This window comes from Streptomyces plumbidurans (genome assembly GCF_019857225.1).
Classification (GTDB): Bacteria; Actinomycetota; Actinomycetes; order Streptomycetales; family Streptomycetaceae; genus Streptomyces; species Streptomyces plumbidurans.
On sequence record NZ_JAFJSY010000055.1, the window covers coordinates 1 to 47,088 of the forward strand.

Sequence of the window (47,088 nt, forward strand, 5' to 3'; positions counted from 1 at the left end):
GCCGCGCCCACCGTCATCGCGCCGATGACCCCACCCGGCGGCGCCCCGGTGCCGCCGCCCGGTCCGGTGCCCGTCCCGTACGGCCAGCCGCCCCAGCAGCAGTCGTACGGCGGGCCCGGCGCCCCGACCGCCCCGCCGCCGCCCGGCTACGGTCAGCCCCAGGCACCACAGGCCCCGACCCCGCCGCCCGGCTACGGCCAGCCGACCCCGCCTCCCGGATATGGCCAGCAGCCGCCCATGGGGCAGGTCCCGGCGCAGCAGGGCTACGGCGTCCCGCAGGGTGCTCCCCAGGGCGGCGCGGGAGTCGCCGCCGCGCTGCAGCAGTTCAAGGAGACGCCCACCGGGCAGCGCTGGACGCAGCAGAACAAGAAGCTGGTCCGGGTCGACCTCGGCATCGGCGGCCATCCCGTGCTCGCCCGGCAGGGCAGCATGGTGCTCTACCAGGGCAAGGTCGACTTCAGCTACAAGGGCGCGGGCTTCGCCGGCCGCATCGTGGGCAACGCCACCGGCCAGGAGATGCAGCTGATGCGCTGCACCGGCCAGGGCCAGGTCTTCCTCGCCGAGAACTCCACCCACCTGCATCCCATCGAGCTCCAGGGCGACGCGATCTGCGTCTCCGCCGAGAACGTCCTCGCCTTCGACGAGGGCCTCCAGTACGAGGTCCGCCGCATCGAGGGACACGGCATCCCCGGGGGCGCGCTGTTCACGATGCAGTTCCAGGGGACGGGCACGATCGTCGTCAAGACGCACGGCACGCCCGTCGTCCTGCCGGTCACGCCGACCACTTTCGCCGACTGCAACGCCGTCGTCGCCTGGTCGGCCGCCGCCCAGGTGATCGTCTCCAGCCAGGTCCGCATGCGCCGCAACGCCTACCCGGGCGACACCGGCGAGAGCGTCAACCTGCAGTTCCGGGCCGCGCCCGGCAACTTCGTCGTCGTACAGCCCTACGAGGTCTGAGGGAGCCCGTCATGAACCAGCCGCTCGCGGGCTACGCCCCCGCACCCGTCACCACCCGCATGGAGAACCACGGCAACCAGATGCTGAAGGTCGCCATGCAGACCGGCAACGACCTCCTCGCGCGCGTGGGGTCGATGGTCGCCTACGAGGGCTTCATCCAGTACGAGCCCAACCCGCCCGCCGTGCGCCAGATCGCCCGCGACTGGATCACCGGCGAGGGCGCGCCCCTGATGAAGTGCTCCGGCGACGGACTGCTCTACCTCGCCGACTACGGCGCGAACGTCGTCGTCATCAACCTCAACGGCGACGGCATCTCCGTCAACGCCACCAACCTCCTCGCCTTCGACGCGTCCCTGACCTGGGGCGTCGAGCGGGTCAAGGGACTGGCGAAGTTCGCGGGCCAGGGCCTGTGGAACACCAAGATCTCCGGGCAGGGCTGGGTCGCGCTGACCTCCCGGGGCAAGCCGATCGTCGTCGACTGCGGCGGAGGAGAGGACGAGACCTACGTCGACCCGGACGCACTCGTCGCCTGGTCCCCGAACCTCAAGGTGAAGGGCAAGCGCAGCTTCAAGGCGCAGTCGCTGATCGGCCGCGGCAGCGGCGAGGCCTACCAGATGGCCTTCTCCGGTCAGGGCATCGTCGTCGTCCAGCCCAGCGAGGACAGCACCGACCGCCTGCGGTTCCGGGGCTGAGGGGGAGCCAGAAACGCTATGCAGAGTCCGCTTTTCGCCTTCAACGACTCGCAGTCCCAGGACCGCTACAGCTTGCAGAACAAGCAGATGCTGCGCGTCACGCTGCAGGGTCACGACGACATCCTGGCCCGCAAGGGCACCATGGTCGCCTACCAGGGGCTCGTCGAGTTCGACGCCGAGTACCAGAACAGCCGGCAGGCCTACGCGCGTGCCGCGACCGGTGAGGGCCTCAGCCTGATGCGCTGCCACGGGCAGGGCACGGTCTTCTTCGCCAACCTCGCCCAGCACATCCACGTGGTGGACGTGGAGCAGGACGGCCTCACCGTCGACAGCAGCTATGTGCTCGCGATGGACTCCTCGCTGCACCACGAGGTCATCGCCGTCGACAGCCAGTACGGCATCTCCGGCTCAGGGAAGTACCAGCTCAACATCACCGGCCGCGGCAAGGTCGCTCTGATGACCTCCGGTGCGCCGCTGATGATGCAGGTGACGCCCGACAAGTACGTCAACTGCGACGCGGACGCCATCGTCGCCTGGTCGACCAGCCTGCGCGTCCAGATGCAGGCCCAGACGCACTCCTCCGGGGTGTGGCGGCGCCGCGGCAACACCGGTGAGGGCTGGGAGCTCAGCTTCATGGGCAGCGGCTTCGCGCTCGTCCAGCCGAGCGAGCTGCTGCCGCCGCAGAACGCCCAGATCGGCTCGGGCCTGTCCGCGCAGTACGGCATGGGGCAGCAGGGAGTGCGGGCGCAGAACCAGGGCAACGTCTGGAGCTGACCGTCCGGAAAGCAAACGTAAGGGGCGCCGGCAACTGCGGGCGCCCCTTACACGTTGTTACACGTTGCCGAGAATCACAGCCTCGTGCGCGTCGCCTCCAGCAGGCGTACGACCGACTCGTCGGCCACCTCCGCCACCTCGTCGTAGCCGAACCAGCGCAGGTCGAGCGACTCGTCGCTGATCTCCTGGACGGCGCCGGGCGGGGCCACGAGGGCGTACTGCACATCCAGATGCCAGTGGCAGGGCGCCGGGATGGGATGGCGGTCCAGGCGCACCGGACCGCCCGGCAGCAGCGTCAGAGCAGTGATGCCCGACTCCTCCGTGGCCTCGCGCAGGGCGGCGGCCCGCAAGGACGCATCCTCCGGCTCGCAGTGGCCGCCCATCTGGAGCCACATCCGCAGCTTCCTGTGCAGGGTCAGCAGAACGCGCTCGCGCGACGGATCGATCACCAGGGCGCTCGCCGTGAGGTGTCCCGCGTGGCAGGCCTTCCACAGGCCGTCCGGATGGGCCGCCAGATGGTCCAGATAGATCTGGCGCAGCTCCGCCTGGTCCTCGTACCCCTTCAGGACGAGGACCGCGTCGTCGTACAGGCTCACGCGGTGCTGTCGCCCTTGGTGTCGTCGCCCTTGGTGTCGCTGTCCCCGGTCCCGTCGCTGTCGGGCTCGTCGCTCCCGGGCTCGTCCTTCTTCAGGTTCGGCTTCCCCGCGGAACCGCCCGCCGCCTCGCCGAGCATCTTGTCCAGCTCGGAGAAGTCCAGCTGCTCGCGGTGCACGAAGCCGTCCGGGTCGTCCAGGTCGGAGGCCGTCGGCAGCATGTCCGGGTGGGCCCACAGGGCGTCCCGGCCGTCGACCCCGCGCGCGTCCGTCAGGGACGCCCACAGACGGGAGGCGTCGCGCAGGCGGCGCGGGCGCAGCTCCAGGCCGATCAGCGTGGCGAACGTCTGCTCCGCCGGACCGCCCGTCGCACGACGGCGGCGCAGGGTCTCGCGCAGCGCGTCCGCGGACGACAGGCGCGGCTTCGCGGCCGCGTGCACCACCGCGTCCACCCAGCCCTCCACGAGCGCCAGAGCCGTCTCCAGACGCGCCAGGGCGGCCTTCTGCTCCGGGGTGTCCTCCGGCTGGAACATGCCCTGCTGAAGAGCGTCCTGCAGCTGCTCCGGGTTCTGCGGGTCGAACTGACCGACCACGTCCTCCAGCTTGGCCGTGTCGACCTTGATCCCGCGCGCGTACCCCTCGACCGCGCCGAACAGGTGGGAGCGCAGCCACGGCACATGCGCGAAGAGGCGCTGGTGGGCCGCCTCGCGCAGGGCGAGGTAGAGCTGCACCTCCTCCTTCTTCACGCCCAGGTCCTTGCCGAACGCCTCGATGTTCATCGGCAGCAGCGCGGCCTTGCCGGCCGGGCCGAGCGGCAGGCCGATGTCGGTGGAGCCGACGACCTCGCCCGCGAGCACGCCGACGGCCTGCCCGATCTGTGTGCCGAACATCGCGCCGCCCATGGAGCGCATCATGCCGATCAGCGGGCCGGCCATGGCCTGCATCTCCTCCGGCAGGACGTCGCCCATCGCGGCGCCGACACGCTCGGCGACCGGGTCGACCAGCTCCTGCCAGGCGGGCAGGGTCGCCTCGACCCACTCCGCGCGGGACCAGGCCACGGCGCTGCCCGCGCCCGACGGCAGCGACGTCGCGTCGTCGAGCCACAGGTCGGCCAGGCGCACGGCCTCCTGGACCGCGCTGCGCTCGGAGGGCCCGATGCTCGAGTCCTTGGTGCCGTCGGCGGTGCCCTGGGAGACGGTCTGGCGGGCGATCTGCTTGGCCATGTCCCAGTTCACCGGACCGCCCTCGTACGAGAGCATCTGGCCGAGTTGCTGGAACGCGGCGCCCAGGTCGTTGGGGTTCAGCGAACCGAACATCGCAGCGAGCGGATTGTCCGCGCCGGGGCCGCCAAAGCCCCCGGCGCCGGGCAGCCCGCCGAAACCGAACGGGTTGGCCGGGCCCTGACCACCACCGCTCTCCTGGTCCTTCTTCTTGCCCTCGTCGCCGTCTTCCGGCTCCTCCGGCGGAAGGCCGAATCCGAATGGGGTGTCACTCACGGGATTCCTCGGCTGGTAAGGCCGCCGGATGTCCACCGACGGCACGACTGCCCGATAACACCACCCAGCGTAGACACCGTGGGCGGTTCGGGCCTCAGTGCTTCGCCGACTGGCGGCCTGCGGCAGGATGGATGCCACCTGGTACGGACGCGTCACTCGCGTTCGTACTGAAGACAACCGCTGGAGACGCCCGGTGAGTTCCCCAGATCCGCAGGTTCGCGCAGCGCGAAACGAGTCAACCCGTCCGTCGCCCGACAATCGCCCCTCGACGGCGCCGCATCGCGCCGACGAGTCGATCGCGGTGCGCGGACCCGTCGTCGCGGTGACCGGCGCCGCGTCCGGCGTCGGTGCCCTGCTCACCGAGCGGCTCGCCGCCTCGGACGAGATCAAGCAGGTCATCGCCATCGACGAGCGGCGCGGGGAGTGCGCGGCGGCGCAGTGGCACATCCTCGACGTGCGGGACCCGGCCATCGCGGACAAGCTGCGGGGCGCGGACGTCGTGGTGCACCTGGCGCTCGACCTGGATCTGGAGACCGATGCCGCCGCCCGTACGGCCTACAACGTCCGGGGCACGCAGACCGTGCTGACCGCGGCCGCCGCCGCCGGGGTCCACCGGGTCGTGCTGTGCACCTCCGCCATGGTCTACGGGGCGCTGCCGGACAACGAGCTGCCGCTGTCCGAGGACGCCGAGCTGCGCGCCACGGCCGAGGCCACCGGTGTCGGGGATCTGCTGGAGATCGAGCGCCTCGCGCGGCGCGCCCCGCGCGCGCATCCGGGGCTCAATGTCAGCGTCGTACGCCCCGGGGTGCTCGTGGGAGGCACGGACACCGCGCTGACCAGGTACTTCGAGTCGCCCCGGCTGCTCGTCGTGGCCGGTTCGCGGCCCGCCTGGCAGTTCTGCCATGTCGAGGACCTGTGCAGCGCTCTGGAGTACGCCGTCCTGGAGAAGGTCGAGGGCGAGCTCGCGGTCGGCTGCGACGGCTGGCTGGAGCAGGAGGAGGTCGAGGAGCTCAGCGGGATCCGCCGGATGGAGCTGCCCTCCGCGGTGGCCCTGGGCGCGGCGGCCCGGCTGCACCGGATCGGGCTGACACCCTCCCCGGCAGGTGACCTGGCCTACACGATGTACCCCTGGGTGGTGAGCGGGAGCCGGCTGCACGACGCGGGATGGCGGCCCCAGTGGACCAACGAGGAGGTGCTCGCGGAGCTGCTGGAGGAGGTCTCCGGCCGGCACACGGTCGCCGGACGGCGGCTGGGCCGCAAGGACGCCACGGCGGCCGGGGCCGCGGGCGCGACGGTCGCACTGCTCGGCGCGGCGGCCGTGGTCCGACGGGCCCGCAAGGCACGCCGCCGCATCTGAGAACGGCCCCTCCTGCGGGACACTCCAAGCCCGCACGCTGTAGGACACTCCAAGCCCGCACGCGCGCGTACCGGTCGAATCGTCTGTTCCGTGTTCTCCCGGGCGTGCGGCACGATGGGGGCATGGCATCCACCGACGACCACCCCGGCGAGCAGGCCGCGCAGGACCCCATCAAGCTGATCGCCGTCCGAGAGACCGCGCTCTCCCTGGACGAGGTGTTCCGGGCCGTCGGTGACGACGCGGCAGGCGGGATCGCGCTCTTCGTGGGGACCGTACGCAACCACGACGGCGGCGCCGACGTCGACCGGCTCGGCTACTCCAGCCACCCCAGCGCTGAGGCCGAGATGCGGCGGATCGCGGAGAAGGTCGTCGCCGAATACCCGGTACGGGCGCTTGCCGCCGTGCACCGGATCGGCGACCTGGGCGTCGGGGATCTCGCGGTCGTCGTAGCCGTGTCGTGCCCGCACCGGGCCGAGGCCTTCGAGGCCTGCCGGAAGCTGATCGACGACCTGAAGCACGAAGTGCCCATCTGGAAGCACCAGACCTTCTCCGACGGCACGGAGGAATGGGTGGGCGCCTGCTGACCCCCCGGGACTGCTGAACCCCCCCCGGCCCGCTGAACCCCCTTTGCCGCCCCTCCGGTTGCGTAACCGCACCCCTGCCGTGAGCGTTGTCAGTGCGGATGGTTAATCTGCTGATCAGTCAGTTCGAGCGGTTGCTCACCGGGGTTGGGAGGTCGGCATGGGGGCACTCCTGTGGTTGCTGATTCCGCTCTTTGCCGCGATAGGCGCGGGTCTGTGGGGCAGCTGGGCCAACCGGACCCGCAAGCAGCGGGGCGACGGGCCCGAACTCACCGGGTACGCCCGCTTCCGCGAGGCCATGGAGAAGTCCGACTCCGGTACGTGACATGACAGGGGTGGGGCTGACGGCGCGCTGACAGCACCGTCCCGTACTGTCTTGGCATGCCACGCCGCACCGCGACGATGCTCGCCTCCACCCTGATGCTGATCGCGCTCCTGTGCGCGGGAGTGTTCATCCCCGTGCCGTACTCGGAGATGTCCCCGGGCCCCACGGTGAACACGCTGGGCGACCATGACGGCGAGCCCGTGCTGCAGATCTCCGGGCATAAAACGTATGCGACGAGCGGTCACCTGAACATGACCACGGTGCGGGTCACCAGCGCCGACTACCGCATGAACCTCGTCGAGGCCGTCTACGGCTGGCTCGCCCACGACAGCAAGGTCGTGTCGCACGAGACGCTCTACCCGGACGGCAAGACCGAGCAGCAGTCGACGCAGGAGAACGCCGAGGAGTTCAGCCAGTCCCAGGAGAGCGCCAAGGTCGCCGCCCTGAAGGAACTCGGCGTCCCGGTGAAGTCCTTCGTGATCGTCTCGGCGGTGGTCAAGGGCTCGCCGGCCCAGGGCAAGCTGCACGCCGGTGATGTGATCAAGGCCGTCGACGGCACGGCCGTGAAGGAGACGACCGACGTCTCCAAGCTGGTGACCAAGCACAAGCCCGGCCAGGACGTCACGTTCACCGTCGTGCCCGCCAAGGAGCAGGCCGCCGCCCAGAAGCAGAAGAAGACGGCGACCAGGACCCAGGACGTCACGATCACGACCACCACGTCGCACGACGAAGGCGAGAAGCGCGCCATCGTCGGTATCTCCGCCGGCCTGGATCACACGTTCCCGTTCAGCATGGACATCAAGCTCGCCGACGTCGGCGGGCCGAGCGCCGGTCTGATGTTCTCGCTCGGCCTGTACGACAAGCTGACGCCCGGCAGCCTGACCGGCGGCAAGTTCGTCGCGGGCACCGGCACGATTGACGACGACGGCAAGGTCGGCCCGATCGGCGGCATCGAGATGAAGACGGTCGGAGCGCGCAACAAGGGCGCCCAGTACTTCCTGACGCCGGCCGACAACTGCGCGGCCGCCGCCAAGGACACCCCCGGCGGGCTCACCCTGATCAAGGTGAACACCATCGACGACGCCCTCGGCGCGCTGAAGGATCTCCGCTCGGGCAGGACGTCCGACCTGCCCAAGTGCACGACCAAGTAGCCGACTCAACCGACCGACCGTCCACCGTCCGGCCGGGGGCGGGCTACTCCTCGAACGTCGCCGACAGTGCCTGCGCCAGACCCGGCACCAGGTCCGCGCCCGTCAGGACCTCGGTAGGGCTGTCCTTCTCGCGCAGGCGCAGCGCCGAGTCGCGGGTGCCGTCGCGCAGCACCGCCACCGTCATGCGGACCTCCTGACGCTCCGGGTGGTCCGCCACCCACTTCGCGAGCGCGGCCTCGTCGAGGTTCTCGGGGACCTGGGTCTCGGCGGACGGCGGCAGCATCAGCCGTTCCACCGTCAGCGCGCAGCCGGCCACCGCGTCGGGCCAGGCGATGGTGGCGAGGAACTCGTCCAGCGGCTTCCCGGCCGGGATCTCGTCCTGCTCGATCGGAGTGAGACCGCCGGTCCCGGAGCCGTCCTCCAGTCCGAGCTGGGTCGCGAGCGCGGGTTCCTGGGACCGCAGCCGGGCGGTGTCGACGAGGGCGAAGAGGCGGGCGGGACGGTCCCAGCCGAGGCCGGAGACGTACTCGTCGATCTCGAGTACGGCCCGGGTGAGCGGGTTCGCTGCCATGGGAGTGTTGGACATGGTCACAATCCTGCCTCGTTCATAGCCGGAATCGGGAACCGAGTAAACGGTGAGTAAGTTGCATAGGTGTGGGCCCGCGATCACGGGGGGCCACGGCAGGTCCGTGAACACGCGGGTCTGACGGATCGACAGCGAACTTCGAGGTGCGCACCTTGGCTTTCCAGATGCCGGACCGCGGCGGAGGCCCGACGGGGCCACGGATCAGAGTGGGCCGCCCGTCCCGGCGCGTCCGGACCCTGCTCATGACACTGGGCGTCCTGGCCGTGCTCGGCATGGCGTTCACCATGTTCGCGGGCTTCTGGACCGACTGGCTCTGGTATCGCTCCGTGAAGTACTCCTCCGTCTTCACGACCACGCTGTGGACCAAGATCGGGCTGTTCTTCGTCTTCGGACTGCTGATGGCCCTGGCGGTCGGCTTCAACATCTGGCTGGCGCACCGTCTGCGTCCGCCGCTGAGCGCCATGTCGATGGAGCAGCAGAGCCTCGACCGGTACCGCATGGGCATCGCGCCGTACAAGACCTGGCTGCTGCTCGGGATCACCGCCCTGGTGGGGCTGATCGCCGGCGCCTCGGCGTCGAGCCAGTGGCGCACCTGGCTGATGTGGGTCAACGGCGTGCCCTTCCACCAGAAGGACCCCCAGTTCCACCTCGACGTCTCGTTCTACGCCTTCGACCTGCCCTGGTACCGCTTCCTGCTCGGCTTCGGCTTCGCCGCCGCGATCCTCTCCCTGATCGCCGCCGCGCTCACGCACTACCTGTACGGCGGCCTGAGGATCACCTCCCCGGGCGCGCGTGCCACCGCGTCCGCGACGGGGCATCTGTCGGTGCTGCTCGGCTTCTTCGTCGCCCTGAAGGCGGTCGCCTACTGGCTCGACCGGTACGGCCTCGCGGTCAAGTCGAGCGACTTCAAGGCGACGGACAACTGGACCGGCCTGAGGTACGTCGACGCGAACGCCTATCTGCCGGCGAAGACGATCCTGTTCTGCATCGCCGTCATCTGCGCGCTGCTGTTCTTCGCCACCCTGTGGCGGCGCACCTGGCAGCTCCCCGTCATCGGCTTCGGCCTGATGGTGCTCTCGGCGATCCTCATCGGCGGGCTCTACCCGGCGATCGTGCAGAAGTTCCAGGTCCAGCCCAACGAGCAGGCCAAGGAAGCGCCGTACGTCCAGAAGAACCTCAAGGCGACGCGTGAGGCGTACGGCATCGACGGCGCCAAGGTCTCCGACTACTCGGGGACGAGCAAGACGAAGGACAAGTCCACGCTGCGCGACGACGTCGACCCCACGGCGAGCATCCGCATCCTGGACCCGAACATCGTCTCGCCCACGTTCCAGCAGCTCCAGCAGATCAGGAACTACTACGCGTTCCCGACCAATCTGGACGTCGACCGGTACAGCAAGGACGGCAAGGACCAGGACACGGTCATCGGTCTGCGCGAGCTGAACCTCAACGGCATTCCGAAGAACAACTGGATCAACGACCACTTCCGCTACACCCATGGCTACGGCGTGGTCGCCGCCAAGGGCACCGCGGCCGACGCCAACGGCCAGCCGGTCTTCACCGAGTACGACCTGCCCTCCAGGGGCGCCCTGGGATCGTACGAACAGCAGGTCTACTACGGCGAGAAGACCACCACGTACTCCATCGTCGGCGGTCCCCAGAAGGAGATCGACTACTCCGACGACAGCGGTGAGAAGACCACCAGCTACAAGGGCAAGAGCGGGGTCAACCTCGCCAACCCGATCAACCGGGCCGCGTACGCGGTGGCGTTCAACGAGCCGCAGATCCTGTACTCCGGCGCGATCGGCAAGGGTTCGCGCATCCTGTACAACCGCACGCCCAAGGAGCGCGTCGAGGCGGTGGCGCCCTGGCTGACCATCGACGGGGACGCCTATCCGGCGGTGGTCAACCACCGCATCCAGTGGATCGTCGACGCGTACACGACGACGAACGGATACCCGTACGCCTCCCGTACGACCCTCGGTGACACCACGGCCGACTCGCTGACCGCGACCAACAACTCGCGTGCGGTGGTGGCCCAGCAGAACCAGGTCAACTACATCCGCAACTCGGTGAAGGCGACCGTCGACGCGTACACCGGCGAGGTCAAGCTCTACCAGTGGGACACCAAGGACCCGGTGCTGAAGACCTGGATGAAGGCCTTCCCCCACACGGTGAAGCCGCGGTCCGCGATCTCCCCCGACCTGATGGCCCATCTGCGGTATCCGCAGGACCTGTTCAAGGTCCAGCGCGAGCTGCTCACGCGCTACCACGTCACCAACCCGACGACCTTCCTCAGCGGCAGTGAGGTGTGGCAGGTCCCGAGCGACCCGACCAACAAGTCGGGCAACGCGGTGCCGCCGTACTACCTGAGCATGAAGATGCCCGACCAGTCGTCCCAGGCGTTCTCGCTGACGACGACGTTCACGCCCAACGGCAGAGACAACCTCAGCGCGTTCATGACGATCGACGCCGAGGCGGGCAGCAGCGACTACGGCAAGATCAGAATCCTGAAACTGCCGACGAGCACGACCGTCGACGGACCCAAACAGGTGCAGAGCCAGTTCAACTCCGAACAGGACATCGCCGAGTCCATCAAACTGCTCAAGGGTGGCGACTCCGACATCGAGTACGGCAACCTGCTGACCGTGCCGCTCGACGGAGGACTGCTGTACGTGGAGCCGGTCTACGTACGCGGCGGTGGACTGAAATACCCCCTGCTGCGCAAGGTGTTGGTCAGCTACGGCGACAAGACCGCCTTCGAGGACACCCTCGACGAGGCCCTCAACAAGGTCTTCGGAGCGGAGAGTTCGACCAAGCCACCCGCCGACCAGGGGACGACCAAGCCACCAACGTCCACCAACCCGACGGTCCAGGATGCGCTGAACGACGCCCAGAAGGCCTTCGACGCCGGCCAGGAGGCGCTGAAGAAGAACGACTGGCAGGCGTACGGCGAGGCGCAGAAGGACCTCGAGGCCGCGCTCAAGAGGGCCGAGGCGGCGCAGTCCAAGGCCGACAAGACGGCCGGCAGCGGCGGCAGCGGCAAGCCGGGCGGCAAGGCGAGCAGCAGTCCCAGTAAGCAGCCGAGCAGCAGTCCCAGTACGAAGCCGAGCGGCAGTCCGAGCGGCTAGCGGATCACCGCTGATCAGCACCGCCCCGCGTCGTGGTACGGTTGTAACACAACGACGCGGGGTGGAGCAGCTCGGTAGCTCGCTGGGCTCATAACCCAGAGGTCGCAGGTTCAAATCCTGTCCCCGCTACGGAAATCGAAGGCCCGGATCCAGACGGATCCGGGCCTTCGTGATGTGCGAACGCATGTGCCGGTCGAAGGGATCGCCGTGCCGCCTCGGGGGGTTGGGAGATCTGTGTTTCACTTGTCTCTCTGTGGGCATGTCGACAAAACGCTGAAGTGACCTCACTGGCTGCGGTATACCAGGTGTACCCGGGTTGCAGGTGGTGCGACGATGGACGTTATGGGGGACAAGGCAACTCTGTTCGAGACAGGGCGATTTGTGCAGCCTTCCGAACCGGGAGACGCCGGGGAGGTGGCTGAGGAGGCCGTCGAGGAGGTTCGCCGCCGGCTCGCCGCCGAAGCCGGCGACGTCGAGGCGATGAGCGTCCTCGGGGCCATGCTGCTGCGCCGCGGTGATCTCGACGGAGCCGAGCCCCAGCTGCGTGCTGCCACCGCCGCGGGCGACCGCGCCGCCGCCAACAACCTGGGAGTCCTTCTCCACCAGCGCGGATACGCCGACGAGGCCGCCGGATGGTGGCGGATCGCCGCCGTCGCCGGATCCGCGGCGGCCGCGCACGCGCTGGGCCGCCACCACCGTGAGCGCGGGGACGAACCCGCCGCCGAGTACTGGCTGCGCCAGTCCGCCGAGCAGGGTCATGCCCTGGGCGCCTACGCGCTCGCCGATCTGCTGGAGCACCGCGGGGACCCCGGGGCCGAGGCGTGGATGCGGACCGCCGCCGAGCACGGGCACCGGGAGGCGGCGTACCGGCTGGCGCGCGCGATCGACCGCCGTGCGGCACTGGAGGGCGAGGAGGGAGCTGACAACGGTGTCGAACTGCTGGCCGAGGCCGAGCAGTTCTACCGGCAGGCCGCCGCGCGCGGGCACCGGCGCGCCGCGCTGCACCTCGGCGCGATCCTGGAGAAGCGCGGCGAGCTCAAGGAGGCCGGACGCTGGTACCTGACGTCCGCCAAGGACGGGGAGGCGCGGGCCGCGTGCGCGCTCGGCTTCCTGCTGCGCGACGCGGGCGACACCGAGAGCGCCGCCGTGTGGTGGCTCAGAGCCGCCCAGGACGGCGACGGCAACGCAGCCAACGCCCTCGGCGCGCTGCATGCCGAGCGCGGCGAGACGCAGACCGCCGAGCGCTGGTACCGCGCGGCGATGGACGCCGGGGACGACAACGGCGCGTACAACCTCGGGCTGCTCTGCGCCGAGCAGGGCCGGACCGGACAGGCCGAGCAGTGGTACCGGCGGGCCGCGTACGCCGGGCACCGCGAGGCGGCCAACGCGCTGGCGATCCTGCTGCTGCAGGGCGGGGACACGACGGGCGCCGAGCCGTGGTTCTCCAAGGCCGCCGAGGCCGGGAGCGTGGATGCCGCGTTCAACCTCGGGATCCTCTACGCCGGCCGCGGCACCGAGGAGGACGAGGGCTCCGCGCTGCGGTGGTACGAGCGCGCCGCGGCCGCCGGGCACACGGAGGCCGCGCTGCAGGTCGGCATCGCCCGCCTGCGGGACGGCGACGAGCAGGCGGCGGAGCGGCATCTGCGGTGCGCGGCGGGAGGCGGCAGCGCCGAGGCCGCGTACCGGCTGGCGACGGTGCTGGACGCCCGGCGCCCGCCCGAGCCCGCGCACGAGCTCGGGGAGCCCGCGCACGAGCGGACCGAGTGCGAGGAGTGGTACGAGCGGGCGGCCTCGCAGGGGCACCGCCGTGCGCAGGTGCGCGTCGGGATGCTGGCCGCGGCCCGCGGCGACGTCGTAGAGGCGGCCCGGTGGTACCGCGAGGCGGCCGAGGCGGGATCCCGCAACGGCGCCTTCAACCTGGGGCTGCTGCTGGCCCGGGAGGGAAGCGAGCCCGAGGCCGCCGTGTGGTGGACCCGGGCCGCCGACGCCGGTCACGGACGGGCGGCGCTGCGGCTGGCCCTGGTCTACGCGCGTCGGGGCGAGCTGGCCGAGGGGCAGCGCTGGGCGGACCGCGCGGTGACGCTGGGCCCGGCGGAGGTGTCGGAGCGCGCCGAGCGGCTGCGGGACGCGCTGCGCCAGGAGCTGACGGCGTGAGGCCGCGCCGAGCTGGGACGGAACCGATTTGCCTTTGCCGTCACCGCTGACGTAACGTTGCGTTCATCGACGCGGGGTGGAGCAGCTCGGTAGCTCGCTGGGCTCATAACCCAGAGGTCGCAGGTTCAAATCCTGTCCCCGCTACTGAAGGCTCAGGGCCGGAATCCGGAAACGGGTTCCGGCCCTGAGTGCGTTCACGGAGCGTGTCCCACCGCCTCCTCGTACAGCGTGCGGTCCACCGCCCTCGACTCCGGGACCGTGGCGCCCTGGGCGCGGTAGGCGGCCTGCAGGCGGGTCGTGGTGCCCTTGCGGATCTCCCAGTCCATGCGCAGGGACGGGGTGGCCTCCAGGACCGCCTTGTCGATCTTCAGGAGCTTCGAGAGATAGGCCACGAAGGCCGCGTCCTTCTTGTAGTCCGCGGCGAAGTACGTGTTCACCGTCCGGATGTACGCCCTGAGCAGGGCCACGCCCGCGTCCACGTCGTCGTGCAGCAGCGTGCGGCCGTAGAGCAGTCCGCCCAGGGGCTCCCCGGACGGCTGGCCGCCGAGGAAGGCGTAGCCGGGCCTGCCGTCGACCTTGCGCCAGATCGGGTCCAGCAGCCACGCGGAGTCGACGCCGCCGTTCTGCAGAGCCGTCAGGACGTCCGCCGAGCCCAGCTGGCGGTACTGGATCTCGTCCAGACCGCCGTCGTGCCGCGACAGGGCCTTCTGCATGGCGTACGCGATCACCGAGCCCTTGCCGATCATCGTGCCCAGGGTGCGGCCGGCCATCTTCACCCGCGCCGCCGTCTCGCCGTTCTTCGTGCGCACCCACAGGCCGCTCTTCGACCCGGGGCCGGGCGAGAAGTTCCCCGCGACCCACTTGATGTCGAAGCCGCCCTTGATGCCGTTCATGACGGCCGCCTCCGGTGCCGCCCAGAGCGCGTCGATGTCGCCCTTGGCCAGCAGCGGGAGCGCGTCCGGGGTGGGCAGCACCTTGAGGGTGACGTCAAGGCCCTCGGCCTTGAACTCGCCCTTGTCGACGGCGGCTTCGAGCGGCGCCACGTACTCCGCGCTGAGCGTCCCCGTGGCGATCGTGATCTTTCGCCTCTTGGCGAGGGGCTCGGCGGACGGGGCGAGCGGTTCGCAGCGGGCCGGGGTGCGGTCCGGCGCGAGGTCGGCGGGGTCCGTCCAGGAGGCCTTGCCGCAGCCCTCGACCGGGCTGATCGTGCGCTCTCCGGTCCCCGCCTTCGCCCCGGATCCGTCGGAGTACGGCGACGACGAACAGGCCGCCGAGGCGAGCAGTGCGGCGACGGCGACGACCGCGGCGCCGTAGGTGCGCCCTCTCATGACTGTCCCCTTCCTCGGTCCTTCGGTGCCCAGGGGGTGAGCAACCGGCCCGCCAGACGCACCAGTTCGGAGAAGAGCACGCCGACGACGGCCACGCAGACGATGCCGACGAACATCACGTCGTTCTGGAACAGTGCGCGCGAGTCGAAGATCAGATGCCCGAGGCCGTTCGTCGCGGCGATCTGCTCCGAGGCGACGATCACCAGCACCGCCACGCCCGCCGCGATACGGGCGCCCACCAGGACGGAGGGCAGGGAGGCGGGCAGCAGGACGTGCCGGAACATCTGCCAGGGAGAGGCGCCGAAGACGCGGCCCGCGTCGCGGTGGCCGGACGGGACGGCGATCACCGCCGCCATCGTGGAGATCCACACGAAGAAGAAGACGGTGGTCGCCACCAGGGCCACCTGCGGGCCCTCGCCCAGGCCGAACATGTTCAGGAACACGGGGAGCAGGGCCAGCTTCGGGACGACGTAGAGGGCGTCCAGGAGAGGCTCGAAGGCCGCGCGGACCAGGGGGAGCGAGCCCATCAGAAGGCCCAGCACATAGCCCGCCGCCGTGCCGAGGGCGTAGCCCGCCAGGACGCGCTTCAGCGTCGCCCACACGTCCGGCCACAGGTCGCCGGCCGCGGCCCGGTCCCAGCCGTCGGCCAGGATCGTGGACGGGGCCGGGTAGACGCGGTCGTCGATCCAGCCCTGGACGGCGGCCAGTTGCCACAGCAGGAGCAGGGCGAGGGGCACGGCCGCCGCCAGCGACAGCTCCAGGGCTCTTCTACGGCGGTGGGTGCGCGCGGGGTGGAGTTCCTCCGGGCCCGGGCGGCGGACCAGGATCGCTTCCTCGCGCGGGGTGGTCGTCGTCATGCCGGTGCCGCCTCCTTCCGCAGCAGGTCCCACAACTCGCTTCTGAGGGCCGTGAATTCGGGGCTGGTGCGGATGTCGCCGGTGCGCGGGCGCGGGAACGGCGGCACGCGTTCTGCGATGATCCGGCCCGGGCGCGCGGACATCACCAGCACGCGGTCGCCGAGTACGATCGCCTCCTCCAGGCTGTGGGTGATGAAGAGCGTGGTGGTGCGGGTGGACTGGGTGAGCTCCAGCAGCTCGTCCTGGAGGATCGTGCGCAGCTGGGCGTCGAGGGCGGCGAACGGCTCGTCCATCAGCAGCAGTTCGGGCTCCACCGCGAGCGCGCGGGCGATCGCGACCCGTTGGCGCATGCCGCCTGAGAGGGTCGCGGGGAAGGCGTCGGCGAAGTCGGCGAGACCCATGCGGGCCAGCCAGCTGTCAGCGCGCGCGTTCGCCTCGGGGCGCGGGACACGCTGCACGTCCAGCCCGAAGCGGACGTTGGCGCGCACCGACTTCCAGTCGTAAATGCCGTAGTCCTGGAAGATCATGGCGGCCGGGCGGGCCGCGCGGCGGCGCCGCACGTCGGGTCGCCGCTCGGAGCGGATCTCCAGCAGGCCGGTGCTGGGGCGGAGCAGGCCCGCGGCGATGCGCAGGAGCGTCGACTTGCCGCAGCCCGAGGGGCCGACCAGGCAGACGAACTCGCCGGGGGCGACGGTGAGATCGAGCGGGCCGAGGGCGTCGACGGTGCGCGGCGGACGGCCGAAGGTGCGGGTCAGATCGGTGGCGTGGAGTTTGGGGTGCGGGTCTCCCACGGTTGCTCCTTGCGGAGTTCGGTACGGAGCGGGGGGTGCCGCACGACGATATGACGACCCGTCAGATTCAGGAAGCCTGCGGGCGGCACGGAGTTGAAGCCTGCGGGCAGCATGGAGTTGAAGCCCGTGGGCAGCACAAAGCCCCGGCATCCCAAGGGGGTTGCCGGGGCTCCGGTGAACGCTGCTAGGCGGCCGCGCAGTCCGGGCAGACGCCGCGGTAGGTCACCTCGACGTCCGAGACCGTGAAGCCGAAGCGCTCCGAGTCGGGGAGGTCGGCGAGCGGGTTGCCGCTCGGGTGGACGTCGCGGATCGCGCCGCAGCGGGCGCAGACCAGGTGGTGGTGGGGGCGGTGCGCGTTCGGGTCGTACCGCTTGGCGCGCTTGTCCGTCGCGACCTCGAGCACCTCGCCGAGGGAGACCAGCTCGCCCAGCGTGTTGTAGACGGTCGCCCGGGAGATCTCGGGCAGCTTGGCGACGGCCCTGGTGTGGACCTCGTCGGCCGTCAGATGGACGTGATCGCCGTCGAGAACCTCGGCCACGACGCGCCGCTGCGCGGTCATCCGCCATCCGCGTCCGCGCAGCCGTTCCAGTAGGTCGCTCATGCGATCCAGCCTAACAGCCGGTGGACCACTTTCCGAATGGGTGTGACTTTGGATATCTACTCGACTTGGACTCGATCCAAGTGCTGGTGGGCCGGTCCTTCCCGGCCCGGCCCACCGGTGCTCAGGCGGGCACGTGCAGTCGCTGCGGTGCCCAGCAGCGGATGATGTCGCGGACGGAGACGACGCCGGCGGGCTCGCCGCGGTCGAGGACGATGAGATGGCGGAACCCGCCGCGGGTCATGGCGTTGGCGGCCTCCTCCAGCGTCCAGGCCGGTGCGGCGAAGACGACGTCGGTGGTGGTGTGGGCGTGGGCGCGTTCCGTGTCCGGGTCCTGGCCGAGGCCGATGGCGTTGAGGATGTCGCGTTCGGTGAGGATGCCGATACCGCCGGCGTCGGGATCGAGGACCACGGCCGCGCCCACCCGTCGGGCGGACATCAGGGCGGCGGCCTGGCGGAGGGTGTGGTCAGGGCCGATGGTGAGGACCACCGTGCTCATGGCGTCGCGAACGAGCATGGACTGGAGCCACCTCCTAGGGAACTCCTGGTGACCGGCGGACCCGGTCCGGTGCTCCCGGATGGGCCCGAGTTCGCTAGTTCAGGAATTCACAAGTTCACAAGTGGGGGGACTCTCAGAGTCGCAGGTAAAGCACGGGTCAACAAGAGGGCGCGTGCGGCGGGTTCAGGGCGTGCGGGCACACCCCGTGCCGCTCAGTAGCGCTCGTTGAGATACCCCAGGAACTCGTCGTGCAGCACGCCGTTCGACGCGGCCGCGTTGCCGCTGTGCGGGCCCGGGCGGCCGTCGAGGCCGGTGAAGGTGCCGCCCGCCTCGGTGACGACGATCGCGTTGGCGGCCATGTCCCACAGGGAGAGTTCCGGTTCGGCGCAGATGTCGACCGAGCCCTCGGCCACCATCATGTACGGCCAGAAGTCGCCGTACGCGCGCGTGCGCCACACCTCGCGCGACAGGTCCAGGAAGCCGTTCAGCCGGCCCTGCTCGTCCCAGCCGGTCAGCGAGGAGTACGCGAAGGAGGCGTCCGAGAGCTTCGAGACGCGCGAGACATGCAGGCGGGAGGCCGAGGAGAGGCTGCGGCCGGAGAACGCGCCGTGGCCCTTCGCGGCCCACCAGCGGCGGCCCAGCGCCGGGGCGGAGACGACGCCGACGACGGGCTGGTAGCCGCCCTCCGAGGCCTCCATCAGGGAGATCAGCGTGGCCCACACCGGGACGCCGCGCACGTAGTTCTTGGTGCCGTCGATCGGGTCGACCACCCAGCGGCGGGGACCGGTGCCCTCCAGCCCGTACTCCTCCCCGAGTACCGCGTCGCGTGGTCGGGCCCGCTGGAGCTGGCCGCGGATCAGTTCTTCCGCCGCCTTGTCCGCCTCGCTCACCGGGGTCATGTCCGGCTTGGTCTCGACCTTCAGGTCGAGGGCCTTGAAGCGGTCCATGGTGGTCGCGTCGGCGGCGTCCGCGAGGACGTGGGCAAAGCGGAGGTCGTCCAGATAGTCCGGCATGGAACGAACGGTATCCACCGAGATCGGGACGGGGCCAGCGGGCCCCGCTTACGGTTTGGCGGCACATCTGCCGCGCACCCGCGGCACACGAAGGCCGAAGGGCGCCCCCGCAGTGCGCTCGCGAACCCTTGACAGTGCCCCCGGGCGCGTCAAATCTGGGCGCAGAGCCGCTCGCCCCAGGGAGGCGGATGATGCCTGCAGCGCGGGAATCCCTACTGGACGCCGCGTACACGGCGCTTGCGCGCCGGCCGTGGTCGGCCGTGCGGATGGTGGATGTGGCCGCGGCGGCCGGAGTGTCCAGGCAGACGCTGTACAACGAGTTCGGCAGCAAAGAGGGTCTTGCGCGTGCGCTGGTGAGAAGGGAGGCGGACGCGTATCTCGCCGGGATCGAGCGGGCGTTGACCACCCACAGCGACGCCCGGGAGCGGCTGACCGCGACCGCCGAGTGGACCGCGTCCACCGCCCGCGACAACGCGCTGGTACGCGCCATGCTGACCGGCTGCTGGAGCGAGCGCCTGCCCTCGCCGACGCTGTCCGCGGTGCCGTCCTCCTCGGCTGTGCCGGCGCAGCGGCGGGCGGACGGCCCGCTGCCCTCGCCCGGCGACTTCGTGGCGATGGTCCGGGACCGGGCCGTGGCCGTCCTTGCGGGCCCCGGAGCGCTCAAGTCGGACACCGCGGACCTGGCCCGCTCCTGCGAACTGGTGGTGCGGATCGCGCTGTCCTGCGTGTCGGCCCCGCCGGGGGAGGGCGGCGTCTCGGACCTGGTGCGCACGGCGCTGCCCCGGCAGGCGGTGTGACGGACCGTCACGCACGGAGCTAGTGCGCCGAGCCCGACAGCTGCAGGCCGATCACGCCCACGATCACCAGGCTGATCGAGACGAGCTTGAGGGCGGAGACCAGGTCGCCGAGGAAGATCATGCCGTAGATCGCGGTGCCCGCGGCGCCGATGCCGGTCCACACCGCATAGGCGGGGCCGACGTCGAGCTTGCGCAGGGACAGGGTCAGCAGGCCGAAGCTGCCGAGCGCGAATATGCAGAACGCGATCGTGGGCCAGAGCCGCGAAAAACCGTGCGAGAGCTTCAGGCACACGGCGAAACCGGTCTCGAGCAACCCGGCCACCACCACCAGCAGCCACGCCATGTGCTGTCCTCCCGTACGTCAGGCTGGGTGCGATTATGCACTTACCGGACCCGGGTGCACACAAACAACGCGGTGGTCACACGGTCCTGGTCAGTCGCCCTCCGTGTGCTCCCGGGTCGCCAGCAGCCGACGCAGCGAGTACAGCCGGGCGGGATCCGCGTGGCCTTCGGCCACCCACTCGTCCAGTGCGCAGTCCGGCTCGTCGTGGCTGCAGGCGCGCGGGCAGTTCTCCGTGCCCGGTTCGAGGTCGGGGAAGGCGTGGATGACCCGGGACGGGTCGACGTGGGCGAGGCCGAAGGACCGGATGCCCGGGGTGTCGATCACCCATCCCTCGTCGTCGGGCAGGGGCAGGGCGAGCGCCGAGGTCGTGGTGTGACGGCCGCGGCCCGTCACCGCGTTCACATGACCCGTCACACGGCGGCGTTCCTCCGCCACCAGCGCGTTGACCAGCGTCGTCTTGCCGACACCGGAGTGCCCGACGAACGCGGTGACGCGGCCGCGCAACTGCTCGCGCACCCGGACCGTGGCATCGCCGTTCTCCAACTCCTCGCGGCTGGTGACGACATGGGGGATGTCGAGGTCGCCGTAGAGCTCCAGGAGCTTGTCCGGCGGGGCGAGGTCCGACTTGGTCATGACCAGGAGGGGTGTCAGGCCGCCGTCGTAGGCCGCGACCAGGGCGCGGTCGATCAGCCGCGGGCGCGGCTCCGGGTCGGCGAGGGCGGTGACGATGGCGAGCTGGTCGGCGTTGGCGACGACCACGCGCTCGTAGGGGTCGTCGTCGTCCGCCGTGCGGCGCAGCACCGAGGTGCGCGGCTCGATGCGGACGATGCGCGCGAGGGTGTCCTTCTTGCCGGTCAGGTCGCCGACGAGGGCCACCCGGTCGCCGACCACCGCCGCCTTGCGCCCCAGCTCCCGGGCCTTCATCGCCATCACGATCCGGCCGTCGACCAGAACGGTCAGCCGACCCCGGTCGACGGTGAGGACCATGCCCCCGGACGCGTCCTCGTGCGCGGGACGGATGTGCGTACGGGGCCGGGTGCCCTTGCGGTTGGGACGGCTGCGGATGTCGTCCTCGTCGGTGTGCTTGCCGTAGCGGCGCATGTCCCTACGTCCCTACGCCCCGAGCATCCCGGTCCACAGGTCGGGGAAGTCCGGCAGGGTCTTCGCCGTCGTCGCCACGTTCTCGATCTGCACGCCCTCGACCGCGAGGCCGATGATCGCGCCGGCGGTCGCCATGCGGTGGTCCTCGTAGGTGTGGAAGATCCCGCCGTGCAGTCGGCGCGGGCGGATGTGCAGGCCGTCGGCGGTCTCGGTGACATCGCCGCCGAGCTCGTTGATCTCCTTGGTGAGCGCGGCCAGCCGGTCCGTCTCGTGCAGCCGCAGATGGGCCACGCCCCGCAGGGTGGAGGGGGAGTCCGCGAGCGCAGCGACCGCCGCGATGCCGGGGGTCAGCTCGCCCACCTCACCCAGGTCCACGTCGATACCGTGAACGGCACCCGAACCGGTGAACTCCAGCCCGTACTCGGTCAGTTCGCAGGAACCGCCCATTTCGGTGAAGATCTCCCGCAGCTTGTCGCCCGGCTGCGTGGTGCGGGACGGCCAGTCCGGGATCACGACCTTGCCGCCGCTCACCAGCGCGGCGGCCAGGAAGGGCTGGGCGTTGGACAGGTCGGGCTCGATGACCAGGTCCCGGCCGAGCAGCGCGCCCGGCGTCACCCGCCACACGTTCGGCTCGCCGCCCGCCTCCGGGGTGTCCACCTGGGCGCCGACCGCGCGCAGCATGTCGACGGTCATGCGGATGTGCGGCATCGAGGGCAGGGAGGAGCCGGTGTGACGGACCTCGACGCCCTGGTTGAAGCGCGGGCCGGACAGCAGCAGGGCGCTCACGAACTGGGACGAGGACGAGGCGTCGATCTCCACCGGACCGCCGTCCAGGGCGCCCCCGCCGTGCACCGTCAGCGGCAGCGCGCCACGTCCGTCGTCGTCGATCCGGGCACCGAGCACGCGCAGGGCGTCGATCACACCGTGCAGGGGGCGCTCGTACGACCTCGGATCGCCGTCGAAGCGGACCGGGCCGTCGGCGAGCGCGGCGACCGGCGGCAGGAAGCGCATCACCGTGCCGGCGTTGCCGACGTCGACCGTGGCCGGGCCGTGCAGGCCGGTGGGCAGCACCCGCCAGGTCTCACCCGTGCCGTCCGGGCCCACGCCCTCGACGATGTCGACCCCCATCGCGCGCAGGGCCCCGGCCATCAGCAGGGTGTCGCGGGAGCGCAGGGGGCGGCGCAGCCAGCCCGGCTCGCTGGCCAGCGCGGCCAGCACGAGGGCGCGGTTGGTGACGGACTTGGACCCCGGTACGTGGACCGTCGCGTCGACGGCTCCGCTCGCGAGGGGGGCGGGCCAGAGGGCGGTGGGTGCGTCTTGTGGGGCCATGGGCCCACTTTATAAGGAGGGGGTTGTGCAAGCCGTTGTGCAGGTGCGGCGCCGTCGGGGTTGATCGCGCCGTTCCCCGCGCCCCTGTGATGCGCCCCTTCGGGGCTGCATCACACCTCCAGCAACCACCTGCCCCCGCCTATCAGCGAGCACAGACTCACCGCGTGGAACAGGAACAACCACAGGCCCGCCGGTACATGCGTCAGCCGGGACAGTTGGTCCGCGTCCGAGTCGCCTGCGCCTCCGCGGCGGCGTTTGGCCTGGAGTTCGAAGGCCGGGCGTACGCCGCCGACCAGGAGGAACCAGACCACGACGTAGGCGAACGCCGCCTGGACCTGGGGGCCCGCCAGCCAGGAGACCAGGACGAAGGTGGCGCCGGTCAGGAGGACCGTGAGGGCGCCGTAGGCGTTGCGGATCATCACGAGCATCGCCACGAGCAGGGCCGTCGCCACCCACAGCAGGAGCGTGATGCGGCCGGCGGCGAGCAGGGCGGCGCCGCCGAGGCCGAGCAGCGGGGGAGCGGTGTAGCCGGCGGCGGCGGTGAGGATCATGCCGAGACCGTGCGGCTTGCCGCGGCTGAGGGTGAGGCCGCTGGTGTCCGAGTGCAGGCGTATGCCCGTGAGTTGGCGTCCGGTGAGCAGAGCCGTCAAACCGTGGCCGCCCTCGTGCGCGATCGTGATGGCGTTGCGCGAGAGACGCCACACGTTGTGCGGGACGGTCACGGCGACCGCGGCGACCAGGGTCGCGATCACCACCCACAGGTCGGGGTCGGGCTGGGTGCCGAAGACCCGGTCCCACAGGGAGGTGAGTGAGGAGGCGGTGCTGTCCATCGGTGGCTTTGGCTCCCGTAAGGCTCGGCGGATCTGGCAGTGTGGCACGTATGTGCGGACGGTATGCGGCTAGTCGTGGGCCAGAGGATCTCGCAGGAATCTTTGAAATCGAGAAGTTGGAGCCGGAGGAGACCCTGGCGCCCGACTACAACGTGGCCCCCACCAAGGAGGTCTACGCAGTTCTCGACCGCCCTCTCAAAGACGTGGACGATTCGCGGCCGGTTCGCCAGCTCCGCAAGCTCAAGTGGGGCCTGGTGCCGAGCTGGTCGAAGACGCCCGAGGGCGCCGCGCGGATGATCAACGCCCGCGCGGAGACCATCCACGAGAAGCCGTCGTACAAGCGGGCCTTCTCCTCCCGCCGCTGCATCATCCCGGCCGACGGCTACTACGAGTGGGTCACCGGCAAGCAGGAGCGTGAGCTGGAGGTCGACGGCAAGAAGAAGCGGCCGCGCAAGCAGCCCTACTTCGTGCTGCCCGCCGACGGCTCGGTCTTCGCGATGGCCGGACTGTACGAGTTCTGGCGGGACAAGACGCTGCCCGACGACCACCCGCAGGCCTGGTGGGTGACCTGCTCCGTCATCACCACGGAGGCGGAGACGGGCCCGCTGGCTGTGTCGCCCGCCGAGGGGCCGCACTCCCTGTCCGAGATCCACCCCCGGATGCCGCTGATGCTCACCCCGGACCGCTGGGACCCCTGGCTCGACCCCTCCCGCACCGACCTCGACGACCTGCGCTCGCTGCTCGCCCCGCCGCCCGAGGGCCTGATGCGCGCCTACCCGGTCTCCACCGCCGTCAGCAACGTCCGCAACAACGGACCGGAGCTGCTGAAGGAGCTGGAAGCGCCCGAAGAGGGCACACTTTTCTGACGTGACGACTTCTGACACGACGGCATCTGATGCGGCGAGTTCTGACGTGACGACCCGGACCGTCGAAACCATCGGGACGGACGCCGGTGAGGCGCGCATCACCTGGTACCCGGCCGAGCGGGCGCGGCTGGTGCTGGCCGTGAGCCATGGCGCAGGCGGTGGCATCGAGGCCCGGGACCTGCAGGCGCTGGCCGCCGTCCTGCCCGGGCACGGCGTGACCGTCGCCCTGGTGGAGCAGCCCTGGCGGGTGGCCGGCAAGAAGGTGGCGTCGCCGCCCAAGACCCTGGACACCGGCTGGCGCGGCATCTGGCCCGCGCTGACCCGCCCGGGGCTGCCGGTGGTCTCCGGCGGCCGCAGCGCCGGCGCCCGCGTCGCCTGCCGTACGGCGACCGAGCTGGGCGCGCACGCCGTCCTCGCCCTGAGCTTCCCGCTGCACCCGCCCGGCCGGCCGGAGAAGTCCCGGGCCGGGGAGCTGCTCGGATCCGGGGTGCCCACCCTGGTCGTACAGGGCGGCAACGACCCCTTCGGCAGGCCGGAGGAGTTCCCCGACGGAACGTACGAGCTGGTCGAGGTGGCGTACGGCGATCATGGCTTCGCCGTGCCGAAGAAGGCGGACATCACCCAGGAACAGGCCGTGGCGATCATCACGGACGCGGTCGTGAAGTGGACCGGGTCGCTCGGGTAAAGGCCGGGAATGTTGCGGACCCGCCCTCTGTTGAAGCGGGCAGAAGTGCTGACGACCAGCACCGACGTCGTAGGAGAGGAAGTCCGCCGCATGGGTTCGACCATCTGCCCGAGCCGCAGCAGCAGCGCTGACCTGGACTGGACGGTGCTGACTGCGGCCAAGACCACCCCTATTCGAGGGGCGGCGGGGACGGGTCGTCGTCTATCCTCCGATTCTGGTGGGTCCGGTTTCGGCCCCGCCCGGAATCTTGAGGAGGTGGGTCCGGTCACTGGGACCGACGCAGGGACCGACAACGGCCAGGCGGAGCAGCCCGAGGGCCAGGGCATCAGCGCGGAGTCGACCTCGCAGCGCAGCGCGCGCTTCGAGCGGGACGCGCTCGAATTCCTCGACCAGATGTACTCGGCCGCACTGCGCATGACGCGCAACCCGGCCGACGCGGAGGACCTGGTGCAGGAGACGTACGCCAAGGCGTACGCGTCCTTCCACCAGTTCCGTGAAGGCACCAACCTCAAGGCGTGGCTGTACCGCATCCTGACCAACACCTTCATCAACTCGTACCGCAAGAAGCAGCGCGAACCCCAGCGCTCGGCGGCCGAGGAGATCGAGGACTGGCAGCTCGCGCGCGCCGAGTCGCACATGTCCACGGGTCTGCGCTCCGCCGAGTCGCAGGCGCTCGACCATCTGCCGGACTCGGACGTGAAGGCCGCGCTCCAGGCGATCCCCGAAGAATTCCGCATCGCCGTCTACCTCGCTGACGTAGAGGGCTTTGCCTACAAGGAGATCGCGGACATCATGGGGACACCCATCGGTACGGTGATGTCCCGGCTGCACCGGGGCCGCCGTCAACTGCGCGGCATGCTCGAGGACTACGCCCGTGAGCGCGGGCTGGTCCCGGCCGGCGCCGGAGAGTCGAACGAAGCGAAAGGCTCGGGCTCATGAGCTGCGGAGAGCCGCACGAGACGGACTGCAGCGAGGTCCTCGATCATCTCTACGAGTTCCTCGACAGCGAGATGCCGGAAGTCGATCGCGACAAGTTCAAGCAGCACTTCAAGGAGTGCTCGCCGTGTCTCGAGAAGTACGGCTTGGAGCAGGCCGTGAAGAAGCTCGTCAAGCGGTGCTGCGGCCATGACGACGTGCCGACGGACCTGCGGTCCAAGGTCATGGGGCGGATCGACCTGATCCGCTCCGGCCAGACCGTCCCCGAGCACGACGTCACCGCCTCACCGGCGAGCCCGCAGGAGTCCTGACCCCCCGGGACGCTCACCGGGGACGGGCCGCGATCACGGCTGCTGTCACTCGAACGTGCTAATCCACGTCTCATAAGCCGACGCGGCCCCCTCCTGCCCCCCTACGCTCCTCAGCCTGAGCAGCATCGACTTTGAGCTGCATCGGCCGGGAGGGGCGTGATGGAGGCGGTTCCGCGACGGGCACGTGCGTACGTCGCCTCTACGGCCCTCGGCGCGCTGCTCTGCCTGCTTCCGCTGCCGGCCACCCGCACCTCCTGGTCGGCGGTCGCGCTGCTGGCCCTGCTGTACGCCGCCTGCGAGCAGGCGGCTGCCCGGTGGCGCGTTGCCGGAACGTTCTACCCGGTACTGCTCGCCGGTGCCTTTCTGCTCCCGCCGTCCGCCGCCGCCCTGGTCGCGCTGCCGGGCGCGCTGTTCTCCCGCGCCGACCAGCGGCCGCGGACGCTGCGCCGGGGCCGGCGGGCCGCGCAGCTGGTCCTCGGCGTGTGGGCCGCGAGCGCGGTGCACGGGGCGCTCGGCGGGCGGGACGCGGTGGTGGCCTCCGACTTCCCGTACGCGCTGGTGCCCGCGGGCGCCGCCGTGCTGGCCTTCTGCCTGGTGCTGACCGCCCTGGACGGCGGACTGCGGGCGCTGACCGAGCGCGTGCCGCTGCGAAGGGCCTGGCGCGGCCTGTTCGCGCGCTCCCTGGCTCCGGTCGCCGTGCACGGACTCGCCGGGCTGATGATGGCCGTCCTGTGGCGCAGCCCGTACGGCCCCGTCGCCGCACTGCTCGTGCTGCTGCCGATGTGCGTGTCCTGGTGGGCCTTCGCGCAGTACCACCGCGAGCGCGCCGCTCACCAGGCGACGATCCGCGCGCTGGTGCAGGCCGTCGACATCAAGGACGAGTACACCCGCGGTCACAGCGAACGGGTCGGCCAGGCCTCCATGATGATCGCGCGTGAACTCGGCATGGACGACGAGCGCGTCGAAGTGCTGCGGTTCGCCGGCATCCTGCACGACGTGGGCAAACTCGGCGTCCCCACACGGCTGTTGCGCAAGGACGGCCCGCTCACCCCCGAGGAGCGGCGGGTCATCGAGCTGCACCCCGAGTACGGCCACGAGATGGTGCGGGGAATCGGTTTCCTGGGCGAGGCCCGGGCCGCCGTACTGCACCACCACGAGCGGCTGGACGGCAGCGGCTATCCGTACGGGCTGGTCGGGACCCAGATCCCGGAGTCGGCGCGAGTGGTGGCCGTGGCCGACGCCTTCGACGCGATGACGTCCACGCGCTCCTACCGCCGGGCCCGGCCCGTGCCCGTCGCGCTGCAGGAACTGGAGCGGTGCGCGGGCTCGCAGTTCGACCCGCGGATGGTCACCGCATTGGTACGGGCGCTCGTCCGCGACGGCTGGCATCCGGCGGTCACCGCCCAGGAGGAGCCCCGCGTCCCGGCACCGCCCGCGCCCGTCGCCGCCCCCGCGAGAGCCCACCGATGAGCGCCCGTCCACTGACGGTCCTCATCCACACCTGTGCCGCCCTGCTCGCCGCGGGATGCCTCGCCGCCACCTGCCGGACCGGCCTGGAGGAGCGCCCCACCGCGCTCGCCTTCGGCGTGCTCGTCACCGTCGGCGAGCTCTCCCGGTGGACCGGCGCCCGGGTCCGCGAGGCCGCACCGCTCGCCGCCGCCGGGGCACTGTCGTACGCGCTGCTCGGAGAGGACGCCGGACACTCCACGCACCACGGCGCCCCCCAGGTGGTCGCCGTCGTCCTCGCCGCCGCCCTGCTCGGCAGCGTTCCGCACCTCGCCCGCGGACACGGACCCGAGCTCGACCACCTCGCGCGGCGCGTGCTCACCGTCGGATTCGCCGCCGTCTGCTTCCAACCCCTCTACAGCCGGGGCGTGTTCGACGCCTGGCGCGGACCGGCGTACGCGCTGCTGCTGCTGGCCCTGCTCGCCCTCACCGCGCTGTGCGACGCCGTGCTCGCCGCCGCCCTCGCGCACTCCCGCACCGGCTGGCCCTTCGGCCCGCTGCTGCGGGACGAACTGCACGCCCTGCTCGGCATCGGCTCGGCCGTGTGTGCCACGGGGGCCGTGATGGCGCTCGCGGTCGCCGTCGTCGGGCTGTGGGCGCTGCCCGTCTTCTCGCTGCCGCTGCTGCTGACCCAGCTGTCCTTCCGTCGCTACGCCGCCGTGCGCACCACCTACCGGCAGACCATCGCCTCCCTCGCCCGCGCCACCGAGATCGCCGGGTACACCCCCGCCGGGCACGCCCTGCGCGTGGCGTCCCTGTGCCGGGCCGTGGGGCGCGACCTCGGGCTCACCCGGCCCGAGCTGAGCGTGCTGGAACACGCGGCCCTGATGCACGACATCGGCCAGCTCAGCCTGGTCGACCCGGTGCCCGCCGGAGCGACCGCCGTGCTGCCCACGGCCGAGCAGCGCCGGATCGCCCTGCTCGGTGGGGCCGTCGTGCGCCAGACCGGCGTCGACTCCGCGGTCGCCGTGGTCGTCGAGCGGCAGGCCGACCCCTACCGGGAGCAGCCGGTCGCCGCGCGGATCGTGCGGGCCGTCAACGCCTACGAGGAGAAGGCGCGCGACGCCGGGCCGGGCGGCCCCCTGACGGCACTGGAGGAACTGCGGCTGGCCACGGCCGAGCAGTACGCGCCGGACGTGGTGGAATCGCTGGCCCGGGTCCTGGCCAGAGACAGTCTGACCTTGCCCGCGGCTGGGTAACCCATGGGTAATGAGCGGCCTTCCAGCCGTACGTGGTTGGATGCGAATGAAAGGGTGTCCGGGGGCAGCACTAGCCAGCCCACTCCAAGGAACTGGCAGGCGGGAATCGTGAGGATCTTCGGCAAGGGACGGCACCGGCCCTCCGCCTCCTGGCGGCAGGCCACAGACCGCGCGTTCACCCTGATCGGCGACGGCCGGTACGAGGACGCGGGCGCGTTGCTGACACGTGCCGCCGACTTGGAGCCCTGGCTGTCCGAGTCCTGGTTCAACCTCGCCCTGCTGCACAAGTTCCGGCACGACTGGGAACAGGCCCGCGCGGCCGGACTCCGGGCCGTCGCGCTGCTGGACCGGGCGGCCGGGGCGCCCGACTGGTGGAACGTCGGCATCGCGGCCACCGCACTGCAGGACTGGCCGCTGGCCCGGCGCGCCTGGCAGGCGTACGGGCTGCAGCTGTCGAGCGGGGGCACCACCTCCGGTGAGCCGGTGGGCATGGACCTGGGCAGCGCGGCCGTACGGCTGTCCCCCGAGGGGGAGGCCGAGGTGGTGTGGGGGCGGCGCCTCGACCCGGCCCGCATCGAGGTGCTGTCGATCCCGCTGCCGTCCTCCGGGCGGCGCTGGGGCGAGGTCGTGCTGCACGACGGGGTGCCCCACGGGGAGCGGACCACGGCGGCCGGGCACTCGTACCCCGTCTTCGACGAGATCGAGCTCTGGGCGCCGTCGCCGGTGCCGACCTGGGTGGTGCTGCTGGAGGCCGCCACCGAGGCGGACCGGGACGCGTTGGAGCAGCTCGCGGCCGACGCGGGTTTCGCGGCGGAGGACTGGTCGTCCTCGGTGCGGCTGCTGTGCCGGATGTGCTCGGAGTCGCAGATGCCGTCCGACGAGGGGGACGGGGAGCATCTGGATCCCCATGACCACAGTGAGCCCGGGCACCCGGGGCCGTTGGGGCATCGCACGGACGGGCAGCTGTGGGTGCCCGAGCGGGAGTGCGGGGTGGCTGCGCCGGCCTCGTTGGTGCGGGGGTTGCTGGACGGGTGGGTGGCCGATAGTCCGGATTCTCGGGACTGGCGGGATCTCGAAGAAGTCTGCTGAACGGACCTTGCCGCAGAACTGCCTTTAGGCTGTACCCGCAGAATTCTCATGGTTGCAGGAAGGCATCGTCGGCATGGCGCAGCAGGACACCGATCAGCAGCACGTGGGCGTGCTTCCCGTGGACGACGAGGGCTTCGTCATCGACACGCAGGAGACCGAGGAGCGCGAGGCGGCCTGGCGGGAGCGGGGTACCTCGCGGCCGATCACGGTGGTCGGGAACCCGGTGCTGCACAAGGAGTGCAAGGACGTCACGGAGTTCGGCCCCGAGCTGGAGCAGCTGGTCGCGGACATGTTCGCCTCGCAGCGCACCGCCGAGGGCGTGGGCCTGGCCGCCAACCAGATCGGTGTCGACCTGAAGGTCTTCGTCTACGACTGCGGCGACGACGAGGGCGCCCGGCACGTGGGCGTCGTCTGCAACCCCAAGTTGGTGGACCTGCCCGCGGAACGGCGCCGGCTGGACGACAGCAACGAGGGCTGCCTGTCCGTGCCCACCGCGTACGCGCCGCTGGCCCGCCCCGACTACGCCGAGGTCACCGGGCAGGACGAGAAGGGCAACCCGATCAAGGTCCGCGGCACCGGCTACTTCGCCCGCTGCCTGCAGCACGAGACCGACCACCTCTACGGCTACCTCTACATCGACCGCCTCTCCAAGCGCGAACGCAAGGACGCGCTGCGGCAGATGGCCGAGAACGAGCCCCGTTACCCCGTGGTCGCCAACGACTGAGACGTTTCGGTCGATCAGGCGGCTTCCGGCCCCCTGAACGTGCGCCGGTAGGCCTGGGGCGTGGTCCCGATCGCCTGCACGAACTGGTGGCGCAGCGCGGCGGCGTTGCCGAATCCCGTGCGGCCGGCGATGGCGTCCACCGTCTCGTCCGTCCCCTCCAGCAACCGCTGGGCCAGCAGCACGCGTTGCCGCAAAATCCAGCGGTAGGGAGTGGTGCCGGTCTCCTGCTGGAAGCGGCGGGCGAACGTGCGCGGCGACATATGGGCACGCTCGGCGAGCTGCTCGACCGTGACCTCCTCGTCGAGGTGCCGCTCCATCCACACCAGCACCTCGGCGACCGTGTCACCGTGCGAGCGCGGCAGCGGGCGCTCGATGTACTGGGCCTGCCCGCCGTCCCGGTGCGGCGGCACCACCATGCGCCGGGCGATCTTGTTGGCGACCTCCGGGCCCTGCTCCTTGCGCACGATGTGCAGACAGGCGTCGATGCCGGCGGCGGTACCCGCGGACGTGATCACCGGGTCCTCGTCGACGTACAGGACGTCGGGCTCGACGGTCAACCGCGGGTACGCCAGCGCCAGTTGGTCCGCGTCGTGCCAGTGCACGGCGCACCGGCGGTCGTCGAGGAGCCCGGCCGCGGCGAGCACGAAGACGCCGGAGCAGACGCTGAGCACCCGGGCGCCGCGCTCGACCCCGCGGCGCAGTGCGTCGAGCAGCTCGGGCGGGTACTCCCGGCTGCCGTAGCGCGCGCCGGCCGGCACGGCGATCAGGTCGGCCTCCTCCAGCCGCTCCAGACCGTGCGCGACGTTCATGGAGAAGCCCGCGCGGGTGCTCAGCACCGGCCCCTCGGCCGAGGCGACCGCGAAGTCGTAGACGGGCAGTCCGTCGTCACTGCGGTCGACGCCGAACACCTCGCAGACGACGGCCAGTTCGAAGGGGTTCACGCCGTCGAGGACGACGGCGGCGACGTTCTTCAGCATCTCTCCAGTGTGCCTCGCGATTGGCAGTAAATCGAGGGTCTACGGCAGTCCTGCCACTGTTTGTAAGGAGTGAACGGCGCGAGAGTGGTGTCCATGGATACGGCACACATCGAAGGACTGATCGCCATGCTGACCGTTCTCGGGATCCTCGTCCTGATGGTTCTCCCGTCGGTGTTCGGCATCGTGCACGACCGTCGCATCGACCGGCAGATCCGTGAGGCGGAGCGAGGGCGCCGTGAGCCGGAGGTGCTCGGGCCGACCGGGCGCCCCGCCCGGGCGCAGCGCTACCTCACCACCACGGTGACCCACCACTCCTGAAGACCCAGGCAGGAGACCCGGCCGGTCTGCGCGGCACACAGGGGCCGCGTGGACTGCAACCGGGTCTTCCCCTTGGCCACGGCCTTGTAGGCGGCGCTCGCGTCACCGGGCCGCAGGACGAAGCCGCTGTTGGCGGCCTCCAGGACGGAGCCCTTCGCGGTGACGGGCTTCCAGGGGCGCTTGGTGGTGCCGTCCAGGCTGATGCGGATCGTGTCGCCGACCGCCATGCACACCGTGCGGCCGCTGTCGTGGGCGCCGAGCGTGGACGCCGTGGCGCAGCCCGTGGGGCTGCCGGTGGGTGCGGTCGTAGGACTCGTCGTGCGGGTGGGGGAGGACGACACGCTGCTGCTGTCGCCGCCCTTTCCGCTGTCGGCCTGGCCGCCGCAGCCGGCGAGGGCGAGAGTGAGCGCGGCGAGTGCGACGGTCGTGTGGGGGATCGTTCGACGCATGGGAGCCTCCTCTCCCCTCTGACGTGTCCGAGCCCCGTACGGATCCACGCGCGGGCCCCGGCCGCTGGGTGCGGCCGGGGCCCGGTGGTGCGAGGGTGATCAGCTCGTGGTGACGGCGGTGTCGTCGACGACGAAGCTGGTCTGCAGCGAGGAGTCCTCCGCGCCGCTGAACTTCAGGGTGACGGTGGAGCCGGCGTACGAGGACAGGTCGAAGGACTTCTGGGCGTAGCCCGAGGCGGCGTTGACGTTCGAGTACGTCGCCAGGGTCTTGGATCCGGCGGTGACCGTCAGCTTGTCGTAGGCGGTGCTGCCGGTCTCGGCCGAGTCGATGTGCAGGTAGAAGGTGAAGGTGGCCTTGCAACCGGCCGGGACGGTCACCGACTGGGAGAGCGTGTCGGTGTGCGTGGTGCCGTAGCCGTCCAGCCAGGCGTAGGACGAGCCGCCGTGCGCCGCCTCACCGCTGTCGTTGGTGATGACGCCGCTGGTCGCGGTCCAGGCGGTGTTGCCCGACTCGAAGCCCTGGTTGCCCAGGAGCTGGGACGAGGAGCAGGTGCCGCCCGAGGAGCCGACCGTCCAGCTGAAGGAGGCCGAGCCCGAGGCCCCCGTGCTGTCCTTGGCGGTGACGGTGACCTGGTAGGTGCCCGCGGTGGACGCCGTACCGGAGATCACGCCGGTCGAGCTGTTGATGGACAGCCCGGTCGGCAGGCCGGAGGCGCTGTAGGTGAGCGCGGCGCCCGCGCTGTCCGTGGCGCTGATCTGCAGGTTGACCGAGCCGCCCGTCGTGGTGGACTGGCTGCCCGGGTTGGTGACGCTCACCGTGTTGCCGGAGGTGCTGCCCGCGGTGAAGGCGGTCGTGCCGTTGGGGGTGCCCCAGCCGGTCGGGCCGTCGTAGCCGGTGCGGGCGGTGCAGAAGTACGAGGTGGAGCAGGAGCCGTTGTTGCCGCTGGTGACGTCGTACAGGTTGCCCGTGTGGCTGTAGGGGTACTTCGCCGGGTAGTCGCCGGAGCCGGGGGTGCCGGCCAGCGCGTACACGCCGGCGATGATCGGCGCCGAGGCGCTGGTGCCGCCGTAGACCGCCCAGCCGGAGCCGCCGTAGGTGTCGTAGACCGCGACACCGGTGGCCGGGTCGGCGACCGCGGAGACGTCGGACTCCATGCGCTTGCTGCAGCCGGTGTCGGTCTGCCAGCTCGGCTTGGGGTCGTAGGCGGAGCAGCCCGAGCCGGTGCCCTCGCTGCTGCTGGTCTTCCACACGGACTCGGTCCAGCCGCGGGAGTTGGAGGACGTCGACAGCGCCGTGCCGCCGACCGCGGTCACGTACTGGGAGGTCGCCGGGTACTCGGCGCCGTAGTCCTCGTCCCCTGCGGAGACCGTGATGGCGACGCCCGGGTGCTTGAAGTAGGAGGTGTCCTCGCTGGTCTGGGAGGAGGCCTCGCTGCCGCCCCAGCTGTTGGAGACGACCTTGGCGCCGAGCGCGACGGCCTCGTTCTCGGCGGTGCCGAGGTCGGTGTCGTTGGCGGAGTTCGCCTCGACGAGGATGATGCTGCAGTTCGGGCAGACCGCGCTGACCATGTCGATGTCCAGCGCCTCCTCACCCGCCCAGCCGCTGTCGTTCGACGGCAGCGAGGTGGTGGAGCCGGTCTGGCTGACCTGCTTGAAGCAGCCGTTGGCCTTGGTGCAGGCGGACAGGCCGAACTGCGAGCGGTAAGTGGCCAGGTCCGACGCGGCGTTGGGGTCGTTGTACGCGTCGACCACGGCGACCGTCATACCGGAGCCGCCCGTCGAGGGCAGGTTGTAGGCGCTGTGCAGGTTGGCCGGGCCGAGTCCGGAGGGGGCGGCCGCGGCGAGCGCGGAGGCCAGCCGCTGCTTGATGTCGGTGCGGCGCTGGGCGAAGCAGGACGCCTGCCCGGGGTGCGCGGTGGCGCACAGGTGGGTGGTCGGCACCTTCTCGCCGGCCTTGCCGGTGGAGTGGAAGATCTGCCGGTCGGGGGAGGTGAGGGCCTTGGCGTTCTGGGTGACGCGGGAGTCGGGGTGGACCTGCGCCTGTGCCGTGGGTGCGGCGGCGAGTCCGGCGAGGCCGAGGGCGAGCGCGGGTATGACGGCACTCAGGAGTCTTCGCAGGCTCCGTCTGGGCTTTTCACGCATGGGGTGCTGCCTCCGTCGTGGGAGTGGGGTTCTCGACGCTGGTGGCAGGCCTGTGACGCGCGTAGCGGCGGCGGTGTCGTCGCGGGCATGACACTTTGACGGCGAGAACGTAGCCCCGCTCGGGGAGGCTGAACCAGAGCGGCTCCGATAACTTTGCCGCTCCATAGAGCGCCCATAGAGGGCCGATGGGCGGCCCATGGGCGGTCCATGGCAGCTCCTTGGATCAAGGACCACGAAACCGCCGGCCATGGACCGCCCGGGCCTCGGGACGTGTCGGGACTCAGAAGTCCTCGTCGAGGTCGACCGTGCCCTCGACGGCCACCTGGTACGCCGACGGGCGGCGCTCGAAGAAGTTGGTCAGCTCCTGCACGCCCTGCAACTCCATGAAGGAGAACGGGTTCTCGGAGCCGTAGACCGGGGCGAAGCCGAGGCGGGTCAGGCGCTGGTCGGCGACGCACTCCAGGTACTGGCGCATGGAGTCCGTGTTCATGCCGGGCAGGCCGTCGCCGCACAGGTCACGGGCGAACTGCAGCTCGGCCTCGACGGCCTCGCGCAGCATGTCCGTCACCTCCTGCTGGAGTTGGTCGTCGAAGAGCTCCGGCTCCTCCTTGCGGACGGTGTCGACCACGTCGAAGGCGAAGGACATGTGCATCGTCTCGTCGCGGAACACCCAGTTGGTGCCGGTGGCCAGGCCGTGCAGCAGACCCCGGCTGCGGAACCAGTACACGTAGGCGAAGGCGCCGTAGAAGAACAGGCCCTCGATGCACGCGGCGAAGCAGATCAGGTTCAGCAGGAAGCGGCGGCGGTCGGCCTTGGACTCCAGGCGGTCCAAGTGGTCCACCGAGTCCATCCACGTGAAGCAGAACCCGGCCTTCTCGCGGATGGAGGGGATGTTCTCCACCGCGGCGAAGGCAGCCGTGCGGTCCTCCGGGTCGGGGAGGTAGGTGTCCAGGAGCGTCAGATAGAACTGGACGTGCACGGCCTCCTCGAAGAGCTGACGGCTCAGGTAGAGCCGCGCCTCGGGGGAGTTGATGTGCTTGTAGAGCGTCAGCACCAGGTTGTTCGCGACGATCGAGTCGCCCGTCGCGAAGAAGGCCACGAGCCGGCCGATGAGGTGCTGCTCCTCGGGGGTCAGCTTCGCGAGGTCGGCGACGTCCGAGTGGAGGTCGACCTCCTCCACGGTCCAGGTGTTCTTGATGGCGTCCCGGTAGCGCTCGTAGAAGTCGGGGTAGCGCATGGGGCGCAGGGTCAGTTCGAAGCCCGGGTCGAGCAGATTTTGATTACGGGTGGTCATTACTGGCAGGCCTCGCAGGACTCGGGGTTTTCCAGGGAGCAGGCGACGGCGTCCTCGGGAGCCGGCTGCTGGACGGGGACAGTGGCCTGGGCGGCGCGGGCGATGCGGGTCGCCGGGCGCGAGCGCAGGTAGTACGTCGTCTTCAGGCCCGACTTCCAGGCGTACGCGTACATCGAGGAGAGCTTGCCGATGGTCGGCGTCTCCAGGAACAGGTTCAGGGACTGGGACTGGTCCAGATAGGGAGTGCGCGCCGCGGCCATGTCGATCAGGCCGCGCTGCGGGATCTCCCACGCCGTGCGGTACAGATGCCGTACGTCCTCGGGGATCCAGGCGAAGCCCTGCACCGAGCCGTTGGCCTCGCGCAGCGCCTCGCGGGTGCGGGCGTCCCAGACGCCGAGGTCCTTCAGCTCCTGCACCAGGTACGAGTTGACCTGCAGGAACTCACCGGAGAGCGTCTCGCGCTTGAAGAGGTTCGACACCTGCGGCTCGATGCACTCGTAGACACCGGCGATCGAGGCGATGGTGGCGGTCGGCGCGATCGCGAGGAGGAGCGAGTTGCGCAGGCCGACGGCGGCGACACGGTCGCGCAGCGCGGCCCAGCGCTCCGGCCAGGTCGGCTCGACGCCGTAGTGGTCGGGGTGCAGGACGCCCCGCGCGGTACGGGTCTTCTCCCAGGCCGGCAGCGGGCCGTTGCGCTCGGCGAGGTCGGCGGAGGCCTCGTACGCGGCGAGCATGATGCGCTCGGCGATACGGGTGGACAGCGCCTTCGCCTCGGGGGAGTCGAACGGCAGGCGGAGCTGGAAGAAGACGTCCTGGAGGCCCATGGCGCCCAGGCCCACGGGGCGCCAGCGCGCGTTCGACCGGCCGGCCTGCTCGGTGGGGTAGAAGTTGATGTCGACGACGCGGTCGAGGAAGGTGACGGCCGTACGGACCGTCTCGTCCAGGCGCTCCCAGTCGATGTCCCGGGTCGCCATGTCGACAAAGGCGCCCAGGTTGACCGAGCCCAGATTGCAGACCGCGGTCTCGCCGTCGTCGGTGACCTCCAGGATCTCCGTGCAGAGATTGGAGGAGTGGACGACATGGCCCGGCTCGGCCGTCTGGTTGGCCGTGCGGTTCGCGGCGTCCTTGAAGGTCATCCAGCCGTTGCCGGTCTGCGCGAGGGTGCGCATCATGCGGCCGTAGAGGTCACGGGCCGGGACGGTCTTGCGCGCCAGCCCCGCGGCCTCGGCCTTGCGGTACGCGGCGTCGAACTCCTCGCCCCACAGGTCGACCAGCTCCGGCACGTCCGCCGGGGAGAACAGCGACCACCCGGCGTCGGCGTTCACCCGGCGCATGAACTCGTCCGGGATCCAGTGCGCGAGGTTGAGGTTGTGCGTACGGCGGGCGTCCTCACCGGTGTTGTCGCGCAGCTCCAGGAACTCCTCGATGTCGGAGTGCCAGGTCTCCAGGTAGACCGCGGCCGCGCCCTTGCGCCGGCCGCCCTGGTTCACGGCGGCGACCGAGGCGTCGAGGGTCTTCAGGAACGGGACGATGCCGTTGGAGTGGCCGTTCGTGCCGCGGATCAGTGAACCCCGGGCGCGGATGCGGGAGTAGGCGAGGCCGATGCCGCCGGCGTGCTTGGAGAGGCGGGCGACCTGGTGGTAGCGGTCGTAGATGGAGTCCAGCTCGTCCTTGGGGGAGTCCAGGAGGTAGCAGGAGGACATCTGGGGGTGGCGCGTACCGGAGTTGAAGAGCGTGGGGGAGGACGGCAGGTAGTCCAGGCGGCTCATCAGGCGGTAGAGCGCGGCGACTTCGTCGACCGCGCGGGAGGTGTCGTCCTCGGCGAGACCGGCCGCCACCCGCAGCATGAAGTGCTGCGGCGTCTCGATCACCTTGCGGGTGAGGGGGTGCCGCAGGAGGTAGCGGCTGTGCAGGGTGCGCAGGCCGAAGTAGCCGAAGCGGTCGTCCCCTTGGGGATCCACCAGGGCGTCCAGCCGGGCGGCGTGGAGGCGGGCGAACTCCGCGGTGCGGTCGGCGATGAGCCCCTCGCGGTGCCCGACGGCCACCGACTCGGTGAAGGACGTGACGCCCTGCGAGGCGGCCTCCGCGGCGATGGAGACCGTCAGCAGCCGTGCGGCCAGGCGCGAGTAGGCGGGGTCCTCCGAGATGAGGCCGGCGGCGGCCTCCGTGGCCAGCTCGCGCAGTTCCGTCTCGTCCGCCCGCGCGGAGCGTCCGCGCAACGCGGCGGCGGCGACCCGGCCGGGGTCGGCGTCGGGGAGGTCGGCGGTCAGCTCGGTCAGGATCCGCAGCAACGCGGCACCGGGACCGTCGTCCGCAGTCGTCGCGGACGGTGTCGCTGAAGCCGGTTCGGCTGGCGCGATGGTCACGTGGGGCTCTCCCTCGCTCGGCACGGGGGCCTCGCGGAGGGCAGGGGGCAGCCACGAGCGCACGACGGCGCCGCGTCCACCGGCCCATCCCACGAGGCCCGGACGTCGATGCACCCGGGCCACGGTGGCCGGGCGCACTGTCGGCAGGTCCTCGGACTGACGCCCATACGTGTGCGAACACGCATGAGTACACCGTTGCGGGACAGTTCCGGATTCGCACCGGATTCCCCTGCGGCGACAGCGAGCATGAGCATACATCTTGTGTCGGGCTGTCGAGACACCCCTAGATGTTGTGTCGCGGTGACTTCAGAGCGTCAACTCGTAGGCGAGCAGAGTGAAGTCGTGGCCGGGGATCGGCTGCCAGTCGCGGTCGGGGCGGCGGGCGAAACCCTGGCGCTCGTAGAGGCGGTGGGCCGCCGTCATCGCGGGCTGCGTGCACAGCACGACGCGGGTGCGCCCCGCCCGTCTCGCCCGGTCCACACAGGCCCGCACGAGAGCCTCGCCGGCGCCCCGGCCGCGGGCCGCGTGGGACACGGCGAGCATCCGGATCTCGGCCTCTCCGGGGCCCGCCAGGTCGGACATGGGGCCGGGGTCGGGGACGTACGTGACGCCGCCGAGGATCCGGTCCTGGTGCACGGCCACGAGCACCTCGGCGTCGGCCGCCCGCTTGGCCACGTCCTTCAACTCGGCGAAGTACCAGTCGTCCTCGCCGCCGAAGGTCAGAAAACCGTCCTGGAGGTAGGCCTGCGCCGTGATCTCACCGATCGTCTCGTACTCGCCGGGCTCCGCCTGCCTGATCACGATGTCCATGAACCCGAGTGTGCCGGACGGGTACGACAACGGGCCGCCGGATTTTCCCGGCGACCCGTTGGAGTGCTGCGGTCGTGCTGCGCCTGCTAGTGGGACTCGGCCGTCGCGGGCGGCAGGTCGACCTGTACGCCCTTGTCGCCCGCGTCCGCGGTGTAGTCGGCCGTCGTGGTCTCGTCGACGCCCTCCGGGGCCTTGAGGGCCTTCAGGACGAAGGTGAGGACCACCGTCACCACGACGTTCATGACGAACGCCGTCAGACCGATGTAGCCGATCTCGCCGAGCCCGGGGATCTCCTTGGCCGAACCGCCGAAGTGCTTCTGCGTCGGCGAGGCGACACCGTAGGCGGCGGCGGTGCCGTAGACCATGCCGACCGCCCAGCCGGCGAGCAGCGCCCAGCGGTGGAACCAGCGGGTGAACAGGCCGCCGACCAGGGCCGGGAAGGTCTGCAGGATCCAGATGCCGCCCAGCAGCTGGAAGTTGATGGCGACCGTCTTGTCCATCGTGAGGACGAAGACCAGCGCGCCGACCTTCACCACCAGCGACACGATCTTGGAGACCTGGGCCTCCTGCTTCGGCGTGGCGTCCGGTTTGATGAAGTCCCGGTAGATGTTGCGGGTGAAGAGGTTCGCGGCCGCGATCGACATGATCGCCGCCGGCACCAGCGCGCCGATGCCGATGGCCGCGAAGGCCACGCCCGCGAACCAGTCCGGGAACATGTTCTCGAACAGCTGCGGGATCGCCAGCTGACCGTTGGTCACCTTGACGCCGGCCGCGATCGCCATGAAGCCCAGCAGCGCCAGCAGGCCGAGCATCAGGGAGTACAGCGGCAGGATCGTGGTGTTGCGGCGGATCACCTCACGGCTGCGGGACGAGAGGGTCGCGGTGATCGAGTGCGGGTACATGAACAGCGCGAGCGCGGAGCCCAACGCCAGCGTGGCGTACGTCCATTGGCCCGCCTCGGGCGTCACGAGAGCGCCGCGTGGTTTGCCGGTGGCCGGGTTGGTCTGCGCGAACGCGTGGCCCGCCTTGGCGAAGATGTCGTCGAAGCCGCCGAGCTTGATCGGGATGTAGATGATCGCCACCGCGATGACGATGTAGATCAGCGCGTCCTTCACGAACGCGATCAACGCGGGCGCCCGCAGACCCGAGGAGTAGGTGTAGGCCGCGAGCACGGCGAACGCGATCAGCAGCGGCAGGTCCTTGACGAACCAGTTGGTGTTCTCGCCGCCGCCGACGCCCATCACGTCCAGGACGGCCTGGATGCCGACCAGTTGGAGCGCGATGTAGGGCATCGTGGCGAGGATGCCGGTGATCGCGACGGCCAGCGACAGGCTCTTGGAGCCGAAGCGGCCGCGCACGAAGTCCGAGGTCGTCACGTATCCGTGCCGGTGGGAGACCGACCACAGGCGCGGCAGGAACGTGAAGATCAGCGGATAGACCAGGATGGTGTACGGCACCGCGAAGAAGCCGGCCGCGCCCGCCGCGTAGATCGCCGCGGGTACGGCGACGAAGGTGTACGCCGTGTAGAGGTCGCCGCCGAGCAGGAACCAGGTGATCCAGGTGCCGAACGACCGGCCGCCCAGGCCCCATTCGTCGAGCGAGTGCTCGTTGTCGGCCCTGCGCCAGCGTGCCGCCAAGAAGCCCATGGCCGTCACGGCCACGAAGAAGAAGATGAAGACGCCGAGTGCGACGCCGTTCACGCCGTCGTTCACTTCGACGCACCGTCCTTCTGCGAGGCGCGCCCGCGCTGGTCGTACTGCCACAGCCGGTACGCGGCCATCGTCAGTACCGTGGAGATCAGCACCCAGGCCATCTGGTACCAGTAGAAGAACGGGATGCCGATGAACTCCGGGCCGGTCTTGGCGTAGGAGCCGACCCAGAGCATCGCGACGAACGGCGCGATCAGGCAGAGGGCGATGACCACGCGGACGGGTGTCACCGTCGGCGGTCTGACTTCGGGCACTTCGGACATACGGCGGCTCCGTCCCCTCACGATCACCTGTGATCACGCGTGTAATGCGCAGGCAATCTAGGTCACCCTGTTACGAGAACGGAAGACCTCGTCCGCATATCGGTATGTCGATTGAGTGAAGGCCGCGTCTCGGCGGGACAACGGTGTCGGCGACGGCGTACGGAGGGGTGCGCCGGAGGGGTCTCAGTCCTGCGGGCGCTTGAGCCGTGCCACGAACTTGTAGCGGTCTCCGCGGTACACGGAGCGCACCCACTCCACCGGCTGGCCGTCCCGGTCCAGCGAGTGACGGGAGAGCATCAGCATCGGCAGGCCCACGTCGGTGCTGAGCAGTCCGGCCTCGCGCGGGGTGGCCAGCGAGGTCTCGATGGTCTCCTCGGCCTCGGCGAGATGGACGTCGTAGACCTCGGCGAGGGCGGTGTACAGAGAGGTGTACTTGGCCAGCGAGCGGCGCAGGGCGGGGAAGCGCTTGGCGCTGAGGTGGGTCGTCTCGATGGCCATCGGCTCGGCGTTGGCCATGCGCAGCCGCTCGATCCGCAGCACCCGGCCGCCGGCCGTGATGTCGAGGAGCTCGGCGAGCCGGTCGTCCGCGGTGATGTAGCCGATGTCCAGCAGCTGCGAGGTCGGCTCCAGGCCCTGGGCGCGCATGTCCTCGGTGTACGAGGTGAGTTGGAGGGCCTGCGAGACCTTGGGCTTGGCGACGAAGGTGCCCTTGCCCTGGATCCGCTCCAGCCGGCCCTCGACGACCAGCTCCTGCAGGGCCTGGCGCACCGTCGTGCGGGAGGTGTCGAACTCGGCGGCGAGGGTGCGCTCGGGCGGTACCGGGGTGCCGGGGGACTGGGTCTCCGTCATGTCGAGCAGATGCTTCTTCAGGCGGTAGTACTTGGGCACGCGCGCGGTACGGACACTCGCCCCACCCTCGTTCTCCGCACTGCTGACCTCGGTGCTCATGCTCTGCCTTCCCGGCTCCGGATGCGGGCCACTTCGTGATCCCTTCTGTATACCGGCGCCGTCTCTTTTGGTCTAGTCCACAGGCCAAATGGTCTAGCGGAAGAGAGTACTCCGGGGCCGCGGTTTTCGCTGGCTTGTTACTTAAAGGTCCTTGCATATGTAGGTCGCATAACGGCTGGTCAGGGCCGTTTCGAGCACCCTTGACAGGCCCTCTGGTCTGGTCCAAGCTCCCCCTACTGGTCTACACCATTGGTTCAGGTCCCGGCCTGGGGGCGGGAGGTGTGGGCATCCCTGAGGAGGGTGGCGTGAAGCGCAAGCTCATAGCCGCGATCGGTATCGCGGGCATGATGGTCTCCATCGCGGCGTGCGGGGACAACAACGACAAGGGTTCTTCCAACAGCGGCGCGGACGCCAAGGAACTGACCGTCTGGCTCACCGTGGACGCCCAGAACAACTGGCCGGACCTGGTGAAGGCCGCGGACGCCGCGGTGAAGAAGAAGCACCCCGGCATCAAGATCAACCACGAGTACTACGGCTGGCCGGACAAGAACACCAAGCTCGACGCGGTCCTCGCCACCGACAAGGCCCCCGACGTGGTCGAGATGGGCAACACCGAGATGCTGAGCTACATGGTCAAGGGCGCCTTCGCACCCGTCGACCCGGCGAAGTTCAGCAACTCCTCCGCCTGGCTGGACGGCCTCAAGGCCTCGGTCACCTACGACGGCAAGACCTACGGCGTCCCCTACTACGCCGGTGGCCGCGTCGCCAACTGGCGCAAGGACGTCTTCGCCTCGGTCGGCGTGAAGACCCCGCCGAAGACGTACGCCGAGCTGACCTCCGCCCTCGACAAGGTGCAGAAGAAGGAGGGGAACAAGTTCTCCGCCTGGTACCAGCCCACCCGTGACTGGTACGCGGCCATGTCCTTCGTCTACGACGCCGGCGGCTCCATCGCCAAGGAGGACGGCGGCCAGTGGAAGGCCAACCTCTCCTCGCCGGAGTCGATCAAGGGCCTGACCGCGTTCAAGAACGTCGTCGACAAGTACATGCACGGCGACAAGACCAAGGACGAGTCCGACCGTTACATCGTCTACGGCCAGGGCAAGTCCGGCATGATCTTCGGTGCCGCCTGGGAGGGCGCGACCTCCGCGGACCCGAAGAACGACAAGACCGGCAAGCTCAAGAACAACCTCGAGAACTTCGTGATGCCGGGTCCGTCCGGCAAGAACATGCCCGTCTTCCTGGGCGGTTCGGACCTCGCGGTACCGGTCAAGTCCAAGGCGCAGGCCGTGGCCGCCGAGTGGATCAACGCCTTCACCGGCCCCTCCGGCCAGAAGGGCCTGATGGCCAAGGGCAACCTGCCCAACAACAAGACGGACCTCGCGACCCTGAAGAACGACCCGGCCACCGCGGTCCCGGCCACCGCCGCCGAGTCCAACTGGTTCGTCCCGATGGCCCCCGGCTGGGGTCAGGTCGAAAAGGCCCAGGTCCTGCAGACGATGCTGCAGAACATCGGCACCGGAAAGAAGTCGGTCCAGGACGCCGCCAAGGAGGCGGACACCGCGATCGACAAGGTCATCAACACCAAGTGACCTCGCAGCAGGGCCCGTTCGGCCGCACCGGCCGGGGGGCCCTGCTTCCCGTACGACCGTACGGGCTTCGCTTTCGTACGACCTGAGGTACCGCTGAGGAGCGCGCGATGAGTGCCGCAGACACGACCACCCCTGCCAAGGTGCCGCCACCGCGGCAGGCGCCGCCGACTCCGCGGGTGGCCAAGAGCCCACGCAGAGGCAGGACTTCCGGCGGCGCGGCCACCCCGTGGCTGCTGCTCGCCCCCTGCCTGCTGATCCTCGCCCTGGTGATGGCCTATCCGCTGTACCGACTGGTCACGCTGTCCTTCCAGTCGTTCGGCCAGTCCCAGCTGTGGGGCTTCAAGCCCGCCGAGTGGGTGGGCTTCGACAACTTCTCCAAGGTCCTCGGCGACAGCGAGTTCTGGACCGTGGTCGTACGGACCATCGTCTTCGCGGCCGGCTGCGTGATCCTCACGATGGTGTCCGGCATGCTCGTGGCCCTGCTGCTGCAGAAAGTCTCCGGCTGGGTGAAGACGATGATCAACATCGTGCTGATCGCCAGCTGGGGCATGCCGGTCATCGTGGCCACGACCGTCTTCAAGTGGCTCTTCGACTCCGACTACGGCGTCCTCAACGCCCTGATGAGCAAGCTCCCCGGCGTCGACATGATCGGCCACAACTGGTTCGCGAGCGGGCCGCAGGGCCTGGCCGTGATCATGCTGCTCGTGGTGTGGGGCGCCGTACCCTTCGTCGTCATCACCCTCAGCGCCGGTCTCACCCAGGTCCCCAAGGAGCTGGAGGAGGCGGCCCGGCTCGACGGCGCGGGCGCGGTCGGCGTCTTCCGCTATGTCACCCTGCCGATCCTCAAGCCGATCATCGTGATGCTCACGACCCTGTCGGTGATCTGGGACATGGGTGTCTTCCCGCAGGTCTTCGTGATGCGCGGCGGCCACCCCGAGGCCGAGTTCCAGATCCTCAACACCTATTCCTACGACCGCGCGTTCGTGGTCAACGACTACGCGCAGGGCTCGGCGATCGCCCTGCTGACCGTACTGCTGCTGCTCGGTGTCGTCGCCGTCTACATGCGTCAGATGCTGAAGATCGGAGAGGTCGAATGACCAGCACGAGCGTCGCCGCCACGGGCGGCCGGGCCCGCCGCGGGAAGTCCAAGCTCGGCTGGAACGTGCTCGGCCTCCTCGTCTTCCTCGTCGCGGGCTTCCCGCTCTACTGGATGCTCGACACGGCCTTCAAGCCGGCCAAGGACGCCATCGACCCGGACCCGAGCCTGTTCCCCACCGGCTTCACGCTCGACAACTTCCGCCGGGCGCTGGACATCGCGGACTTCTGGGGCCCGGTCGGCCGCAGCCTCATCGTGGCGCTGTCGGTCGTCGTGATCGGCATGGTCGTCGGCGTGCTGGCGGCCCTCGCCATCTCCCGCTTCGCCTTCCGCGGCCGCAAGGTGGTCATCGTCGGCATCCTGGCGGTCCAGATGATCCCGTTGGTGGCCATGATCATCCCGATCTTCCTTCTGCTGAACGACCTTGAGCAGTACGACAAGCTCACCGGCCTGATCATCACGTATCTGACCTTCATCCTCCCCTTCACGGTGTGGACGCTGCGCGGTTTCATCGTCAACATCCCCCGGGAGCTGGAGGAGGCGGCGATGGTCGACGGCTGCAGTCGCACGGGCGCCTTCATCCGCGTGGTCTTCCCGCTGCTCGCCCCGGGCATGGTCGCCACCTCGGTCTACGGCTTCATCCAGGCCTGGAACGAGTACATCTACGCCCTGATGCTGCTCAGCCAGAAGAACCAGACCGCGACCGTCTGGCTCGGCAACTTCACCACCAAGCACGGCACCGAATACGCCCCGATGATGGCGGGAGCCACGATGATGGCCGTGCCGATCGTCGTGCTCTTCCTCCTCGTCCAGCGCAAGATGGCCGCGGGCCTGACCGCCGGCGCAGTGAAGGGATGACGCGACCTGATGACACGGCCGACATTCGCCAGCGGCACCGACACCCTCACACGGGACGCGCTGACCATCCTCCAGCCCGGGTTCACCGGGACCTCCGTCCCCGACTGGGTGCTGCGCCGCCTCGGTGAGGGGCTCGCCTCCGTCGGCCTGTTCGGCCGCAACATCGACACCCCCGAGCAGGTGGCGGCCCTGACCGCGCAGCTGCGGGCCGAGCGCGACGACGTCCTGGTCGCCATCGACGAGGAGGGCGGGGACGTGACCCGCCTGGAGGTGCGCACAGGGTCCTCCTTCCCCGGCAACAACGCGCTGGGCGCCGTCGACGACGTGGAGCTGACCCGGGAGGTGGCCGCGGAACTCGGCCGCCGCCTGGCCGCCTGCGGAGTCAACCTCAACTGGGCCCCCTCCGCCGACGTGAACTCCAACCCGGAGAACCCCGTGATCGGCGTACGGGCCTTCGGCGCCGACACCGGCCTGGTCGCCCGGCACACCGCCGCCTACGTCACCGGCCTGCAGTCCGCCGGCGTGGCCGCCTGCACCAAGCACTTCCCGGGCCACGGCGACACGGCCGTCGACTCGCACGACGCCATGCCGCGCATCGACGTGGACGCCTCCGTCCTCGCCGCCCGCGACCTCGAGCCGTTCCGCGCGGCCATCGCCGCGGGCAGCCGCGCCGTGATGAGCGCGCACATCCTGGTCCCCGCTCTCGACCCGGACCGCCCGGCGACCCTGTCGCCCCGGGCGCTGACGGAACTGCTGCGCGGCGAACTCGGCTACGACGGCCTCATCGTCACCGACGGCATCGAGATGAAGGCCGTCGCGAGCACCTACGGCATCGAGCGCGGCAGCGTCCTCGCCGTGGCCGCCGGCGCCGACGCGATCTGCGTGGGCGGCGGCCTGTCGGACGAGGGGACCGTCGAGCGCCTGCGCGACGCCCTGGTCTCGGCCGTGCGCGCCGGCGAACTGGCCGAGGAACGCCTGGCGGACGCCGCGGAACGGGTCCGTGCCCTGGCCCGCTGGACCGCGGCGGCGGCGAAGACCGACCCGGACCGGGCTGTCGACGACGAGGTGGGCCTGCGCGCGGCCCGTCGCGCCGTGCGGCTGACCTCGACCGAGCCCTTCACCCCGCTCACCGAGCCGCCCTACGTCGCGGCCCTCACCCCGGTCGCCAACTTCGCCGTCGGCGACCAGACCCCCTGGGGCGTCGCCGCGGAGCTCTTCCGCCTCCTGCCCGGCACGGAGACGGGCAGCTTCAGCGGCGAGGACGCGGGGCGCGCCGCCCTGGCGGCGGCCGGAGCCCGCCGCATCGTGGCCGTGGTCCGCGACGAGCACCGCCACCCCTGGATGGCAAGCGCCCTCGACACCCTGCTCGCGGCCCGCCCCGACACTGTCGTCGTCGAGATGGGCCTCGCGCAGGCCGCTCCCCGCGGCGCCCTCCACATCGCCACCCACGGCGCCGCCCGCGTCTGCGGCCGGGCGGCGGCGGAGGTCATCGCGGGAGCCCGCTGAACCTCAACGCCTCCCGCGACGCCTTCGCGGGCGCAGACGGAAGGCGCCGGGCCCCACGAGGACCCGGCGCCTTCTTCGTCTCGGGGCTTGCTTGGCGTAGGTGTGGGCGCAGGCCGCTCCCCGCGGCGCCCTCCACATCGCCACCCACGGCGCTGCCCGTGTCT

At 70.4% G+C, this 47,088-nt stretch carries 45 protein-coding genes, 2 tRNA genes and 1 riboswitch; of the genes, 25 read left to right on the forward strand and 22 right to left on the reverse strand.

Annotated elements, in window-relative coordinates:
• The 3 genes from JYK17_RS28975 to JYK17_RS28985 form a co-directional block, all read left to right on the forward strand.
• A partial coding sequence (locus tag JYK17_RS28975; RefSeq protein WP_222811526.1) for an AIM24 family protein occupies nt 1–957 on the forward strand: 957 nt, incomplete at its 5' end.
• A gap of 11 nt (nt 958–968) precedes the next feature.
• Nucleotides 969–1,649, forward strand: coding sequence for an AIM24 family protein (locus JYK17_RS28980; RefSeq protein ID WP_108014027.1), 681 nt, complete (start codon nt 969–971; stop codon nt 1,647–1,649).
• A gap of 18 nt (nt 1,650–1,667) precedes the next feature.
• Nucleotides 1,668–2,423, forward strand: a complete 756-nt coding sequence (locus tag JYK17_RS28985) for an AIM24 family protein (protein WP_108014028.1) — start codon at nt 1,668–1,670, stop codon at nt 2,421–2,423.
• A 74-nt stretch (nt 2,424–2,497) separates the two neighbouring features.
• Here JYK17_RS28985 and JYK17_RS28990 read toward each other — a convergent pair whose 3' ends face one another.
• Together JYK17_RS28990 and JYK17_RS28995 are read right to left on the reverse strand one after the other, a co-directional pair.
• Nucleotides 2,498–3,019, reverse strand: a complete 522-nt coding sequence (locus JYK17_RS28990; protein ID WP_222811527.1) for an NUDIX hydrolase — start codon at nt 3,017–3,019, stop codon at nt 2,498–2,500.
• Complete coding sequence (locus JYK17_RS28995) at nt 3,016–4,512, reverse strand: zinc-dependent metalloprotease (protein ID WP_222811528.1); 1,497 nt, start codon at nt 4,510–4,512, stop codon at nt 3,016–3,018. Before JYK17_RS28995 ends, JYK17_RS28990 begins: the two co-directional genes overlap by 4 nt.
• A gap of 193 nt (nt 4,513–4,705) precedes the next feature.
• Between JYK17_RS28995 and JYK17_RS29000 the strand changes: the two genes are divergently transcribed.
• The 4 genes from JYK17_RS29000 to JYK17_RS29015 all read left to right on the forward strand — a co-directional run bounded on the left by JYK17_RS29000 (nt 4,706) and on the right by JYK17_RS29015 (nt 7,926).
• Nucleotides 4,706–5,869 carry an SDR family oxidoreductase gene (locus JYK17_RS29000; RefSeq protein WP_108014031.1) on the forward strand — a complete coding sequence of 388 codons (1,164 nt, stop codon included), beginning with the start codon at nt 4,706–4,708 and terminating at the stop codon, nt 5,867–5,869.
• A gap of 122 nt (nt 5,870–5,991) precedes the next feature.
• Nucleotides 5,992–6,453, forward strand: a complete 462-nt coding sequence (locus JYK17_RS29005; RefSeq protein ID WP_108014032.1) for a molybdenum cofactor biosynthesis protein MoaE — start codon at nt 5,992–5,994, stop codon at nt 6,451–6,453.
• A gap of 157 nt (nt 6,454–6,610) precedes the next feature.
• Nucleotides 6,611–6,775 carry a hypothetical protein gene (locus JYK17_RS29010; RefSeq protein ID WP_016437885.1) on the forward strand — a complete coding sequence of 55 codons (165 nt, stop codon included), beginning with the start codon at nt 6,611–6,613 and terminating at the stop codon, nt 6,773–6,775.
• Between the two features lie 56 nt (nt 6,776–6,831).
• Nucleotides 6,832–7,926 (forward strand): YlbL family protein, encoded by a 1,095-nt coding sequence (locus JYK17_RS29015; protein WP_108014033.1) that lies wholly within the window; start codon nt 6,832–6,834, stop codon nt 7,924–7,926.
• Between the two features lie 43 nt (nt 7,927–7,969).
• Here the strand turns inward: JYK17_RS29015 and JYK17_RS29020 are convergent, their stop codons facing one another.
• Complete coding sequence (locus JYK17_RS29020; protein ID WP_108014034.1) at nt 7,970–8,512, reverse strand: PPA1309 family protein; 543 nt, start codon at nt 8,510–8,512, stop codon at nt 7,970–7,972.
• A gap of 164 nt (nt 8,513–8,676) precedes the next feature.
• Between JYK17_RS29020 and JYK17_RS29025 the strand changes: the two genes are divergently transcribed.
• The 4 genes from JYK17_RS29025 (at nt 8,677) to JYK17_RS29040 (ending at nt 13,941) form a co-directional block, all read left to right on the forward strand.
• Nucleotides 8,677–11,643 carry a UPF0182 family membrane protein gene (locus JYK17_RS29025; protein WP_222811535.1) on the forward strand — a complete coding sequence of 989 codons (2,967 nt, stop codon included), beginning with the start codon at nt 8,677–8,679 and terminating at the stop codon, nt 11,641–11,643.
• A 55-nt stretch (nt 11,644–11,698) separates the two neighbouring features.
• A tRNA-Met gene (locus JYK17_RS29030) sits at nt 11,699–11,772 on the forward strand.
• Between the two features lie 204 nt (nt 11,773–11,976).
• On the forward strand, nt 11,977–13,797 hold the full coding sequence (locus tag JYK17_RS29035) for a tetratricopeptide repeat protein (RefSeq protein WP_108014036.1): 1,821 nt from the start codon (nt 11,977–11,979) through the stop codon (nt 13,795–13,797).
• Nucleotides 13,798–13,867: 70 nt separating this feature from the next.
• Nucleotides 13,868–13,941, forward strand: a tRNA-Met gene (locus JYK17_RS29040).
• 50 nt (nt 13,942–13,991) lie between these two features.
• Here the strand turns inward: JYK17_RS29040 and JYK17_RS29045 are convergent.
• From JYK17_RS29045 to hisN, 6 genes are all read right to left on the reverse strand, one after another.
• Nucleotides 13,992–15,125: an ABC transporter substrate-binding protein gene (locus JYK17_RS29045; protein WP_222811529.1), complete on the reverse strand. Its 1,134-nt coding sequence runs from the start codon at nt 15,123–15,125 to the stop codon at nt 13,992–13,994.
• Complete coding sequence (locus JYK17_RS29050; RefSeq protein ID WP_108014038.1) at nt 15,122–15,982, reverse strand: ABC transporter permease; 861 nt, start codon at nt 15,980–15,982, stop codon at nt 15,122–15,124. The genes JYK17_RS29045 and JYK17_RS29050 overlap by 4 nt, the downstream gene beginning before the upstream one ends.
• Entirely contained in the window at nt 15,979–16,773 is a 795-nt protein-coding gene (locus tag JYK17_RS29055) for an ABC transporter ATP-binding protein (RefSeq protein WP_108014039.1), read from the reverse strand. The genes JYK17_RS29050 and JYK17_RS29055 overlap by 4 nt, the downstream gene beginning before the upstream one ends.
• 184 nt (nt 16,774–16,957) lie before the next feature.
• Nucleotides 16,958–17,374, reverse strand: coding sequence for a Fur family transcriptional regulator (locus JYK17_RS29060; protein WP_108014040.1), 417 nt, complete (start codon nt 17,372–17,374; stop codon nt 16,958–16,960).
• Nucleotides 17,375–17,495: 121 nt separating this feature from the next.
• Nucleotides 17,496–17,888: a CBS domain-containing protein gene (locus JYK17_RS29065; RefSeq protein WP_108014041.1), complete on the reverse strand. Its 393-nt coding sequence runs from the start codon at nt 17,886–17,888 to the stop codon at nt 17,496–17,498.
• Nucleotides 17,889–18,082: 194 nt separating this feature from the next.
• On the reverse strand, nt 18,083–18,883 hold the full coding sequence (gene hisN, locus JYK17_RS29070; protein WP_108014042.1) for a histidinol-phosphatase: 801 nt from the start codon (nt 18,881–18,883) through the stop codon (nt 18,083–18,085).
• A 188-nt stretch (nt 18,884–19,071) separates the two neighbouring features.
• Between hisN and JYK17_RS29075 the strand changes: the two genes are divergently transcribed.
• Complete coding sequence (locus JYK17_RS29075; RefSeq protein ID WP_181362554.1) at nt 19,072–19,680, forward strand: TetR/AcrR family transcriptional regulator; 609 nt, start codon at nt 19,072–19,074, stop codon at nt 19,678–19,680.
• 19 nt (nt 19,681–19,699) lie between these two features.
• On the opposite strand, the gene JYK17_RS29080 is transcribed toward JYK17_RS29075, so the two are convergent.
• From JYK17_RS29080 to JYK17_RS29095, 4 genes are all read right to left on the reverse strand, one after another.
• Nucleotides 19,700–20,023: a DMT family transporter gene (locus JYK17_RS29080; RefSeq protein WP_108014043.1), complete on the reverse strand. Its 324-nt coding sequence runs from the start codon at nt 20,021–20,023 to the stop codon at nt 19,700–19,702.
• A gap of 90 nt (nt 20,024–20,113) precedes the next feature.
• Nucleotides 20,114–21,124 carry a ribosome small subunit-dependent GTPase A gene (gene rsgA, locus JYK17_RS29085; protein ID WP_108014044.1) on the reverse strand — a complete coding sequence of 337 codons (1,011 nt, stop codon included), beginning with the start codon at nt 21,122–21,124 and terminating at the stop codon, nt 20,114–20,116.
• Between the two features lie 12 nt (nt 21,125–21,136).
• A complete protein-coding gene (aroA, locus tag JYK17_RS29090; protein ID WP_108014045.1) occupies nt 21,137–22,453 on the reverse strand; it encodes a 3-phosphoshikimate 1-carboxyvinyltransferase in 1,317 nt (438 codons plus the stop codon).
• Between the two features lie 110 nt (nt 22,454–22,563).
• Entirely contained in the window at nt 22,564–23,283 is a 720-nt protein-coding gene (locus JYK17_RS29095) for a M50 family metallopeptidase (protein WP_108014046.1), read from the reverse strand.
• A gap of 50 nt (nt 23,284–23,333) precedes the next feature.
• Between JYK17_RS29095 and JYK17_RS29100 the strand changes: the two genes are divergently transcribed.
• The 8 genes from JYK17_RS29100 (at nt 23,334) to def (ending at nt 30,599) form a co-directional block, all read left to right on the forward strand.
• Nucleotides 23,334–24,149, forward strand: coding sequence for an SOS response-associated peptidase (locus JYK17_RS29100; RefSeq protein WP_108014047.1), 816 nt, complete (start codon nt 23,334–23,336; stop codon nt 24,147–24,149).
• Between the two features lies 1 nt (nt 24,150).
• Entirely contained in the window at nt 24,151–24,834 is a 684-nt protein-coding gene (locus JYK17_RS29105; protein WP_372465323.1) for an alpha/beta hydrolase family protein, read from the forward strand.
• A 255-nt stretch (nt 24,835–25,089) separates the two neighbouring features.
• Entirely contained in the window at nt 25,090–25,773 is a 684-nt protein-coding gene (gene sigR / locus JYK17_RS29110; protein WP_206660158.1) for a sigma-70 family RNA polymerase sigma factor, read from the forward strand.
• A complete protein-coding gene (rsrA, locus tag JYK17_RS29115; protein ID WP_108014050.1) occupies nt 25,770–26,081 on the forward strand; it encodes a mycothiol system anti-sigma-R factor in 312 nt (103 codons plus the stop codon). Before sigR ends, rsrA begins: the two co-directional genes overlap by 4 nt.
• A gap of 159 nt (nt 26,082–26,240) precedes the next feature.
• Complete coding sequence (locus JYK17_RS29120) at nt 26,241–27,551, forward strand: HD-GYP domain-containing protein (protein WP_108014051.1); 1,311 nt, start codon at nt 26,241–26,243, stop codon at nt 27,549–27,551.
• The gene (locus tag JYK17_RS29125) at nt 27,548–28,786 is read left to right on the forward strand and encodes an HD-GYP domain-containing protein (protein WP_181362555.1); all 1,239 of its coding nucleotides are present in this window, start codon (nt 27,548–27,550) and stop codon (nt 28,784–28,786) included. Before JYK17_RS29120 ends, JYK17_RS29125 begins: the two co-directional genes overlap by 4 nt.
• A 108-nt stretch (nt 28,787–28,894) precedes the next feature.
• Nucleotides 28,895–29,875, forward strand: coding sequence for a tetratricopeptide repeat protein (locus JYK17_RS29130; RefSeq protein WP_108014052.1), 981 nt, complete (start codon nt 28,895–28,897; stop codon nt 29,873–29,875).
• 73 nt (nt 29,876–29,948) lie between these two features.
• A complete protein-coding gene (gene def / locus JYK17_RS29135) occupies nt 29,949–30,599 on the forward strand; it encodes a peptide deformylase (RefSeq protein WP_108014053.1) in 651 nt (216 codons plus the stop codon).
• Nucleotides 30,600–30,613: 14 nt separating this feature from the next.
• Here def and JYK17_RS29140 read toward each other — a convergent pair whose 3' ends face one another.
• Nucleotides 30,614–31,576, reverse strand: coding sequence for a GlxA family transcriptional regulator (locus tag JYK17_RS29140; protein WP_108014054.1), 963 nt, complete (start codon nt 31,574–31,576; stop codon nt 30,614–30,616).
• Between the two features lie 93 nt (nt 31,577–31,669).
• Here JYK17_RS29140 and JYK17_RS29145 point away from each other — a divergent pair, with 93 nt between their 5' ends.
• The gene (locus JYK17_RS29145; protein ID WP_164932078.1) at nt 31,670–31,894 is read left to right on the forward strand and encodes a hypothetical protein; all 225 of its coding nucleotides are present in this window, start codon (nt 31,670–31,672) and stop codon (nt 31,892–31,894) included.
• Here JYK17_RS29145 and JYK17_RS29150 read toward each other — a convergent pair.
• From JYK17_RS29150 to JYK17_RS29185, 8 genes are all read right to left on the reverse strand, one after another.
• Nucleotides 31,861–32,343: a hypothetical protein gene (locus JYK17_RS29150; protein WP_108014056.1), complete on the reverse strand. Its 483-nt coding sequence runs from the start codon at nt 32,341–32,343 to the stop codon at nt 31,861–31,863. The genes JYK17_RS29145 and JYK17_RS29150 overlap by 34 nt on opposite strands.
• A 99-nt stretch (nt 32,344–32,442) precedes the next feature.
• Entirely contained in the window at nt 32,443–34,485 is a 2,043-nt protein-coding gene (locus tag JYK17_RS29155) for a putative Ig domain-containing protein (RefSeq protein WP_222811530.1), read from the reverse strand.
• A 280-nt stretch (nt 34,486–34,765) separates the two neighbouring features.
• Nucleotides 34,766–35,779: a ribonucleotide-diphosphate reductase subunit beta gene (locus JYK17_RS29160; RefSeq protein ID WP_108014800.1), complete on the reverse strand. Its 1,014-nt coding sequence runs from the start codon at nt 35,777–35,779 to the stop codon at nt 34,766–34,768.
• Nucleotides 35,779–38,145, reverse strand: coding sequence for a ribonucleoside-diphosphate reductase subunit alpha (locus JYK17_RS29165; protein WP_222811531.1), 2,367 nt, complete (start codon nt 38,143–38,145; stop codon nt 35,779–35,781). The genes JYK17_RS29160 and JYK17_RS29165 overlap by 1 nt, the downstream gene beginning before the upstream one ends.
• A 125-nt stretch (nt 38,146–38,270) precedes the next feature.
• Nucleotides 38,271–38,399: riboswitch (cobalamin riboswitch) on the reverse strand.
• Nucleotides 38,400–38,451: 52 nt separating this feature from the next.
• Entirely contained in the window at nt 38,452–38,955 is a 504-nt protein-coding gene (locus JYK17_RS29170; RefSeq protein ID WP_222811532.1) for a GNAT family N-acetyltransferase, read from the reverse strand.
• 86 nt (nt 38,956–39,041) lie between these two features.
• A complete protein-coding gene (gene mctP / locus JYK17_RS29175) occupies nt 39,042–40,667 on the reverse strand; it encodes a monocarboxylate uptake permease MctP (protein WP_222811533.1) in 1,626 nt (541 codons plus the stop codon).
• Nucleotides 40,664–40,927, reverse strand: a complete 264-nt coding sequence (locus JYK17_RS29180; RefSeq protein ID WP_108014803.1) for a DUF3311 domain-containing protein — start codon at nt 40,925–40,927, stop codon at nt 40,664–40,666. Before JYK17_RS29180 ends, mctP begins: the two co-directional genes overlap by 4 nt.
• A gap of 183 nt (nt 40,928–41,110) precedes the next feature.
• Entirely contained in the window at nt 41,111–41,875 is a 765-nt protein-coding gene (locus JYK17_RS29185; RefSeq protein ID WP_016437918.1) for a GntR family transcriptional regulator, read from the reverse strand.
• Nucleotides 41,876–42,180: 305 nt separating this feature from the next.
• Here JYK17_RS29185 and JYK17_RS29190 point away from each other — a divergent pair, with 305 nt between their 5' ends.
• The 4 genes from JYK17_RS29190 (at nt 42,181) to JYK17_RS29205 (ending at nt 46,924) form a co-directional block, all read left to right on the forward strand.
• Nucleotides 42,181–43,464 (forward strand): extracellular solute-binding protein, encoded by a 1,284-nt coding sequence (locus JYK17_RS29190; protein WP_128801953.1) that lies wholly within the window; start codon nt 42,181–42,183, stop codon nt 43,462–43,464.
• A 107-nt stretch (nt 43,465–43,571) separates the two neighbouring features.
• Entirely contained in the window at nt 43,572–44,561 is a 990-nt protein-coding gene (locus JYK17_RS29195; RefSeq protein WP_108014805.1) for a carbohydrate ABC transporter permease, read from the forward strand.
• Nucleotides 44,558–45,418 carry a carbohydrate ABC transporter permease gene (locus tag JYK17_RS29200; protein WP_108014806.1) on the forward strand — a complete coding sequence of 287 codons (861 nt, stop codon included), beginning with the start codon at nt 44,558–44,560 and terminating at the stop codon, nt 45,416–45,418. Before JYK17_RS29195 ends, JYK17_RS29200 begins: the two co-directional genes overlap by 4 nt.
• A 9-nt stretch (nt 45,419–45,427) precedes the next feature.
• Nucleotides 45,428–46,924, forward strand: coding sequence for a glycoside hydrolase family 3 protein (locus tag JYK17_RS29205; RefSeq protein WP_222811534.1), 1,497 nt, complete (start codon nt 45,428–45,430; stop codon nt 46,922–46,924).
• Nucleotides 46,925–47,088: the final 164 nt, after the last annotated feature.

Coding starts and splice junctions, on each gene's coding strand:
- JYK17_RS28980 (WP_108014027.1), top strand. CDS start 969: ATGAACCAGCCGCTCGCGGGCTACGCCCCCGCACCCGTCACCACCCGC.
- JYK17_RS28985 (WP_108014028.1), top strand. CDS start 1,668: ATGCAGAGTCCGCTTTTCGCCTTCAACGACTCGCAGTCCCAGGACCGC.
- JYK17_RS29005 (WP_108014032.1), top strand. CDS start 5,992: ATGGCATCCACCGACGACCACCCCGGCGAGCAGGCCGCGCAGGACCCC.
- JYK17_RS29010 (WP_016437885.1), top strand. CDS start 6,611: ATGGGGGCACTCCTGTGGTTGCTGATTCCGCTCTTTGCCGCGATAGGC.
- JYK17_RS29015 (WP_108014033.1), top strand. CDS start 6,832: ATGCCACGCCGCACCGCGACGATGCTCGCCTCCACCCTGATGCTGATC.
- JYK17_RS29020 (WP_108014034.1), bottom strand. CDS start 8,512: ATGTCCAACACTCCCATGGCAGCGAACCCGCTCACCCGGGCCGTACTC.
- JYK17_RS29025 (WP_222811535.1), top strand. CDS start 8,677: ATGCCGGACCGCGGCGGAGGCCCGACGGGGCCACGGATCAGAGTGGGC.
- JYK17_RS29035 (WP_108014036.1), top strand. CDS start 11,977: ATGGACGTTATGGGGGACAAGGCAACTCTGTTCGAGACAGGGCGATTT.
- JYK17_RS29045 (WP_222811529.1), bottom strand. CDS start 15,125: ATGAGAGGGCGCACCTACGGCGCCGCGGTCGTCGCCGTCGCCGCACTG.
- JYK17_RS29050 (WP_108014038.1), bottom strand. CDS start 15,982: ATGACGACGACCACCCCGCGCGAGGAAGCGATCCTGGTCCGCCGCCCG.
- JYK17_RS29060 (WP_108014040.1), bottom strand. CDS start 17,374: ATGAGCGACCTACTGGAACGGCTGCGCGGACGCGGATGGCGGATGACC.
- JYK17_RS29065 (WP_108014041.1), bottom strand. CDS start 17,888: ATGCTCGTTCGCGACGCCATGAGCACGGTGGTCCTCACCATCGGCCCT.
- hisN (WP_108014042.1), bottom strand. CDS start 18,883: ATGCCGGACTATCTGGACGACCTCCGCTTTGCCCACGTCCTCGCGGAC.
- JYK17_RS29075 (WP_181362554.1), top strand. CDS start 19,072: ATGATGCCTGCAGCGCGGGAATCCCTACTGGACGCCGCGTACACGGCG.
- JYK17_RS29080 (WP_108014043.1), bottom strand. CDS start 20,023: ATGGCGTGGCTGCTGGTGGTGGTGGCCGGGTTGCTCGAGACCGGTTTC.
- rsgA (WP_108014044.1), bottom strand. CDS start 21,124: ATGCGCCGCTACGGCAAGCACACCGACGAGGACGACATCCGCAGCCGT.
- aroA (WP_108014045.1), bottom strand. CDS start 22,453: ATGGCCCCACAAGACGCACCCACCGCCCTCTGGCCCGCCCCCCTCGCG.
- JYK17_RS29095 (WP_108014046.1), bottom strand. CDS start 23,283: ATGGACAGCACCGCCTCCTCACTCACCTCCCTGTGGGACCGGGTCTTC.
- JYK17_RS29100 (WP_108014047.1), top strand. CDS start 23,334: ATGTGCGGACGGTATGCGGCTAGTCGTGGGCCAGAGGATCTCGCAGGA.
- rsrA (WP_108014050.1), top strand. CDS start 25,770: ATGAGCTGCGGAGAGCCGCACGAGACGGACTGCAGCGAGGTCCTCGAT.
- JYK17_RS29120 (WP_108014051.1), top strand. CDS start 26,241: ATGGAGGCGGTTCCGCGACGGGCACGTGCGTACGTCGCCTCTACGGCC.
- JYK17_RS29125 (WP_181362555.1), top strand. CDS start 27,548: ATGAGCGCCCGTCCACTGACGGTCCTCATCCACACCTGTGCCGCCCTG.
- def (WP_108014053.1), top strand. CDS start 29,949: ATGGCGCAGCAGGACACCGATCAGCAGCACGTGGGCGTGCTTCCCGTG.
- JYK17_RS29140 (WP_108014054.1), bottom strand. CDS start 31,576: ATGCTGAAGAACGTCGCCGCCGTCGTCCTCGACGGCGTGAACCCCTTC.
- JYK17_RS29145 (WP_164932078.1), top strand. CDS start 31,670: ATGGATACGGCACACATCGAAGGACTGATCGCCATGCTGACCGTTCTC.
- JYK17_RS29150 (WP_108014056.1), bottom strand. CDS start 32,343: ATGCGTCGAACGATCCCCCACACGACCGTCGCACTCGCCGCGCTCACT.
- JYK17_RS29155 (WP_222811530.1), bottom strand. CDS start 34,485: ATGCGTGAAAAGCCCAGACGGAGCCTGCGAAGACTCCTGAGTGCCGTC.
- JYK17_RS29160 (WP_108014800.1), bottom strand. CDS start 35,779: ATGACCACCCGTAATCAAAATCTGCTCGACCCGGGCTTCGAACTGACC.
- JYK17_RS29170 (WP_222811532.1), bottom strand. CDS start 38,955: ATGGACATCGTGATCAGGCAGGCGGAGCCCGGCGAGTACGAGACGATC.
- JYK17_RS29180 (WP_108014803.1), bottom strand. CDS start 40,927: ATGTCCGAAGTGCCCGAAGTCAGACCGCCGACGGTGACACCCGTCCGC.
- JYK17_RS29185 (WP_016437918.1), bottom strand. CDS start 41,875: ATGAGCACCGAGGTCAGCAGTGCGGAGAACGAGGGTGGGGCGAGTGTC.
- JYK17_RS29195 (WP_108014805.1), top strand. CDS start 43,572: ATGAGTGCCGCAGACACGACCACCCCTGCCAAGGTGCCGCCACCGCGG.
- JYK17_RS29200 (WP_108014806.1), top strand. CDS start 44,558: ATGACCAGCACGAGCGTCGCCGCCACGGGCGGCCGGGCCCGCCGCGGG.
- JYK17_RS29205 (WP_222811534.1), top strand. CDS start 45,428: ATGACACGGCCGACATTCGCCAGCGGCACCGACACCCTCACACGGGAC.